Here is a 57,671-nt window from a genome sequence, read left to right as displayed (position 1 = left end):
GGCCAGGATCACCAGGACCCCCAGCACGATCTCCCGGCCCGATCCCCACCGGGGCAACGCATACACCAGTACGAGCACCACCAGGCTGGAGTCCAGTCCGATCGGCTCCCGCGGGGCCGCCACCAGCGTGGCCACCTGGAGCGCGATCACCGCGCCGAAGGCCAGCGCGACCATCGCCAGCGGGCGGGTCCGCCGCCACAGCGGCAGGACGGCCAGCCAGATGCCCAGCACCGCCGCGATCGGTCGCCACACGACGTTCTCCCGCAGCGTGGTCTCCAGCAGCACACTGCTCAGGGCCGCGGCGAGCAGCGCCCAGTCCCGCCACACCCGGCCGGGGACGCCGGGCGGCCGTGGTGCGGTCCACAGGTTTCGCAGGTCGTCTCGCAGCACGGTCTCAGCCTAGGGAGCCCACGGCGCCGCGCATCGGCCGAAAGAACGGGGCGTCTCTCCGTCCGGGGGCGGGCCGATCCGAGGCTCCCGGGCCGATGCCGGGAAGCGGCGCCGCGACGACTCTCGTGATCGGCGGTCGTGCGAAGGCGGCCGACGAGGTGGTTGGAGGACCCCATGCTCTCGAAGGCCCTTTCCCGACTGGGTGGCGGCGCCGCTCGACATCCGTGGCAGGTGATCGCGGCGTGGTTGCTCGCCGCCGCGCTGGCAGTCCTCGCCGCCACCGCCTTCGGCGGCCGGACGGCCGACACGATGACCGCTCCCGGACTTGACTCTCAACGGGCCGCGGAATTGATCGAGCGGGCCGGCACCGGCCAGGAGGGGATGACCGCCCAGATGGTCGTCACCCCCGTCGACAGCGGAGCAACGTTCTTCGACGCCGGCCCGCCGCGTGCCGCGTTGACGTGGCTGCAGGCCGAGGTACGGCGACTCCCGAACGTGCTGGACACCAGCGACCCGGCAGGGGCGCTCGGCCGGGGCGCGGACGCCGCGGTCAGCGCCGGCCTGGTGTCGGCCGACGGACGGATCGCCGTCGTCCGCGTGCAGTACCCCGACCAGAGCCGGCTGTCAGCCGACGACCTCGACGCCCTCGTCGACCTCGGGGACCGGCTGCGCAGCGAGATCCCGCTACGCATCGAGATGGGCGGGGACCTGTTCTTCGCCTTCTCCGGCACCGGCGGCGGCACCGGCGAACTCATCGGCCTCCTCGCCGCGGCCGCCATCCTGTTCCTGGCGTTCGGCTCGCTCACCGCCGCCGCGCTACCGATCGGTATGGCGGTCTTCGGCCTCACCGTCGGCGTAGCCACGATGACGGTGCTCGCGCGGGTGACCGAGATCCCGACATTCGCCCCGGTGCTCGGCAGCATGGTCGGGCTGGGGGTAGGCATCGACTACGCGCTGTTCGTGCTCGTCCGGCACCGCGAGTACCTCAAGCTCGGGCTGGAGCCCCACGAGGCGGCCGGGCAAGCGGTGGCCACGGCCGGGCGGCCCGTCGTCTTCGCCGGCGGCACCGTCGTCGTGTCGATCCTGGGCATGGCGGTCTCGAACGTGCCGTTCATGACGATGGGCGGGATCGCGGTCTCCATCGTTGTGCTGATCATGGTCATTGCGTCGGTGACGCTGCTGCCGGCCTTCCTCGGCGTCGCCGGCTCACGCCTGGCCCGGGCCGGGACCCTGGGTCGGCTGCTCGGCCGGGGCCGGCTCGGGCAGCGGCGGGCCGCGGCGGCGGGCGCCGCGCGTGCGTCCGGCTGGCAGCGCTGGATCGGGCACGTCAACCGGCATCCGGTGCCGTACACGGTCGGCGCGGCGGGGCTGCTACTAGCCGCGACGCTGCCCGTCCTCGGCCTGCGCGTCGGGCTGCCCGACGACGGCTCGCTTCCGGAAAGCCGCACCGAGCGCCGAGCGTACGACCTCATCGCCGACGGGTTCGGCCCGGGCACCAACGGCCCCCTCATCATCGCTGTCGACCTCGCGGGCGATCCAGGATCGGCGGGCCGGGTCGCAGGAGCGGTCGCGGCGGACCCCGGCATCGCCTCGGTCGCGCCGGCGCGAGTCGATCAGGCCACCGGGATCGCGACCCTTGTGGTGTTCCCCACCACCGGACCGCAGGAGCGGGCCACGGCCGATACCGTCGCCCGGCTGCGCGCCGAGGTTCTCCCCACCGCGGTCGGGCAGGGCCCGTCGAACGCCCACATCGGCGGTGCGGCGGCCAGTCTGTCCGATGTGGGTCGCCGCACCAGCGAGCGCCTACCGATCTTCATCGGCGCCGTGCTGGCGCTGTCGTTCGTGCTGCTGATGCTGGCCTTCCGGTCGGTGCTCGTACCGCTGAAAGCGGTGCTGCTCAACCTGCTGAGCATCGGCGCGGCTTACGGCGTGCTGGTCGCGGTGTTCCAATGGGGCTGGGGTGGCGCGTTGATCGGGCTGGAGGCGACGGTACCGATCGTGTCGTTCATCCCCATGTTCCTCTTCGCGATCCTCTTCGGCCTGTCCATGGACTACGAGGTTTTCCTCCTGTCCCGCGTGCGAGAGGAGTACCTGCGAACCGGCGACAACCACAAGGCGATCGTGCAGGGCATCTCCGGCACCGCCCGGACGATCACCTCGGCCGCCCTGATCATGGTGGCGGTGTTCCTGTCCTTCGCCATCGCCGACGACCCGTCGACCAAGATGTTCGGGCTCGGCCTCGCCACCGCGATCTTCATCGACGCCACGGTGGTGCGGATGGTCCTGGTACCGGCGACCATGACGCTGCTGGGCCGGGCCAACTGGTGGCTGCCGGAATGGCTGGACCGGTTGCTCCCCGGACGCCCGGCCGGCAACGACGCTGCGAGGGACGGCACGCACGCCGATCCACAGGCTCTCGCCCGGATCCACTGACGAACCCCTCGCTCGCGAGGCGCCTCCGCCCGGCCGGGCGGGGGCGCCTGAACCGGAGCCGGCCCGGCCCGGCCCAAGCGTGTGCTCCAAGCTTCTGACACCGGCAACGGCCGGTGTACGCGATCAGGTAGAGGGGACCAAGTCTCCGAGCTCACTGGTAGGCAGTGCGATCCAGCCCTCGGCCCGCGCAGCTTCCAGCTGGGCCACGGTCGGCGGCAGCGCAAGGCCCAGGGCGGCGGCTCGGGTGGCGAGGGCGGCGATCAGGGCGTCGAAAGCATCGTGGCTGCGCCGGGCCAGCGGCTCGAAAGCGCCAAGGTCGAGCCAGGGCGCGGCGGCTTGCAGTTCGTCCACGAGAGACGCCTGGCCAGGCCGCTTGTAGCCCCGATGGGTCAGGCCCCAGCGACGCAGGGCGGCGGCCGGGTAGACCTCGACCACGCGCCCCGCTCCGGTGCGGTCGATCGGGATCCCGACGGCGGCCAGGTGGGCCAGCAGGTTGGCGCCGCGGAAGGCCACGTAGGCGATGCGGTCAGCGGCGACGCTGAGCGGGTTGAGGCCGGCCTCGGCCCGTACGACCAGGTCGGTGACCCGGTAGGCCAGGCCCCGCCGCCAGGCCGCGTCGGCCGGCACGGGCTGCCAGTTCCCCGTTCGCTGGGCGGCCACGAAGTCGGTGAACAGGGACGGCCAGCCGAGCGGGCAGTCCAGGCCGGCCTTGTCGGCGGCGCGGATCGCGTCGATCAGCTCCGGGTCGGAGGCGCCCAGCCGCAGGTCGCGTACGACGGCCGAGGCGCCGGTCCACTCGACCAGGGCCAGGGCTGTGCGCTCATCGGCCGAGGCCAGGTCGACTCCCAGGGTCAGCACGGGTACGACGATAGGCCCACACCAGCAGCCCGGCCGCCGCCAGCGCCACCGGAATCAGTGCGAGCAGATAGAACCGCGACGGACCCGGCGACGTGGTGGTGGCGGTGATCCAGTCGCTGATGTTGTCGGTGCGGGCGCTGTAGTCGGGGCCGGTGTGCGGGCAGCCGGGGCCGCCGCTCACGACGGCTACCAGTTCGGGGCCGGCGTCGGTGGTGCGGAAGTAGGGGCCGCCCGAGTCGTGCGGGCAGGGGCTCGTGTCGTCCTGCGGGGCGATGCCGGACGTCTCGAGCAGGGAGTCGCCCACGGCGTCGATGGTGAACCGGCCGGTCTGCAGGCGCTCGGCCGGCGTCTGGTCGGCGGTGAGGCCGAAACCGGTCAGGCGCAGCTTCTCGCCCGGTGACGGCGGGTAGGTCGCGACCCGCAGCGGGGTGATGCCGGTGACCGGTGCGGCCAGTTCGGCCAGGGCCACGTCGGTGGTCTCGGACTGGCGGACGGCGATCACCTCGACGACCTGGCCGCCGCGACCGCCGGACACCAGCGTGCGGCCGACCGTGGCTCTGGTGCTTTCGGCCACCGTACGGCTGACCTTGCGCCCCTTGGCGTCGCGGAAGCAATGACCGGCGGTGATGACCCAGGTGGGTGCGATCAGCGCCCCGGAGCAGGAGCTGTCGCGGGTGCCGCGGTCGGCGGTCGGCAGGCCGGTCATCGTCAGCAGGACCGAGAAGCGGTAGGCGCCGTCGCGCGCGTTCTCCCCGTACGCGATGGCTGAGGCCGGGCTTGCCGTCCCCACAACGAGCAGCGTGGAAGCCGCCAGCGCGGCGAGAAGCTTGAACACGTGAACATCGTTCGGGACCGGGCGTCGGGCCGGTGTCAGCGGCGTCCTTATGAATTTTTTATCGATCGTGTGTCAGCGTGGGGGCGTGAGGCGACGAATCCTGCTGCTCTGCGCGGCGCTGCTCGTCGCCGGGTTCGTCGTGCGCCCGGCCGCCGAGACCCTGCTGTCGGTGTGGTGGGACGTCACGCCGGGCTGGTGCGGGGTGCCCGGTCCGGAGAGCTCGAACGTCATCTGCCGTCAGCTGTTCCGTCGGCCCAGCATCCCGATGATCCTGGCTACGACCTTCGTGCTGACGGCGTTGCTCGCCGCCTGCTATCCGGCGATCCGGTGGTGTCTGCGTCCGCTGCACGATCTGACGCCGGTGATCGCCAACGTCGGGCCGCAGAACCTCGGGCACCGGCTGCGCCCCGGCGACGGGCGGGACGAGCTGGCCGTGCTGGGACGCACGATCGACGACATGATGGACCGGATCGCCGTCGGCTACGAGGCGCAGCGCCGGTTCGCGGCCGACGCCTCGCACGAGCTGCGCACCCCGCTCGCCGTGCAGCGGACGCTGATCGAGGTCGGCCTGGCCCGCAAGCTCAAGGACGACCAGTTGGAGCTGCTGGCGGCGCAGCTGCTGGAGACCAACGAACGCAACGAGCGCCTGATCGAGGGGCTTCTGGCGCTCAGCGAGAGCGATCGGGGGCTCATTTCCCGTACGCCGTTACGCCTCGACCGCATCACGGCCGAAGTTCTCGACGCGCATCGCGCCCGGGCCGAGGCGGCCGGGGTCACGATCACCAGCGAGCTGGCGCCGCGGGTCGTGATCGGCGAGCAGGTGTTGCTGGAGCGGCTGGTGTCCAACCTGATCCAGAACGCGATCAAGTACAACCGGCCGGGCGGGACGATCGACGTCCGGGTCGGCGACGAGCCCGCGCTGTCCGTCGTGAACACCGGCGACGACGTGCCGCCGGACGAGGTGCCCGCGCTGTTCGAGCCGTTCCGCCGGCGGAGCGGCTCGCGGATCGACCACAGTGGCGGCGCCGGGCTCGGCCTGGCGATCGCCCGGTCGATCACCCGGGCCCACGACGGGATCATCGCAGCCAGCTCCACCGGCCACGACGGGCTGCGCGTGCAGGTGTCGTTCAGGACCGCGGACCGGATGGTCGGCTGAGCGCCGGACGCACCGGCAGGCGTACGAGGACAGCCGCCGCCACAGCGGCCGTAACCGCCGCGCCCACCCAGGCGACCCACGGCGTGCGGTCGGTCGCGCCGGGAACCCCGGTCGTCGCCTCCGCGACCAGCAGCAGCACTGCCGTCCCGAGCGCGGTACCCAGCTGGGCGCTCGTGTTGGCCAGGCCGGCCGAGGTGGCCCGCGATTCCTCCGGCACGTCGGTCGCCAGCGAGGTGGTCGCCACCGACGCCAGGCCCAGGCCGAAACCGGCCGCGGCCACCCCGGCCCCGATGAGCAGCGCCGAGGCGGGCGCGATCAGGGGCGCCGCCAGCCCGGCGCCGATGGTCAGAAGACCGGCCCCGGCCACCCGCTCCGCCGGCCGGCGCACGATCAGCCGGGCTGCCGCGGCCGAGCCGGGGATCACCGCGAGGCTGAGGGGCAGCAGCGTGGCTGCCGCCTCCAGCGGCGTACGTCCCAAGGCGCCCTGCAGATGCAGGGTGACCAGGGTGATCACCCCGGTCGTGGCGGTGTTGAGGAAGGCGCCGCCGGCCCCGCGCCGCACCTGTGGCAGCCGCAGCACGCCCGAGAAGAGCAGCGGCGCGGACGACCGCCGGTCGACGAGCACGAACAGCGCCACGAGCACGGCCGACCCGGGAAGCAGCCAGGGCGCCTCGCCGAACAGGATCGCGAGCATCACCGCCCCCGTCAGCAGCACGGACCCGGCCATGTTGAGCGCTTCATGGCCGGGGGTCGCTGCCCGGGCCGGCACGAACCGCACGACGGCCGCTGCCAGCACGGCCGATACCCCGAGCAGTCCCCAGAAGATCAGCCGCCAGCTTCCCGCGGCCGAGACCAGACCGCCCACGACGAAACCGGACGCACCCGCCGCCGCCCCGGCCGCGCTCCAGGCCGCCACCGCCCGGGCCCGCTGCCGCTCGTCCGTGGCCACCGCGGTCAGCAGCCGCAACGCCGACGGCACCGCGATCGCCGCGGCCGCTCCCTGCACACAGCGCCCCGCCGACAGCCACGCCACGGACGTCGCCGTGGCGGTGAGCAGCGACCCGGCCGCGAACGCGACCAGGCTGGCCAGGATGCACCGCCGGTGGCCGTAGCGGTCTCCCAGCCGCGCCCCGAACATCAGCAGCCCGCCGAAGAACATCGCGTAGCCGACCGCCACCAGCGTGCCGTCGGCGGCCGAGGCGCCGACGTCGTCCAGCATCGCCGGCAACGTCGTCACGACCACGGTGACACCCAGGACGTCGACGAACTGGATGAGACACAGCGCCACCACGGTCCAGCCCATGGTCCGGTGTTTCCCGCTCCCCGGCTCCGCGAACGTTTTGCCGTGTCTACGACATCACCCGTTGACGAACTAGTGATGTATCTGAAACCTTGAATGCCTGTTCACGAAAAAACTCAGCAGCACAGCGAAAAATCGTGGCAGGCATCCCCGTCCCCCCGGTGGTCGCCGGGTCCCCGCCCGGCGGCCACGTGCGCACACGAAGAGGGAACGATGAGAGGACGAAGACTCCTTACCGGCATCCTGGCGACCGCTCTGGTCACCGCCGGGATCTCGGCCACCCCTGCTCAGGCAGCCGGTGGCCCCAACCTCGCGCAAGGCAAGGCCGCCACCGCCAGCGGCGTCAACGGCCCGTACGGCGCCGGAAACGTCACCGACGGCAACGCATCCTCCTATTGGGAGAGCCCCAACAACTCGTTCCCCCAGTGGGTGCAGGTCGACCTCGGCAGCAGCGTGGCGATCGACCAGGTCAAGCTCAAGCTGCCGCCGCCGGCCGACTGGGCCACCCGTACGCAGACGCTGAGCGTGCTGGGCAGCACCAACAACTCGAGCTGGAGCACGCTGTCGGCGAGCGCCGGGCGCACCTTCAACCCGGGCAGCGGCAACACCGTCACCGTCGACTTCACCGCGGCCACCGTCCGCTACGTCCGCGTGAACATCACCGGCAACACCGGCTGGCCCGCGGGCCAGCTGTCCGAGCTCGAGGTCTACGGCGTGGCCGGTACGGACCCCGATCCCGACCCGGATCCGGACCCGCCGACCGGCGCCAACCTCGCGGCGGGCAAGCCGATGGAGGCGTCGAACAACGTCTTCAACTTCGTGGCCGCCAACGCCAACGACAACAACCTGGCCAGCTACTGGGAGTCCAACGGCTTCCCGGCGACGCTGACGGCCAAGCTCGGGTCGGACGCCAACATCACCGGCGTCGTCGTCAAGCTCAACCCCGATCCGGCCTGGGGCCCGCGCACGCAGGCGATCCAGGTGCTCGGCCGGGCCCAGGGCGCTGCGGGCTTCACCTCACTGAAGGCGCGCGCCGACTACGCCTTCGGCTCCGGCAACACCGTGACCATCCCGGTCACCGGCCGGGCCGCCGACCTGCAGCTGCAGGTCTTCAGCAACACCGGCGCACCGGGTGCGCAGGTGGCTGAGCTGCAGGTCCTCGGCTCCTGGGCTCCGGCGTCGGATCTCGTCGTGTCGGGTCTGACGTGGACGCCCACCGCCCCGGACGAGTCCTCCACGATCAACGTCTCGGCCACCGTACGGAACTCCGGCACCGTCGCCTCGGCCGCGACCACCGTCGACGTGCGCCTGAACGGCAACGTCATCGGCAGCGCGAACGTCGGCGCCCTCGCGGCCGGCGCCGCGACCACCGTCAGCGTCAGCGCGGGACGACGCGGCCAGGGCAGCTACCAGGTGTCCGCCGTCGTCGACCCGGCCAACACCGTGCCCGAGACCGACAACAGCAACAACACCTACACGTCACCGGCCTCGCTCGTCGTCGCCCAGGCGCCGGGCCCCGACCTGCAGGTCCTCAGCGTCACCCCGAACCCGTCCAACCCCGCCGCGGGCACGTCGGTCACCTTCGCGGTACAGGTCAACAACCGGGGCACCAGCGCGGCCGCGGCCGGCGTCACGCGCGTCGTCGCCGGCAGCACCACGTTGAACGCCAACACCGGCAGCGTCGCGGCCGGCGCGACCGTCACCGTGAACGTCGGGACGTGGACGGCGAGCAGCGGCGGCGCGACCGTCACGGCCACCGCGGACGCCACGAATGTGGTCGCTGAGACGAACGAGAACAACAACTCCCGTACGCAATCCATCGTGGTCGGCCGGGGCGCGGCGACCCCCTATGTCTCGTACGAGGCCGAAGCCGCCCGCTACTCGGGCACCCTGGTCGAGGCGGACGCGCTGCGGACCTTCGGGCACACGAACTTCGGCACCGAGTCGTCCGGCCGCAAGTCGGTCCGCCTGAACAGCACCGGCCAGTTCGTCGAGTTCACCTCGGTCAACCAGGCCAACTCGATCGTCGTGCGCAACTCGATCCCGGACGCCCCGAACGGCGGCGGTCAGACCGCGACGATCAGCCTCTACGCGAACGACCAGTTCGTGCAGAAGCTGACCCTGTCGTCGCGCAACAGCTGGCTCTACGGCACGACGGACGACACCGAGTCGCTGTCGAACACGCCGTCGGCCGACGCGCGCCGGCTCTTCGACGAGTCGAACGCGCTGCTGTCCACGTCGTACCCGGCCGGCACCCGCTTCAAGCTGCAGCGGGACGCCGGTGACACGGCGTCGTTCTACTACGTCGACATGATCGACCTGGAGCAGGTGGCGCCGGCGCTCAGCCAGCCCGCGGGCTGTGTGTCGATCACCAACTACGGCGCGGTCCCGAACGACGGCGTCGACGACACGGCCGCGATCCAGCGGGCCGTCACCGACGACGAGAACGGCGTGATCAGCTGCGTCTGGATCCCGGCCGGCCAGTGGCGCCAGGAGCAGAAGATCCTGTCGCCCGACCCGACCCGCAACCAGTGGAACCAGAAGGGCATCCGGAACGTGGTGGTCCGCGGCGCCGGCATGTGGCACACGCGGCTCTACACGAACACCGAGCCGCAGAACGTGGTCGGCAACATCAACCATCCGCACGAGGGCAACGTCGGCTTCGACATCGACGACAACACGCAGATCTCCGACCTGGCCATCTTCGGCATGACGACGAACCGGGCCAACCGCGGCCACGGCATCAACGGCCGGCTCGGCAAGAACACGAAGATCAGCAACGTGTGGATCGAGCACGTCAACGTCGGCGCCTGGGTCGGCCGCGACTACTCGGACACGCCGGCCTACTGGAACCCGGGCGACGGGCTCGAGTTCAGCGGCATGCGCATCCGGGACACGTACGCCGACGGCATCAACTTCAGCAACGGCACGCGCAACTCCCGGGTGTTCAACTCCACCTTCCGGACGACCGGTGACGACTCCCTGGCGGTGTGGGCCAACCCGCGCGTCAGGGACACGTCGGTCGACGTCGCGTCCAACAACCACTTCGTCAACAACACGGTGCAGCTGCCGTGGCGCGCCAACGGGATCGCGATCTACGGCGGCTCGAACAACTCGGCCGAGAACAACCTGATCTACGACACGATGAACTACCCGGGCATCATGCTGGCGACCGACCACGACCCGTTGCCGTTCGGCGGGACGACGCTGCTCGCCAACAACGGCCTCTACCGGGCCGGCGGGGTGTTCTGGAACGAGGACCAGGAGTTCGGCGCGATCACGCTGTTCCCGCAGGGCAAGGACATCCCGGGCGTGACCATCCGGGACACCGAGATCCTCGATTCCACGTACGACGGCATCCAGTTCAAGACGGGCGGCGGCAACATGCCGAACGTCGCCATCACCAACGTACGCATCGACAAGAGCAACAACGGGGCCGGCATTCTCGCGATGAGCGGCGCCCGCGGCAACGCCAACCTCACCAACGTGACCATCACCAACTCGGCCGACGGCAACATCGTCACCCAGCCGGGCTCGCAGTTCGTCATCAACGGCGGCTGACGCCTCATCCGCCATGGTGCGGTGCCGTCCCCAGGCCGGGAGGTTGGGGGCGGCACCGCCGCGCCCGCATACCCGCATTCCCCGCGGACATGCCCCCGTTTGCCCATGGTCTTCGGGGGAACCCGGACCAGCCATGAAGGACAACGTTCTCTCGGGGGCGCTGCTCGGGCTGGGCATCGCCACCACCGTCGACGAGGTCGTGTTCCACCAGCTTCTGCACTGGCATCACTTCTACGACAGGTCGACCCCCGCCGTGGGCCTGGTCTCCGACGGCATCCTGCACGCCGCCAGCTTCTTCGCGGCGGTGGCTTCGCTCTTCCTGCTGTCGTCGCTGCGGCGCCGGCGCGCCTTCCAGGCCCGGCCGTGGTGGGGCGCGCTACTGGCCGCGGCGGGAGCCTTCCAGCTGTACGACGGGACGGTGCAGCACAAGCTGATGCAGTTGCACCAGATCCGGTACGGGGTGGACCTGACCGCGTACGACTGGGCCTGGAACATCGTCGCCGTCCTGCTGATCGTCGCCGGGGCGGTCCTGCTGGCCCGTTCGCGCCGTGTGGTGGCCGCTTGATCTGGGGTCTGGTCGCGCTGGCCGGCGCGTACGCCCTGGCGGTGTCCCGGCTGGGCCGGCGCGGCATCGACTGGCCGGCCGGGCGCTCACTCGCCTGGTACTCGGGCGTGGCCACCGCGGCGGCGGCCGGACTGGGCAACCACCACGACTTCCGTACCCACATGTCCGCGCATCTGCTGCTCGGCATGGCCGCGCCGATCCTGCTGGTGCTCGCCCGGCCGATGACCTTGCTACTGCGCGCGCTGCCGGTGCGCCCGGCCCGCCGGGTGGCGGGCGTTCTGCGTTCGCCGGCAACGTCGGTCCTGACCCACCCCGTGACCGCTGCCGTTCTCGACGCCGGTGGACTGTGGCTGCTCTACACGACCGATCTGCACGCACAGGCCATGGCGCGGCCGTGGTTGCACACCCTGGTGCCGGTGCACATGCTGCTGGCCGGTTGCCTGCTCACCGCCGCGATCATCGGGCGCGACCCGGCGCCGCACCGGCCCGGCCCGCGCACCCGAGGCCTGGTGTTCCTGGCGTTCATCGCCGCGCACGGCATCCTGGCGAAATATCTTTACGGCCACCCGCCCGTGGGGGTGCCGGCACCGGACGCGGAGGCCGGCGCGCAAATCATGTACTACGGCGGCGACCTGCTGCACCTCGTGGTGATCGTCTTCTTCTTCCAGCGGGTTTTCGCCGATCGAACGTGCCGCGTTCCGCCCGGGAAGCTGACCGTCTCGCCACCATGACATATCGTGCCTGAGTGATTGCATTCCGTCACTCTGGAGGCTCGATGGTCCGCCGCTGGCATCTCGTCGTGCTCGGCACGCTCGCCGTCTTCGCACTGGCCTGCGAGGCCGGGGCCGGGGGTGCGGGGGGCGGTTCCGACCCCGGGCCCGACACGCCGTCGAAGGGCTATCCGTCCTCGATGGCCGCGCTCGGCGACTCGATCACCGCCGGCTTCGGCAGCTGCGGAACGTTCCTCGCCTGCAGCCGCAACTCGTGGTCGACCGGCACCGCCGAGGCGGTCGACAGCCACTACCGCCGCATTCTGGCCAAGAACCCGAAGATCAAGGGCAAGGCCCGCAATTTCGCCAAACCCGGCGCCGAGGCCGGCGAGCTGCCCGGCCAGGTCGCCCAGGCCATCGACATGAAGGCCCAGTACGTCACGATCCTGATCGGGGCCAACGACGCCTGCGCCCCCGCCCCGGCCGGGATGACGTCGGTGACCACCTTCCGCCGCGACGTCGGCCGCGCGCTGACCCGCCTCAAGAAGGGCCTGCCCAAGGCCGACGTGCTGGTCGCGGGCGTCCCCGACCTCTACCGCCTGTGGCAGCTGGGCCGCAAGGACGACCAGGCCGTACGAGCCTGGAAGCGCTTGAACACCTGCCCGTCGATGTTGGCCGACCCCACCTCGACCGACGAGTCCGACGACGCCCGCCGCCGGCAGGTCCAGTCCCGAATCAACGACTACAACGACGAGCTGCGCCAGGCCTGCGACAAGTACGGCGCCCGCTGCCGCTGGGACAACGACTCGCACGAGACCAGCTTCAACCTCGACCTCGTCAACCAGGTCGACTACTTCCACCCCAACGTCGAGGGCCAGGCCCAACTGGCCGACGCCACCTACGCCTTCAAATAGTTCCCCGGGACGCCTGCCCTGCGACCAGGATCAACGGTCTTTCTCGTCCTGCCGGCCGTCGGGTTCGGGATGGTATCCGTAGGCGGCAGCCCGCACCGTTTCCTCGTCTTCCAGCCCGGAGCCGATCGCCCCGCCGACAGTGGCCAGGGAGCTGATGATCCAGGCGAGAGTCAGGTAGTCGGTGACATGGGCCGGTCGTTGCAGGGTTTGTTCCAGCACGGAGGTGTCTATCAGCAACGCCGCGGCGAGCGCCGTTCCGACGAAGAGCACGACATAGGACACTGCGGTGGCCAGGCCGAGAGTGAGGGTGGTCCCCCAGTTGAACATCCGGGCCAGCTCGGGCGGCGTGTTCCGGTCCGGCTTCTCCCACAAGTCATGCGCGATGATCAACCAGGCCACCAGCGCGGTCAACCCGAGCAGCATGATCACCGTAAGGCGCAGCGGGCCGAGAGCGTCGCCCATGTTCCAGATCGTGCTGGTGGTGAGCGCGAACGCAGCTGTGCCGAACGCCCCGACCAACAGTTTGGACAGGCCCAGCAGGGCACGCCCGGGACGATTGGCCCGGACCATTCCGGTCAGCAGCCGCACCCGGCCGGCCAGCCGCGAGGCGATGTAGCGCAACTCCCCGGCGTCGCCTTCGCCGTCAACCCTGTGTACGGCGGTTACCCGGCGTGCCAGCTCGGCCGGTTCCCGACCGTCCGGCGGCACGCGCTCATCGGAGGCGTCGGTGAGTAGCCGGCCCACGAGATCCGGAACGACCGCTCGAACGGCCGGCAACTGGCGCAGCCCGAGCGCGGGCAGGGACACCAGCGCGGCTCGGCGCTGGGCGGAGGTCTGGGCGACCAGCGGCACCCGATCGGTGTGCAGCGGCAGGTCGGTCAGGCAGACCGCTACGTCCCACCGCTCGTCGGCACGCCGCCGGGCGAGGTCGTCGAGCAGCGCGTCAGCGCCGCCGTCACGTCGCGGCGCCGCGTCACCCCAGCCATCCCGGACAGTCCAACGCACATTGGCGTCCACCCGCTCGGCCAGCCGGTCGGCCAGCTCGGCGCGGAGCTGCCTGGTCACCCGGGCCGGGTGGTCAGGCGGGGTCGCCACCAGGCCGACAACGATCTCCGGACGGTGCGGTTCAGCCTGCATCAATCGCTCCTTAGTAGCCGGCCTGACACGGCACCGACGGTCCTCCGGCCCCGGATACAACCCCGGTCTACCTGGGGAGGCCTACCCGGTCAACTCCACAAAGGTCTGATTATTCGGGTCTTACCTGGCAGAAAGATCACTTCATCCGTTACCGGATGAAAGCCGTTTGGGCCGTGTCCCGACGGGTAGGCCCCTCGAATGAGACGCGCCCCGGGTCACGGTGCACCGGGCCATCGCTCATCGTGGCGGGAGCCGCCGCCGGCGGCTCGTCGCTGTCACCGGTGCCGTCGCGGGGATCACGGCGCTACACCTGCTGACCGCCGTGCGGGCCACCAGGACGAAGAAGATCGGTTCCGTGCCGACGGTGCGGGGCAGACGCAAAGGAGGACCCATGGAATTGACGGCCACGACAACCATCCGCAGATCCGCGTCGGAGGTGTACGCGTTCTGGCGCGATCTGGAGAATCTTCCGACGTTCATGGCGCATCTCGAGCAGGTCCGCTCCACCGGTGACCGGACGAGTCACTGGTCGGCTGCCGCTCCGTTCGGCAAGAACGTTGAGTGGGACGCGGAGATCATCGATGAGACGCCGGGCGAGAAGCTCGGGTGGCGCTCGACCGCAAACGCCGACGTGCCCAACGCCGGTACGGTCCGGTTCGTGCCCGCCCCGGACGGGGAGAGCACCGAGGTGCACGTCGTGCTGGTGTACGACATCCCGGGCGGTGCGGTCGGCAAGGCGGTCGCGAAGTACTTCGGTGAGGAACCGCATCAGCAGCTCGACGATGACTTGCGCCGGCTCAAGCAGGTCCTGGAGACCGGCGAGGTGGTCCGCTCGGACGGCGCTCCGTGGGGCAAGCGGGCCCTCAAGGAATTCCCGCAGCGCCCGGCGCAGCCGCTGTCGGACGCCGAACTCGAGAAGGGAGCGGACGCATGAGGGCGAACACCTGGGCCGGACGTAACAAGGTCGAGGTCCGTGACGTGCCGGACCCGAAGATCCTGAACAAGCGTGACGCGATCGTGCGGATCACCTCGACCGCGATCTGCGGCTCGGACCTGCACCTGGTCGACGGCTACATCCCCACGATGCAGGATGGCGACATCCTGGGCCACGAGTTCATGGGCGAGGTGATCGAGGTGGGCTCCGGGGTGTCCGCGGACACGCTGCGGGTCGGTGACCGGGTCGTCGTGCCGTTCCCGATCGCCTGCGGCGCCTGCGCGGCCTGCGCCGCCGAGTTGTATTCCTGCTGCGAGAACACCAACCCCAACGCCGGGATCGCGGAGAAGATGTTCGGCCACCCCACCGCGGGAATCTTCGGCTACTCGCACCTGACCGGCGGCTTCGCGGGCGGTCAGGCCCAGTACGCGCGGGTGCCGTTCGCCGACGTCGGCCCACTGAAGATCGAATCCGAGCTGAGCGACGAGCAGGTGCTGTTCCTGTCCGACATCCTGCCCACCGGCTACATGGGCGCCGAGATGTGCGACATCCAGCCCTCCGACGTGGTGGCGGTGTGGGGTGCCGGTCCCGTCGGTCAGTTCGCCATGGACAGCGCCCGGGTGCTCGGCGCCGCGAAGGTCATCGCCATCGACAAGGAGCCCTACCGGCTGCGGATGGCCGAACAGGCCGGCCACACCCCGGTGAACTTCGACGAGGTCGACGTCCGGTCGACGCTGCTGGAGCTGACCGGGGGGCGCGGACCGGACAAGTGCATCGACGCCGTCGGCATGGAAGCCACCCACGGCAGCGCGCACATCGCCGCCTACGACCGGGTCAAACAGGCCGTCCGCTCGGAAACCGAACGCCCGCACGCGCTGCGCCAGGCGATCATGTCGTGCCGCAGCGGCGGCGTGGTCTCGGTCATCGGCGTGTACGGCGGCCTGATGGACAAGTTCCCCGCCGGCGCCTGGATGAACCGGTCACTGACCCTGCGCACCGGCCAATGCCACGTCCAGCGCTACATGAAGCCCCTGCTGCAGCGCATCGAACGCGGCGAGATCGACCCGACCCGCATCATCACCCACACCCTGCCGCTCGACGAAGCCGAACACGGCTTCGACATCTTCAAGAACAAGCAGGACAACTGCGAGAAGATCGTCCTCAAACCCTGACCACCCACCGAGCAAGACCCGAACAGACTCGCCGGCCTATTGGGGCCTGCCACCCTGTGTCGCGCGTCGGCGTGCGGGTGGGGCGGCCCAGACGAAGCGTGGGGCTGCGGCGGCCGGCAGGGCCAAGGCTCGGTAGGTCGGGTCGACCGGGCGGCCCCTGTCCGGTGGGCGCCAGATCGGGGGCGGCCCCCACCAGATGATGCGTTCGCCGGCGGGCTGGGCGAGCACCGGCAGTGGGGGTGCGCCCAGGGCCGGGCGGACCGGCTGTGGGGGCAGGGCGGACGGGCCGGCGGGGACGGGTTCGCCCTCGGCCGGGGCCTCGACGTGGGTGGCGTGCGTGGCGGGGGCGGTGGCCAGCACGATCGCTGCGCCGACGGTGAGGGCGCAGGCTATGCCGGCTGGGAGCAGCCAGCCGTCGCGCACTGTGTCGCCCAGGAAGACCACGGCGACGATCGAGGGCGCCATCACCTCGGCCGTCCAGTGGATCGCGGTCACCGGGCCGACGTCGCCGTGTTGCAGGGCGTGGGCGTAGAGGGTCATGCCGGTGCCGGCGAAGACCAGCAGGGCCAGGGAGAGCGGCTCGGTGAGGAGGGACAGGGTCACCTCGCCCGCGCCGGCGCCCTCGGGGACCGGCAGGGAGCGGCCGACCAGGGCCGCGCCGCCCAGCGAGAGGCCGGCGCAGGCCGCGATGATACCGCCGGGGGCGTCCACCTTGGCCGCGCCATAGCCGACCAGGACCATCGCGGCCGCGGCGCCGCACAGGGCGAAGCGCAGCTCGTTGGTGGTGTCGACCGCATGCTGCGGGCCGGCCGAGAACGCCAGGGACGTCAGCGCGATGATCGTGACGGCGACGGCGACCATGTCTCGCCGGCGCAGACGGGAGCCGAGCACGATGCGTGCGCCCAGCACGGTGAAGGCCAGCGAGCCGGCCAGCACGGACTCGACCACGTAGACGGCCAGGGTCTGCAGCGCGATCATCGCGCCGACCCAGGCCAGGATGTCGAAGAAGATGCCGGCCAGGTAGAGCGGATGGGCCATGGTCTGCGCCGTGCCGACGCTGCGGCGGGCACCCACGCCCTGGAGGATCGAGGCGGTCGCATAACAGAGCGATCCGACACTGACGATCGCCAGCGCGACCCAGCCGGCCCCGGTCATGACCGGATCCCGACGCGGTGACGCTGAGTCGATCGAGCAATCACGATCTGAGCATAGGCGTCGGGCGGGGGTTCTAGATAGGGGCAGTGGCGAGAACCTGCCCGGCGTACGTCTCGACCTGGACCGCCGTCACCTCGGCCGGCGCGACCAGGGCGCTGCCGTCCACAGTGGTGCCGGACGCGCCGACCAGCCAACTTCCGGCGAACTCGCGGGAGCCGTCGCGCGCCACCACGAACAGGCGGCACTGGGAGCCGGCCGGCACACCGGCCACCGTGGCGCGCAGCCGCACCCAGCCCACGGCCGGGGTGATCGTGACGTTCATCGACGTGCCGGTGACCTGGTCGGTTGCGGTGATCGTGCGGGGCGCCGCGACCACGGGCGGCGGCTCCACGGAGTCGGGCGAGTCCGCCCCGGCGCGGCCGATGAACAGCCCGCCGGCCACCGCCACCAGGGCGGCCGCGGCCGCACCGAGCGCCCACAGAGCCCGGCGCCGCCGGTCCTGGCCGCGGCCTTCCTGCCGCACCTGGGAAAGGGTTCGCGCCAGCAGCAGGTCGCTGCCGGGCGGCGGGCCCTCCAGGAAGGCCTCGGGTGGGATCTCGCCCAGCCGTTCCTCGATCGCCCGCAGGTCGCCGACCTCGCCCCGGCACTGCGGGCAGTCCTCGACGTGGGCGTGCACGGCGGCCCACTCGTCGTCGTCGAGCACGCCCAGGGCGTACGCCCCGAGCTGCCCGGTCTCGTGCCCGCTCATGCTGCTCCCGTCGTGACACCGGCCGCCAGCGCCTCCCGCAGCCGGCGCAGGGCCTGGTAGCTGCGGGACTTCACCGTCTCGGCCGGAAGACCGAGCGACGCTGCCGCCTCTTTGACATCACGCCCCTGGACGTACAACTGGTTCAGCACCTCGCGTTCCTCGGGCGCAAGCGTGCCGACCGCGCCGAGCATCTGGAGCGGGTCGGCCGGAGCCCCGGCGACCTCGCGCAGAACACCGAAAAGACGAGCGCGTACGGCCCCCCGCTCCGCACTGAGGGCGGCCGGGTCGGACCAGGCGCGCAGCAACGTCTGACGCACGATGTCCTCGGCGGCGGCCCGATCGCCGCTCAGCCTGGTCGCGTACGCCAGCAGGGCCGCGCCGTGTTCGGCGTGGAGCCGCCGCACCAGCACCTCACCGGCGCTCCGATCGCGTCGGCTCACTCCCCCACCCGCAGGATGGAGATGGTGTTGTCGCCGCCGTTGGACACGTAGGCCAGCCGGCCGTCGGGCGACACCCCGATCGTGCGCGGGCTCTTACCGACCTTGACCGTCGCGGTGACCGCACCCGTACGCCCGTTGAGCACCGAGATCGTGCCGTCGCCCTCGTTGACCGTGTAGCCGTAGCGGCTGTCGGTCGAGAAGGCCACGCTCTGCGGGTCGCGGCCCACCTTGAACGGGCCGCTGCGCTTGAGGGTGACCGTGTCGATGAGGTTGGCCGCGTCGGCCTCGTAGCCCGCGACCAGCGCCATCCGCCCGTCCGGCGAGACGGCGATGCTGTGCGGCGCCCGGGAGACCGGGATGCTGCGGAGCACGCCGTTCGTCCGCATGTCGATCACCGTCACCGCGTTGGACTCGTGGTTGGCGGTGAAGGCGCGCATCTGGTCGCTCGAGAAGCCCACGGCGTGCGGGTTGGGCTTGACCGGCAGCTCGCCGACCATGCGCAGGGTGCCCGAGCTGAAGATCTCGAGCCGGCCGTCGCTGTGGATCGGCACCCAGAGCTTGTTGTCGGGGGCCACGGCCAGCGTGTACGGCATGTGGCCGGTGTCGAGGTAGCGGAGCACCTTGCGGCTGCGCGTGTCGACGACCGCGACGCCGCTGCCGGTGTGCTTGTCGTCCTCGTACATCGAGACGAAGACGGTGTTGCCGTCGCGCGACACAGCGACGAAGCGCGGGGTGTTGCGCAGGACGACCGGGGTGACCTTGCGGGTGGCCGCGTCGACCACGGAGAGGATGCGGCTGTTCTGGTTGGCCACGTAGATCGTGCGGCCGTCGGGCGCGACCGCGACCCCCTCGGGCTCGGCGCCGACCCGGATCGTGCCGATCACCCGCGGCTTGGCCACGCTCTTCACCCGCTGGGCGAGCGGGACCCGGGTGACCTCGGGCGCGGAGGTGGCCGGCTCGGCCGACTCGAACACCTCGGCCGGCTGGGGCTGCGGCTGGGTGGGCAGGGCGACCGCCGGCGGGGGCTCGGACCGGCCGTCGCTGAGCAGGGCCATCGCGACGCCGGCGCCACCCAGCACGACCAGCGTGGTGAGGATGGCGACCAGCACGGTGGTGCCGATCTGACGGCGACCGGGGCTGGGCGGGGCGGGCAGCACGGTGACGCGCGAGGGGCCGTAGCCGTTGGCGACCATTCCCCCGTCGTAGGTGCGCAGACCCTCGGGCTCGGCGCCGCGGGAGGTGCCGTAAGCGGCGCCGGAGGTGCCGTAGGCCGCGCCGGCCGCCGGGGCGAAGGGAGCGCCGGCGGCGCCGACCTGGCCGGTGACGCGGACGTCGGCCCATCCGGCCGGGCCGCGCACGGTGACCGAGCCGTCGAGCCAGTCGGAGCGGGGCAGCCACATGATGCGCAGGGTGCGGTCGCTCAACATGGCCCGCAGGCCGGGACCGGAGACGGTGACCGTGGCCCCGGCGACAGCCAGCGGCGGCCCGTCGACGCGCACCTCGGCCACCAGGCGCTGGGTCTCGGCGGCGACGGTGCCGAAGTCGATGCGTTCGGGGTCGAGGCGCACGGCCGTGCGTTCCAGGGCAGCGACGGCCGCGGCCGAGACGCTGCGGCTGTCGTCCTCCGTCATCTGCTGGAGGGCGTGGCGGGCGGCCGCCGCCAGCTCGAGGTCGGCGCCCCAGGCCAGCCGGGTTAGCTCGTCGACCCCGGTCAGCCGGGACTCCCGGATCGGACTGCCGATCTCGGTCAGCACGCTCTGCGGTAGCCCAGTATCACTCATAGTGTCACCGCGATCATCTTGCAGTGACGAAGGCCCACTTAGGAAGGTCCCCCGACCGAAATTGGCACGCTCAGGTGTTCAGCAGCCAGATCGAGAGGTTCAAGGCACTGGCGAAGGTCACCCAGGCCCAGTACGGGATCAGCAGCGCAGCCGAGGGCCGGTGCACCCGCCAGAAGACGGCGACGGTCGCACCGATGAGCAGCCAGAGCAGCACGATGTCGGCGAAGGCCAGCCCGTACTGCCCGGCGCCGAAGAACAGCGGCGTCCAGATCGCGTTCAGCACCAGCTGGGCCGACCACAGCCAGAGCGGCCGGGTGAAGCCCACGCGCAGCCAGACCAGCCATCCGGAGACCGCGATCATCACGTAGAGCACGGTCCAGACCGGGCCGAACAACCATGAGGGCGGCGCCCACGCGGGTTGCTCGAGGCCGCCGTACTCGGCGCTGGTGCCGCTGACCCCGAGCCCGCCGATCGCGGCGGCCACGAACACCGCCAGACCGAACCCGGCGAGCGCGAGCCGGCGACGGCGGTGCGGGGAACTCACAGGTAGGGCGGCTTGGGTCATAGCGTGGCAATGCCCACCATCTGCGATTCCACACCTCGGGATTCCCGGCCCCGGCTCTGGGGCGGCTTTGAGAAAACGCTCCTACAGTCGATGAATGGAGATGGAGGTGCTCCGGTCCCCGGACCCGGAGCAGGCACCACCCGACGCTCCGGCGCCTTCGCGGAAGAAGTCCGATCTGCGCCGGAAGCTGCTGATCGGCGCCGTGGCGGTCTGGGCCGTCGCGATCACGGCTGTGGTGCTGCTGCGCGACGGCAGTGATCCGGAGTCTCCGGCCCGGACGCTCCCGTCGGCCACGCCCTCGGCCTCTGACGGGCCCCTCGCCGTTCCCCAGGTCTATCAGGCACTCCGCCCCTCGGTAGTGCTGATCAAGGCGACCGGCAGCGGCGCGGGGGCCGACACCGGCACCGGAGTGATCGCCAACGCCGACGGCACCGTCCTCACCGCCTTCCACGTCGTCGAGGGGGCGAAGAGCATCACCATCGCGTACGCCGACGGCACCGAGTCGCCGGCCGAGGTGGTCACCTCCAGCCCCGCTCAGGACATCGCCACCCTGCGACCCGCCAAGCTCCCCGAGACCCTGGTGCCCGCGGTGCTCGGCGGCGGCGCGGCGATCGGCGACGACGTGGTGGCCATCGGCAACCCGCTCGGGCTGACCGCCACCACCACCAGCGGCGTCGTCTCCGGCCTCGACCGCACCCTCAGCCGCGACCGGGGCGGCGACATCGCCGGGCTCATCCAGTTCGACGCCGCCGTCAACCCGGGCAGCTCGGGCGGCCCGTTGCTCAACGACCGCGGCCAGGTGATCGGCATCGTGGTGGCGCTGGCCAACCCCACCGACGACGGCACCTTCATCGGCATCGGTTTCGCCGTCCCGATCGGCGCCGCACTCGGCGCCGGGGAGGGCGACGGCAGCAACCCACCGCTGTGACCCCTCGGCCCACCTGAAGGACGGACGCATGAACATGCCGGCACGCGGCCCCTACGACTGGAACGACGCGCCGGCCTCGGCCGGACCGATCGAGAAGGTGCTGTACGAGGTCAAGAAGACCATCGTCGGCCAGGACCACCTGCTCGAACGGCTGCTGGTGGCGCTGCTCGCACGCGGCCACATCCTCGTCGAGGGGGTGCCCGGCCTGGCCAAGACCCTCGCCGTGAAGTCGCTGGCCGAGGCGATCGGCGGCGAGTTCCACCGGGTGCAGTTCACCCCCGACCTGGTGCCGGCCGACATCGTCGGCACCCGCGTCTACCACCAGCCCACCGGCGAGTTCCAGGTGCAGCTGGGCCCGGTCTTCACCAACCTGCTGCTGGCCGACGAGATCAACCGGGCGCCGGCCAAGGTGCAGAGCGCGCTGCTCGAGGTGATGCAGGAAAGACAGGTCACCATCGGCCGCGAGACCCACCAGGTGCCCAACCCGTTCCTGGTCATGGCCACCCAGAACCCGATCGAGACCGAGGGCACCTATCCCCTGCCCGAGGCCCAGATCGACCGCTTCATGATGAAGGTGCTGGTCGGGTATCCGAGCGTCACCGAGGAGTTCGTCGTCGTCGAGCGGGCGCTCACCCCGGCCGCGGTCATCCAGAAGATCATCGACCCCGGGAAGCTGGTCGCCCTCCAGCAACAGGCCGACCAGGTGTACGTCGACCCGTCGCTGATCGAGTTCGCCGTGCAGCTCGCCCACGCCACCCGGGACCCGGCCCGCATCGGCCTGACCGACCTCGCCCGGTACGTCACGTTCGGCGCCAGCCCGCGGTCGTCGATCAGCCTGGTGCTGGCCGCGCGGGCGCTCGCCTTCATCCGGGGCCGCGAGTACGTCGTACCGGAAGATCTGAGCGACCTGGCCCTGGACGTGCTGCGGCACCGGCTGGTGCTCTCGTACGAAGCCCTCTCGGACGAGGTCACGGCCGACGTGATCCTGCAGAAGGTGCTGGCCAACGTGGCGATCCCGGAGCCGGCGGGCCGGGGCCGCTGACATGAGCTCAGCCCCGGATCGTTTGCTGCGGCGCCTGGAATGGCGGCTCGGGCGGCGGCTCGACGGGCGGCTGCAGGGCAACTACCGCACGGTGTGGCACGGCGCCGGCATCGACTTCACCGACCTGCGGCTCTACACGGCCGAGGACGACGTGCGCCACATCGACTGGAACGTCACGGCACGCCTCGACGAGCCGTACGTGCGGCAGTACACCGAGGACCGCGAGCTCACCGCCTGGCTGGTGATCGACCGGTCGGCCTCGATGCGGTTCGGCCAGGGCGCCGGCAAGGAATCGACCGCGACCGAACTCGCCGTCAGCATCGCGCGGCTGGTCGCGCGGGGCGGCAACCGGGTCGGGGCGATCCTGTACGACAACGCCGGGCACCAGGTCATCCCGCCCCGCGGCGGCCGCGACCAGGTACTACGGATCACCCGTGAGCTGCTACGGCCGTCGCCCCAGGGAAAGCCCGGCAAGACCACCGACCTGGAAGCCATGCTGCAACTGGCCGCGGCCACCACCTCCCGCCGGCGCAGCCTGATCTTCGTGATGAGCGACTTCATCGGCGACCCGGGTTGGGACAGGCCCCTGGCCCGGCTCACCCACCGGCACGAGGTCGTGGTGATCCGGGTGGTCGACCCGGCCGAGGTCGAGCTGCCCGACCTCGGCGTCATCCTGGTCGAGGACGCCGAGACCGGCGAACAGCTGCTGGTCGACACCAGTGATCCGCTGCTGCGGAGCCGGCTCGCCGATCAGGCCGGCGCCCGCGAGACGGAACTGGCCGCGGGCATGCGCCGGGCCGGGGTGAGCGCCCAGCGCGTCACCACCGACCAGGACCTGCTGGCCGCCCTCATCGACCTGGTGCAACGTTCGGGGCGGGGGCGGCGGTGAGCTTCCTGTATCCGGTCGTGCTCGCGGTCGCCCTGCTCGTGACGGCGGCGGCCGTCTACGCGTACGTGAATCTGCAGAAGAGGCGCACGGCCGCGTTACGCAAGGCCGGGTTCACGCCGACGGGCGCGCTGCGCCGTCATCTCCCGTACGCGCTCGTTCTCCTCGCCCTGCCGGTTCTGCTCGTCGGGCTGGCCCGGCCGCAGGCCGAGGTCACCGTGCCCCGCGTCTCGGGAACGGTGCTCCTCGCCTTCGACGTGTCGAACAGCATGCGGGCCGGCGACGTGCAGCCCACCCGGCTCGGAGCCGCCCAGGCCGCCGCCCGCGCGTTCGTCGACGAGCAGCCGAGCACGGTCGACGTCGGCGTGCTCGTCTTCGGCGATCAGGCGCTGCTCACCCAGGCCCCCTCCGACGACCATCAGGCCGCGCTGGCCGCGATCAGCCGGCTCGCGGCGAGCGGCGGCACCTCGCTGGGGCAGGCGATCATGGTCGCGCTGGGCACGATCACGGGCAAGCCGATCACCCTGCCCGAGGAGGGCGCGGCGCCGCCCGACCTCGGCTACTGGCCGTCGGCCACGATCGTCCTCTTCTCCGACGGACAGGAAACCGGCGGGCCCGACGTGGTCGCCGCGGCCGAACTCGCGGCGGCGGCCGGCGTGCGCATCCAGACCGTCGGTGTCGGCACCGAACGCGGCGCCACCGTCGAGGTCGACGGCTTCCAACTGGGCACGGCGCTCGACCCGGCCCTGCTCACCACGGTCGCCCAGACCACCGGCGGCGCCTACCTGCCGGCCGGCGACGCCGACACCCTGACCGACACCACCAAGGCGATCGACCTGCGCCTGACCGCCAAGAAGGAACCGCTCGAACTGACCGCGCCGTTCGCCGGCGCCGCCCTGCTGCTGCTCATGCTGGGCGCCGTACTCGGCTCCCGCTGGCACGGAAGGATCATCTGATGTCGTTCAGCTGGCCGTGGGCCCTGACCGCCCTGCTGGCGGTGCCGCTGCTGCTGGCGATCCGTTGGTGGTTCAACCGGCGGCGCAAGCGGGCGGCGGTCACGGTGTCGAGCGTCGCGCTGATCCGAGCCGCCCTCCCCGGCCGTACGTCGTGGCGCCGGCGCCTCCCGGTCTTCCTGTTCCTGGCCGGGCTGCTGGCCCTGGGCGGTGCGCTGGCCCGCCCGCAAGCCTCGGTCTCGGTACCCTCGAACAGCACGTCGGTGCTGCTGGCGATCGACGTCTCGGGCTCGATGTGCTCGACCGACATCGAGCCGAACCGCTTCACCGTGGCCACCGACGCGGCCCGGCAGTTCGTCGAGAAACAGGAGGACGGAACCAGGATCGGACTGGTCGCCTTCTCGGGCATCGCGGGCCTGCTCGTAGCCCCCACCACCGACAAGGGCGCGCTGCTGGACGCGATCGGAACCCTGCGCACGGCCCGGGGCACCGCCATCGGCCAGGCGATCCTCACGTCGATCGACGCCATCGCCGAGAGCAACCCGCGGGTGGCCAGGACCGGCGTCGACCTCGGCTCGCCCGGGCAGCTGGGCGACTACGAGCCGGACACGATCGTGGTGCTGACCGACGGCTCCAACACCACCGGCGTCGACCCGGTGACCGCGGCCGAACAGGCAGCGGCCCGTCGGCTGCGGGTCTACACGATCGGCTTCGGCACGACCGAGCCGGCGCCGATGGTCTGCACGGCCGACCAGATCGGCGGCGACTCCCCGTTCGGCGGCGGCCGGGGCTGGGGCGGTGGCCGCGGCGGCCGCAACATGCAGATCGACGAGGAGGCCCTGATCCAGGTGGCTGACACGACCGGCGGCCGGTACTTCCGCGCCGAGGACGCCGACCAGCTGGTGGACGTGCTCACCGACCTGCCCCGCGAGTTCACCCTCCGCAAGCAGGAAGTCGAGATCACGTTCTGGTTCGTGCTGGCCGCGTCGGTTCTGGTGCTGGGCGGTGTGGGGCTTTCGCTCTGGTGGAACCGGGTTCCTCGACGCTGAGCCCGGTATCACTCGGGCGCCAGCACCCGAGGCACCTCGTGACGCAGGGCCACGATGGTGGGCAGGACGGTTGCCGCCAGCAGCAGCACCAAGGCCAGGGTGGCGATCGTCAGGGACGGCAGCGCCCCGGCCACGGTCCACACGCCGGCTGCCCAGGCGCCGATCACCGTGGTCGCGGCGACCGCGGACAAACCCAGAAGCAGGGCAGTAGCTACGTAGATGACGGCTTCGGCAGCAGCCGCGGTGAGGACCAGCGCGGGGGTGCCGCCGGCCGCGGTTATCAGGGCGAACTCCCGCTCCCGGCGCCGGCTGGACATGAAGACGGTGGCGACCGCGCCGAGCACGGCCAGCAAGAGCGGGCCGCCCACGAGTAGGACCACCGAGCCGGTGGAGAGGGCGCCGGACGGTGCGCCGACCGCGCCATTCGCCGCGTACAAGCCGCCGGCCAGGGCCACGGCGACCATCAGAGGGCTGATCGTGGCGGTGCTGCGGGCCGCGTTGGCGGCGGTGCTGTTGCGGGCCAGGAACCAGGCGGCGGACGCGGTGGCCGGCACCAGGGACGTCCAGACGCGGACCAGGCGGGCCAGGAAGAGCGGCCCGAAAGCCGCCAGCACACCGGCGAGCAAAGGGCTCAGCAGCATCAGCGGGACGGCCATGGTGTCGAGGCCGGTGGCGGGCAGGGTGGCCACGATCGCGGCGACGAGGGCGAGCGTGACCAGGCCGCCCATCCAGCGGGCCACGGTCATGCGGCGGTCGGGCGGCTCGACCTCGCGCAGCGATTGAATGGGCGGGGTGTGGGCGGCCCGTCCGGCCGCACGGAAGCCGCCCAGGGTGATCACCACGGTAACGAACAGGATCACCGGCACGGCGCCGGCCGGTGTGAGCCTCGGGCTGAGTGCCGACAGCTCGGGGGAGCCCGTGAAGGCGTACCGGAAAAGGGGTTTCAGCAGAGGCAGGGCCAGCAGACAGCCGAGAACGCTGCCCACAATGGACACCACCAGCAGCTGTGCGGTGACGACCAGCCGGACCAGGGTGGGCCGCAGGCCGACGAGCTGCCAGAGGGCGTACCCGCGCTGCTGCAACGTCACCGTGAGGTTGGTGACCGCGCCGACGACGACGAGCGCCGTGATAACGGTGAAGGCCGCGACCGTGCCACTGATGCCGTAGAGGGCCAGCGCCTCGTTGCCGCCGGCCGCGAACGCCGTCTCGATGTCGCCGGCCACGATTGCGCCGACGGTCGCCGTGGCCGCCGCGATGAGCAGCGCGCCGAGCCAGACGCGGGCGTTGGCGACCAGGTCACTGAAGATCAGCCGGAGCATGTCAGGACGCCCCGGCGACCGCGGCGAAGACGTCGTCCGCCCGCGGACTGATCAGCTCGCGGTGAATGACACCGTCGCGCAGCACGAGCACCCGATCGGCCCGCGCCGCCGCTTCGAGGTCGTGCGTGACCATCACCACCGAGCGGTCCTGGCCCGACCGCGCGACCCCGGCCAGCAGGTCGAGCACCTGCGCGCCGGACTCGGTGTCGAGCGCGCCGGTCGGCTCGTCGGCGAAGACGACATCGGGTCGCACGGCCAGGACGCGCGCGATGGCGACCCGTTGCTGCTGCCCGCCGGACAGCGCGGACGGGCGGTAAGAGGCTCGCTCGGCCAGGCCGACCTCGGCCAGCGCCCGGTCGACGTCGGCTCCCGAGATCCGCCTGCGGGCCAGGCGGGCCGGCAGGGCGACGTTCTCGCGCGCGGTGAGCGACGGGATCAGGTTGTACGACTGGAAGACGAACCCGAGGTGGTCGCGGCGCAACTTGGCGATCGCGCCGCGGCCCAGCCCGCCGGTGTCCCGGCCGAGGATGCGCACCCGGCCGCTGGTCGCCACCTCGAGCGCGGACATGCAGTAGAGCAATGTGGACTTGCCGGAGCCGCTGGGCCCTACCACCGCCAGGAACTGCCCCGGCGGCACCTGGAGGCTGATGCCGCGCAGCACCGGCACGGGCCGGCCCCGGGCGGCCGGGAACGACTTCGTGAGGTTCTCGACCTCGACCACAGGGTTCAACGGTCCTGTCCCTTTTCGCTGAAGATCGTTTTGACCTCTCCGAATGTAGGCGCTTCACCGCCGAGGGCCATACGTCAGTCGACTGGGCCGACTCTTGGCGCGGGCGCTTTGCACCCATTACTCACCTGGTGAGAAGGTCCGACGGGGGCGGGGCCGGGACGGCGGTTCGGAAGGGAACGGTCAGCAGCAGGCCGATGCTGATCCAGACGTACGTGTTGCTGCCGATCGCGGCCGCGAAGCCGTCGGCGCCGGCCCACCAGAGCCAGACCACGCTGCTGCTCAGGATCACGTAGGTGGCGGCCAGGACGGCCAGGCGGGGGCGGGAGCGGGACTGCAGGGCAGCGTCCACCAGCAGGAACAACGCCGGCAGCAGCCAGACCAGGTGGTGCACCCACGTCACGGGGCTGATCAGGCAGGCGACTGCGCCGGTGGCGGCGAAGCCGGCCGCGTGGTCGGGGGCGTTGCGGAGCAGGCGTACGCGCAGGAACCACACGGCCAGGATCAGCGCGACCGCGGCCAGCCACCAGGCCGAGGGCAGCTCGAGGCGGGCGGCGACGCCGCGCAGCGATTGGTTGGAGACGTATTCGAGGCGGCCCACGCGGTCGGTGTCCCAGAGGGTGGTCAGCCAGAACTGGGCCGACGTGGCCGGGGCGACCAGCACGGCCAGCAGCGTCGCGGCGGCCGCGGTGGCCGTGGCCGTCGCCGCGGCGCGGTACTGCCTCGTCACGATCAGGTAGCCGATGAAGACGACGGGGGTCAGCTTGATCGCGGCGGCCAGGCCGATGCCGATGCCGGCCCAGCGGCGGCCCGTGGTCAGGGCGCGCAGGTCGGCCAGCACGAGCACCAGCAGGGCCAGGTTGACCTGGCCGAAGCTGAACGTGTCCCGGGCCGGTTCGAAGACGAGGATCGCCAGGAAGGCCAGCGAGCACACGAACCACATAGGGCCGTCGTGCCGCCGTACGACCGGGGCCAGGAACCAGCGCAGCAGCAGGGCCACCGCCGCCGCGTTGACGACGATGCTCGCGGCGATCGCGACCGGCCAGCTGGTCAGCGCGAGCGGGCCCAGGACCAGCGCCGCGAACGGCGGATAGGTGAAGCCGTACTCGGTGTCCTGGTAGAGGAAGTTGTACAGCTCGTTGCCGTCGAGCAGCCACGAGCGCACCGCGCCGCGGTAGACGCCGAGGTCGAAGAACTCACGGAAGGTCGGCACGGTGACCAGGAAGACGCCGACGGCGATCGCGGCCACCACCACGATCGCCACCCGGAGGCGCGTCATCGGGCGGCCCGGGCGGGGACGAGCCGGTCGGCGGCCGGAGCGGCGGCCAGGCGCACGGCCAGGAAAGCGGCACATCCAGCCAGGCCACCCAGCGTCGCCAGCAGCAGTTCCCCGCCGTCCACAGCGAAGCCGTCGGGCAGCACCACCAGCGTCATCACCCCGCAGACGGCAGCCAGAGCGCGCCGCACCCAGCGATGACCGGCCGCTGCCGCCAGCGGCACCAGACCCCAGATCAGATACCAGGGGCGCAGCGCCGGGCCGAACGCCACGAGTGCGATCAGCACCAATCCCAGCCCGTAGAGCGGACCCAGGCGGTCGAGACAGGCCCAGACGAGACCGGCGACGACCAGCGTGGCCAGCACGCCCAGCCAGCGCCACAGGTTCAGCGCGAAGACCTCGCCGACGCCGTCCTCGCGCAACAGACCGGCCGTCCAGCGGCCGAGCACACTGGTCAACGAGAGGTTCTGCGGTGAGATCGGCGTATCCAGGGCGGCTATCCAGCCGTAGCCGGTGCCCGCGATCTGAGTGAGGACCGCGGTCGCCGCGGCCGCGGTGGCGCCCACCGCCGCCGACGCACGCAGCCGGGGTAGCCGGCCGTCGATCCGCGATGCCCAGATCACCGCGACCGCCACCAGGCCCAGCACGGCAGGCGCCTTGATCAGCCCGGCCGCCACGATCAGCAGCGTCGCCACCAGGGGCCGGTTCCGGACGGCGGCGGCCAGCCCGGCCGCGAGCAGGCCGACCATCAGCGCGTCGTTGTGCGCGCCGCCGACGAAGTGGATCAGCACGAGCGGGTTCAGGACGGCGAGCCACAGCGCCTTGTGCGGCGGAACTCCGGCCGAGGTGGCCAGCGTCGGCAGCACGTACGCCAGAAGCGCGAGGCCGCCGACGGCCAGCAACCGCATCGCGACCACGCCGGTCAGCAGGTGCCCGGCGATCGGCGCGGTGACCAGCTGAGCGGTCAGCAGGAAGACCGGGCCGTACGGGCTGGGGGTGTGCTGCCAGATCGTAGGCACCTGCTCGGCGAAGAAGCCACCCAGCGCCGACGGCCCGGCTTGATAGACGTCCATCCCCTCGCCGAGCATCAGCCCCTGGGCGAGGTAGCTGTAGACGTCGCGGCTGAACATCGGCGGCGCGACGAGCAGGGGCGCGGCCCAGAGCGCGGCGGTACGCCACATCGCGCGGGTGTCACCGGCCGCGCTCAGCCGGCCGAGCCACCACCAGGCGAGCAACAACAGCATCAGGCCGCCGTAGACCGCGAACAGCCCGATCCGCACGTGCTTGAGCCCGGCGAAGAACGGGATGCCGACCGGGAGGGCCCCCGCGCCGAGCCCGCCGAGGGCGATCAGGCAGGACCCCGCGAATCCCGTGAGGCGCGCGGCGTGATCTTTCAACACCGCCGCACCCTCTCAATGAAGGGTGTCGCTGCGGGGACGAGATGCCGTCGCTCAAGTGACCGGCGCCCGTCCCCTCACTCCGCGCCGGACGAGACGAGACGATCCGTCTCGCCTCCCGCGCGAGACGAGACGTCTCGTCTCGCAAGGCGCGTCGGCGCGGACACTCAGTCCGCGATCTTCGCCGCCGAGCCGCGCGCGGCCTCCACGGTGTAGCGGCGACCGGAGTCGGCCAGCTTGTCCGCGGCTGCCTCGACCAGGTCGATGCCGAGCACGTCGGCCAGCCGGACGAGATAGATCGTCACATCGCCGATCTCGGCCCGCACCCGCGGCCCCAGCTCGGGGTCGCTCATCACCGCGGCCGACTGCTCGGGCGTGAGCCACTGCAGCTCGGCCAGCAGCTCCCCCACCTCCCCGGCCAGGGCCATGGCGAGGTTCTTGGGCGTATGGAACCTCTCCCAGTCGCGCGCCCGCGCGAACTCGCGCACCAACTCGGTCAATTCAGGCAGTGAAGACACGAGCCATGCCTATCAGACGCCGGCCGTGGCCGTGCCCGGGAGCAGCACAGCCACGGCCGCGACAAGGAACGGGAGGTCAGCGGACCACCGTGCGCAGGGGTGGTAGCCCGTTGAACCCGACGGACGAGTACGTCGCCGTGTAAGCACCTGTCCCCAGAATGCGGATCACCTCGCCGGCCGCCAGGTCCAGCGGGAGATCGTAGGGTGCGTGCTGGTAGAGGATGTCGACGCTGTCGCACGTCGGTCCGGCCAGGATCACCGGGCCGCCCGGGCCGGCCCGGACCGTCGACAGCTCGTACTGGATGGCTTCCTCCTCCGTCTCGGCGAGCCCGCCGAAGCGGCCCACGTCGAGGTAGACCCAGCGCGGCTCGTCGTCGTCATAGGACTTGCGCGCGACCAGCACGACCTGGGTGTGCAGCACCCCGGCGGGCGCCGCCACGTACCGGCCCGGCTCGATCATGAGCGACGGCGTGAACAGCCCGAAGTGCCGCCGCACGGCCGCCGCGATCGCCGCCGCGTAGGCCGAGATCGGTGCGACCGGTGTGCGGTACGAGACCGGGAAGCCGCCCCCGGCGTTCAGGATGCGGAGCGAGATGCCCGATTCGCGAAGCTCGGCGAAGATTGCCGCGGCGGTGGCGACACTCGGTTCCCACCTTTCCGGATAGAGCTGCTGAGACCCGACGTGGAAGGCGATGCCGGCCGGATCGAGCCCGCGCAACGCCGCCACTTTCATCAGGTCGACCGCCATCTCGGGCACGCACCCGAACTTGCGGCTCAGCGGCCAGCGCGCCCCTTTGCTGGAGGCGAGCACCCGGCACAGCACCGAGGAACCGGGCGCATGCCGGACGATCTTGTCGAGTTCGCCCTCGCTGTCGAAGGCGAACATGCGTACCCCACGGGCGTACGCGTACGCGATGTCCTCGCTCTTCTTGATCGGATGGCCGTAACTGAGGTCACCCGGAGAGGCGCCGGCGGCCAGGCAGAGGTCGATCTCGGCCCGGCTGGCGACGTCGAACCGGCACCCGGCGGCGACCAGCGCCTGCAGGAGGGGCAGTTCGGGATTGGCCTTCACTGCGTAGTGGATGTGGGCCCCGGCGAAGGCGTCGGCGATCCGTTTGTACTGCTCACGGGCCACGTCGACGTCGATCACCAGGCACGGTGTCTGCTGCGGGCCGGCCGCTGACGCCGGCTGCGCTGTCTCATCTGCGGTCACTGTCATGGCTGCGGTGTCCTCATCGATGACGGGGGCAACGACGACACTCAGCGTACTTCCATCAATGCTCTGCGTGTTTGCCAGAAATCGATATCCGGAAAGATTCGGAACCCTCACTACAGTTACCGCGTGTCCGACCTGCTCTCCACACCGGAGCAGCACGCCTACCGCCTGCTCGTGCGGATGGCCGGGGCTGCCCCGACGGATCTGGCGGCGCAGGCCGGCCTCGATCCCGCCGAGGCCTCCGCGCTGCTCGAGGCCCTGCACCGCAAGGGCCTGGCTACGCCCGGCCCGCTGTTTCACGCCCTGCCGGCCGACGTCGCGCTGGGCGAGACGCTGCTGCGCGAGCAGCAGGCCCTCGAGTCGTCGCGGCAGATGGTGGCCGCGCTCAGCGAGGAGTACCGCACCAACACCCGCCGGCGGAACTCCGACCACCTGGTCGAGATCGTGGTCGGCGCACCGGCCCTGCGGGACCGGCTGCGGGAAATGCAGGATTCGGCCCGCGACGAGATCCTCTGGTTCTGCCGGGCCAACCCGATAGCGATGCAGGGCCCGGACAACGAGGAGGAGTCCGGGGCGCTGGAACGCGGCGTCCGCTACCGGGCGATCTACGAACGCGACCTGCTCGAGAAGCCCGGCGAGCTGGACAGCATCGTCGACGCGATGCGGCTGGGCGAGCTCTCGCGGACACTTCCCACCCTGCCCGTACGCCTGGCGATCGCCGATCGGAACCTCGCGATCTGCCCGCTTGTGCCCGACGCCTCCCGCGGCGTCGGGGAGCCCACCGCGGCGTTGATCCGCCCCAGTGAGCTCCTCGACGCCCTCGTCGCTCTCTTCGAGAGCTACTGGGAACGCGCCACTCCGCTGCTGCCCGACGGCACCGAGGAGGAGCCCGACAAGCTGCTGCTGTCACTCTTCGTCGCGGGGCTACCGGACAAGTCCATCGCCACCCAGCTCGGCGTCAGCCGCCGGACGGTCCAGCGCCGGCTCGACCGCCTGATGGAGGCGGCCGGCGTGGACACCCGGGCCGGCCTGGCGTTCCAGGCCGCCCGACGGGGCTGGCTGTAGGCCGGCCACCGGTCCTCCGCGAGCGGTTTCATGCCCGGCCGTAGGCCCGGATCACGGTCTGCGTGACCGAGTTCCCGGACCGATCGGAGGCGGTCACCCGCAGCGACACCGTTCCCTTCCCGGCCGGCACGACGACCGCCGAGCCGATGGTCAAGGCCGTCCTCCAGGTTCTGCCCTCGTCGGCCGAGGTCTCCACCTTCACCTTCCGCGCGTTCGGCGCCTTGACGCCGAGCAGATGCGGAAGCTTCGTGGCCACGCCGGTCGGGGTGACCGGCGCGTCGTAACCGATCTGGAGCAGCGGCAGCGTGCCCGCGCCGCCCGACTTGAAGGTCCACTCGGTCGCCGTGGACGTGCCGTACTGCCAGTCGGCGGCGTCCATGCTGAGCCGCTTGGTGGTCATCGCCAGCTTGTACGTGGCGGTCCCGGCCGGCACCGGCACGTCCTGCCACCCGTCGTTCAGCGTGGCGATCTCGGCGCCGTTGCGGGAGAGCGTCGTCGGGGTCGCCTCGACCAGGTGGTGCGTGTCGCTACTGTCCACGAAGGACGCCACCCGCAACTTCAGCGTGTTGCCCTCGCGGATGTTGGTGTAGCCGCTGGGCGTGGCCGGCCGGACGACGGGCTTGTTCCACGTCTCCGACGAGGTGCCGGCCTTCGGGTACGAGACCGGGTCCTCCTCGATGCCGCCCCGCAGGCTGCCGCCGAAGCTGATCCAGGAGAACTCATGGTGCACCTGGTGCTGCCACACGGTGTCACCGACCGACACCCACTCCTCGCGCACCGACGGCGTGCGGACCTGACGGTACGTGTCGTTCCAGGAGTACTCCTGGGCCGGGCGCCAGGCGAAGCGCTGCTCCTTGATCCAGTCGAGGCCGCCGTTGTCCGGGTAGCTCGCGGTGACCCGGTGCGAGTTGGCCGCGGTGACCTTGTGCACGATCCCGGTCGCGGGCACCTGGTTCCTGGTCACCTGGAAGACGTCGTACAGGTAGGGACTGTTCGGGGTGAGCGTCAACGAGATGCTCGCGCCGGGTTTGGCGGCCCGGGCCAGGATCCGCTGTCCGTCGTCGTTCGGCACGAGCGCGGTCGGGATCGGCAGTCGCGGACTGCTGGGCTCCCACGGCTGCCAGGCGCTGCGGTCGGCGGGCACAACGACCAGGGCCAGAGCGGCGCCGGCGTCGGCCGCGGCCTGCGACGCGTCCTCCTGATTGTCGGCCTCGATCACGACCGCCTTGCCGCGGACCTTGCCGCCGAGGCCCTTCACGAGGTCGAAGCGGCGCGTGCCGTCGTACATCGGGGAGGTCACGACCGGATTGATGTCGAGCTCCCCGGTGACGCCCGGGATGGTCGCCTGCGCGAGCGGAGCGACCAGCTGCCAGCGCGACGAGAACTCGTAGCTGCCCGCACGGAGCTTCGCGGTCGGCGTCACGTTGATCTTCTGGATCGTGCTGAAGTTCATGAAGCCGTTGATGATGCTGCGACCGGCGCCGGTGACCCGGTGCGCGTAGTAGCTCTCCACCGTCTGCTGCTCGGCCGGCTTGGGCGTCTCGATGCGGATCGGCTTGGCCGTACGGGCATCGAGCACCACGGTCAGGTCGCGGTCGACCCTGAGCTCCGGGATGGTGATGAGGTTGTCCTGCTCGTCCGAGCGGTCGCCGTCCTGGATGGTCGCGTCGACCAGGTAGTCGCCCGCACCCACCTGGAACGTCTTCTCCTGACCCGTCATCAGGTAGTTCAGGATGTCGTAGCGGTGCTCGTCACCGAACGCCTGCAGCACCGGCACGGCCGCGGGCTCCCCGGCCCGGTTCACGGCCTTGAACGTGACCAGGTGGCGTTCCTTGTCCAGAGTGCCGCCGATCGCCGTGGTGACCTTGACGTCGCCCGGTCCGGTGGCGGTGAGCCAGCCGCTGAACTGGCCGGGGGTGGCCGCGGCGATGTCGAAGGTGAGCGTGACATCGGCGGCGCCGCCGGCCGGAACGGTCACCGTGGCCGCCGAGAGGCTGATCGCGGCGACGTTCTTGCTCAGGGTCAGCGTCACCGGGGCGGCGCCCGTGTTGGTGTAGGTGACGGTTCGTTCCACCTTGGCCGGGGTCTCGTCGAGGGCGCGCAGCCCGAAGTCGGCCACCCCGGTCGCGTGCACCTGCTGGGTGGTGGCCCGGGTCAGGTCGACCCGGCCCGCGCCCTGCGCGTAGACCGAGGTCTCGGCCTGGGTCCTGGCCGTGCTGACCAGTTCGTCCTTGATCTGGGCGCCGGTCCAGTCCGGGTGCTGCTGGGCGATGATGGCGGCCGCGCCGGCCACGTGCGGCGTGGCCATCGAGGTGCCGTTGGCCGCGGTGTAGAGCGCGTCGACGGGGTCACCCATCGCGGTGCCCTCGGCGCGGGCGGCGACGATGCCGACGCCGGGCGCGGTGATCTCCGGCTTCAGGCCCTCGTCGCCGAAGCGCGGGCCCCGGCTCGAGAACTCGGCCATCCGGTCGTCGCGGTCGACCGCGCCCACGGTCAGGGCCGAGGGCGCCGCGCCGGGCGTGCCGACGGTGTAGTCCTGACCCTCGTTGCCCGCCGCCACCACGAAGAGGGCGCCGGTGGCCGCGCTGATCTCGTCGACGGCCGCGCTCATCGGGTCGGTGCCGTCGGTGGCGCCGCCGCCCAGGCTCATGTTGACGACCTTGGCGCCGGTCCCGGCCGCCCACTCCATGCCGGCGATGATGCCGGACTCGTAGCCGGATCCGCTGTCGTCGAGCACCTTGCCGATCAGCAGCCGTGCGCCGGGCGCCACACCCTTCCGGGTGCCGTTCGCTCCGGCGCCCGAGCCCGCGACGGTGGCCGCCACGTGCGTGCCGTGTCCGAAGTGGTCGGTCGTGCCGGTGTTGCTACCGCTGAAGTCGCGGGCCTCGAGAACGCGCCCGGACAGGTCGGGGTGGGTCTGGTCGGCGCCGGTGTCGAGCACAGCCACCTTGACGCCGGCGCCGTCCAGGCCGGCCTTCCAGGCATCCGGCGCGCCGATCTGCGCGGTGCTGCGATCGAGCACCGGCTCGACCTTGCCGTCGAGCCAGATCTTGCCGGTGGGTGCGGTGCGTGAGCCGGTTCCGGCGCCCGCTTGCGTACGCCAGAAGTCCGCGAGCGACTTCTTGTCGGCGCGCACGGCCACGGCGCCGAGGCTGGGCAGATCGGTGCCCGGGGCGGCGCTCAGGGCGCGGGCGCCCGGCGACGACTGCACGATCAGCGGCAGAGTCGGGCTGGCCGCGTCGCCGTAGCCCTCGTCGACGAGGTGCTGCACGTCGAACAGCTCCGCGTCGACGCGTCCGTCGGCGATCAGTGGCACAGCGTCGCGCGGGACGACCCGGATGCCGTCCTTGGTCTCGGTGGTCGTGAACGACATGCGTTCGCGACCGGGGCCCGGCCGCACCGTCGCCGCCACCCGGCCCTCGCCGGCCGGAGCCAGCTGGACGAGGTCGCCGGTGACGAGCGTGATCGCCTGCGCGGCCGGAGGGGTTGCGGCGCGAGCGGGCGCTGGTGCGGCCGGGGTGGCAGCGGCGGGTCCTGGGGGGAACCCGGCGACGCTGCCGGCTCCGATCAGGACGCCGGCAAGTGCGCGGGTGAGGCGCTTGTGTGGTGACAAGGCCGACTCCTTAGCGTGGGGTTGCCACGCATTTTGAAGTGCGCCGATGTCCGGCCGGGAGGTCTTCGCGGTGCCGCAGAGACGACATGGCGCGATGTGGACAGCCCCTGAACGACCTTGGTCAAGAAAGTGACAGGGCGGCCGCGCGGGCGTCGTCGAGGCTGGTGAAGCCCTCGAGCCGGTAGGTCACCTGACCCCGCTCCCAGATCAGGGTGGGCGTGGCCAGCCGGGCGGTCGCGCTGCGCTCGGCCCCGGTGCGGTCGACGTAGGTGAGCGTGTGCGGGCCGGGCAGCCAGATCGCCATGTCGCCGCCCAGCTCGACCCACTCGGCCTCACGCGCCTGCTTGAAGAAGGCGCCGGCGGACCCGTCGAACTGGTCGAACCGCACCGTGCCGTCGCGATAGCGGGCGCTGACCACCCGGGGCAGCCCGTTGTCGTCGGGGTCGGCGATCTCGACGCCCTCGGGCGGACCGAGTGCGGCCGGCATCCGCACGACGAACGGAGCCCGCTGTTTCGCCACCTCGAGGCTGACCGCACCGGCCGAGGGCAGCGGGCTGGGGCTTGCTTGGGGAATCGGCGGGGCGGCTTCCCGGCGTACTTCGATACCCGCCACCCGCAGCACCGAGGCGACCACGTCGACGACCGCGGCCCGGGCCGGCTCGACCGCGAAGGTGACGGCGACCGCCGCCACGGCGGCCGCGAGCCAGACCCGCCACCGGCTGCCCCGGCGGGCGGTCAGGCGCTCGCGGACGGCCACCCGCTGGTCGGCCGCCTCGGGCACGGCCAGCCAGCCGTCGAGGCCGCGCAGTTCGGCGATCAGGTCGTCGTCGCGTTCAGGCACCGGGCACCTCCTCGGCCCGCAGATGCTCGCGTAACCGGGCCAGCGCCCGCGAGGTCCGCGACTTCACCGTGCCCTTGGGCACACCCAGCGCCGCCGCCGTCTCCTGCTCGCTGAGGTCGAGCAGGAAGCGGCAGACGAGCACGTCCTGATCGCGCCGGTCGAGCAGCCGCAGCCGGTCGACCAGCCTTTCCCGGCGTTCGCGGGCCAGCACGGTGTCGGCCGGGTCGGGCGCGTCCGGCAGCGGCTCGGACGCCGAGGCGGCGCGCAGGGCCAGGCCGTCACGGCGCCGGCGGGACCGGTGCAGGTTGCGCGTCTCGTTGGCCACGATCGCGAGCAGCCACGGGCGGAAGCCGGACTCGCCGCGGTAGCGCGACAACTGCCGGTACGCCTTCACCAGCGCCTCCTGCACCACGTCGTCGGCGTCGTCACCCGCGCCGAGCAGCACGGCGGCCCGGTGCGCGGGCACGGTGTAGCGGGCGACCAGGATCTCGTACGCCCCCAGGTCGCCACCCCGCGTCCGGCTCACCGCCGTCGCATCGTCGATCTCGATGGCCTCTCTCAGCCTCGGCTCCTTATTCGCACCGACACTGCACTGACACCGGCCGCGGCGGAACGGTTCCCGGAACCCGATGCGAAGTTGTGGTGTCTGCAAGACATGACCACACGCCGCTCGTTCCTGACGCTCTCCGGTGGCGTGCTCGCCGCCTCCGCCCTGGCCGGCTGCCGCGAGCGCGAGGCAGCCGCCGCACTGCCGTCCTCGGTGCCCGATGTGCTGCTGGCAGGCAGCCGTTCCGGGGTCGTGCGGCTCAGCGGGACCGAGGTGCGCCCGATCGGCGCGCAGTCGGTGCTGAGCCGGTCCGGCCACAGCGCGTACGCCGTCGCCGGCGACAGCCTCGTGCGGGTGGACGCGGCGACCGGGGCACCCGCCCAGAAGCAGTCGATCGGGGGTGGGTGGGTGCCCCGGGTGGTTGCCGAGTCGTCGGATCTGTGTGTCCTGCTGACGACTCCGCCGGGCGAGCCGCCGGCCGCCCGCACCACCTCGGGCCTGCTGGTGATCGGGTCCGGCCGGCGACAGAAGTTCAACCTGCCGGGCTGCGTCGAGCCGGACGCCTTCACGTCCGACGGCACCGGCCTGTTCGTGCTCGACTGGTTGCCCGCCGATCGGCCCGGGCATTACCGCGTACGGCTGCTGGACTTCAACGACGGCAAGCTGCACCCGTTGCTCACGCGGAACAAGACGCCCGTGCCCGCGGGCGCCGAGGAACAGATGCAGGGCCGTGGACGGCAGGCGGTGTACTCGCCGGACAGGCAGACGCTGTACACGCTCTACACCCACCAGCCCGAGCACCAGCACACCCGCAATCTGCTCAACGGCACCCGCAGCCACGTGCACGCGTTCGTCCACGTGCTGCACCTGACCGAGCGCTGGGCGTACTGCCTCGACCTGCCCGATCCGTTCGGGCAGGGGCCGGCCGAGGGGCACGCGCTGGCGGTCGACGGGTCGCGGCTCGCGGTGCTGGACACGGCATCCGGGTCGATCGCGCATGCGAACACCGAAACGCTGCAGATCGAGCGGGTGGCTCGGATCGCGGCCGGCCGGGGCGCAGCGAGCCTCGTCTTCAGCCCGGACGCCCGGCTGCTGGCCGCCGACGGCGCAGCCGTGCACGCGCTCGATCGCACCACCGATCAGGTCCTGGCGACGTGGGTGCTGCCGTCGGCCGTACGCGGGTTGCGGCTCAGCCCCGACGGATCGCGGCTCTATGCCGGAGGCGAGAACGCAGTGGCCTGGCTGGACGCCGGCTCGGGCACGCTTCAGGGCCGGGCCAGGGTGGACGACCTGACCGACCTGCTTTCCGTCAGATGACCGAAAGTTTCGGATTAGTTGTAACCATGATCAGCGGCTCCACCAGCCGATAATCCGCCGGAAGTTAAAGGTTGACGGATCGTGGACGCGCTCCCAAGATGGATCCAACGACGATCGTCGATCGCGTGACGGCGGACGGCTTCCACCGGCTGTCCGCCGTCACACTCCCCCGAAACCGACGAAGGTGAGTCCCCCGTGATCCGTCCTCGATCCCTGTTACTGACCGTCGCGGCGGCGCTGCTGGCCGGCGCCGGCGCGGTCGCCCTCATCCCCCCGGCGCAAGCCGCCGCCAGCTGCGCCAACGGCTACGTGGGCCTCACCTACGACGACGGGCCCAACCCGGGCACCACCACGTCGCTGCTGAACACGTTGCGCAGCAACGGATTGCGGGCCACGATGTTCAACACCGGCCAGAACGCGGCGGCCAATCCCGGCCTCGTGGCGGCCCAGGTGTCGGCCGGCATGTGGGTCGCCAACCACAGCTACACCCACCCGCACATGCTCACGCTGAGCCAGTCCGCCATGTCGTCGGAGCTGTCGCGCACCCAGACGGCCATCCGCAACGCCGGCGGCGGCACCCCGACGATCTTCCGGCCCCCGTACGGCGAGACCAACGGGACGCTCCAGTCGGCCGCCTCGGCGCTCGGGCTGCGCACGGTCACCTGGGATGTCGACTCGCAGGACTGGAACGGGGCGAGCACCGCGCAGATCGTGCAGGCCGCCTCGCGGCTGACGAACGGCCAGCTGATCCTGATGCACGACAACTACCAGACGACCATCGCGGCCATCCCGCAGATCGCGGCCGGCCTGGCCCAGCGCGGCCTGTGCGCCGGCACGATCTCGCCCTCCACCGGCCGGGCCGTGGCCCCCGACGGCGGCTCCGGCCCGACCACTCCGCCGACGACCACACCCCCGCCCACCAGCGGCGCCTGCACCACCACCTACACCGCCGGCCAGCAGTGGTCCGACCGCTTCAACGGCTCGGTGACCGTGAACGGCGCCACCAACTGGGTCGTCACCGTGACCCTGCGCTCGCCGCAGCGGGTCCTCGCCACCTGGAACGCCTCGGTCAGCTACGACAGCACCGGCCTGGTGATGACGGCGCGGCCCAACGGGAACGGCAACACGTTCGGCCTCACCATTCAGCACGGCGGTAACTGGAACTGGCCGTCGCTGAGCTGCCGGGTGGGCTGACCGTCGGGCGTGGGGGTGCGGGTTCCGCATCCCCACGCTTGATCATCCGGAGTGGCGTCTGTCCTTTCGTGCCCGAGTGGGTAGATTGGGACGCATGGCAACGAACTCAGTCCGCGGCGCTCTGCTGCGGTCGTTGCCACTTCTGCTCCTGCTGCTGACGCTGGGCCTGACCGCGCCGCAGACGACATCACAGGTGCTTTCCTCCGCGGGCGTGGCGCACACCGCCCCCGCCGCGGATTCCACTGCCGACACTCCGGCCACCGAGCCGGTCGAGGCAGAAACCCGTACGGCGGCGCCCGTCGCCGACCGTACGCGGGCTCTCCGGGCGCAGCGCACCGCCGGTGTCTCCGGCTCCCGCGCCCCGCCTCTCCACTCCGCCTGATCACGCGCTGACGGCCCTCGCGGCCGTGCCCGTGGTCGCCGCCTCCGTGCCTCCGGCTGCCCTCGTGCTCCGGCCCGCGCGGAGCTGAACGGCCTTCGGCGGAGCGGATTCTCGTCCCCTCGTCGGCCTCGTTGCACCCCACTCGCGCCCTCGTCGGCGCACAGCCCGACATCTCCGAGCGGACAGGACTTCCTGGCGATGAACAACGTTGTTGCCGAAATGCTGCTGACCACCCCGGCCCCGGCGGCCATCTGGGTGACCCTGTGGATCCTCACCCTGCCGGCCATGCTGCTGCTGGCCAGCCCGCGGGCGATGGCCAACCCGTTGCAGGCGCTGCGCGAGACGTTCTCGTGGCTGCGCGACCGCACCGAGGAGCGCCGCGAACTGGCCCTCGAGGCCATCGCGGCCACCCAGTTCGCCGAGGAGGTGCGGGTCGCCGCCGACCGGGCCGCGCTGGCCGCCGAGCGCTGGCAGGAGCGCTGGGAACTGGCGTCCGACGAGGTCACCGAGGCCTGGCAGGCCTGGCTGGACGCCGACGCCCGGCTGCGCACCCGCCGGGCCGGGGCCGCCTTCGGCATCCCGTGGAGCGCGCAGACCCCCACCGAGTACGCGGCCCGCGAGCGCTTCCTGCACAAGGCCGTCCGCACCGCCGCCGACAACGGCTGGCTGCCGGCCGCGGCGGTGGCCGACGCCCTGGCCGGTCGGGCCGGCTGGGATGCGCGCCTGCACCCGCTGGAGCAGGAACTGGTCGTCTTCCGCGCCGCCGCCGGCCACCTGCGCGACCACTACGAGCGCGCCGTGGCCACCGAGCGTGCCGCCGCCCACGACGCCGAACTGGCCCGCCGCACCCGCGACAGCCTGCGTCAGGAGTCCTGGCTGGCCACCACCCGGGCCGCCGAACTGCACCGCCACCTGCCGGCCGGCCTCACCGAGGCCCAGCCCGCCGCAGAGCCCACGTTCGCCGCCGCGTGGCGCTGACCCTGCCCCGGCCCCGGTTCGGGCCTGTGCCGCCCGCCTGGCCGGGCTAACGTGCAGGACATGTCGACGCACTGGACCCTCGGCGGGGACGCCGCCGATCCGCACCGGCTGGCCGCCTTCTGGGCGACGGCGCTGGGCTACATCGCCGAGCCCGGCTACGACGACCCCGACGGCGCCTCGCTCATCGACCCTGGGGGCCGCGGCCCGGCGATCAGCTTCCTGCGGGTGCCCGAGCCGAAGACCAGCAAGAACCGCCTCCACATCGACATCCGGGTGGCCGGCGAGCCCCCGTGGGACATGCCCGCCCGCGAGCGCCTCATCCGAACCAGGGTCGCCGAGCTGCGCGCGGCCGGCGCGACCGAGGTCCGCGACCACCACTACGGCGACCAACTCGGCCACGTGGAGATGCTCGACCCCGAGGGCAACGAGTTCTGCGTCGCCTGAGCCCGGGCCACGGCCTCGTCAGCAGGCAGCCGGACCTGTTCAGGTCGATCGTGCGGCTCGTGGTCAGGCACGTGGTGAACCAATAGGTCTGTTCGCCGTAGCTCTGGCCCTGGAACGCCTTCGTGGTGCCGTCCGCGGCTACCTCGCACGGATTGTTGAGGGTGCACCTCTCGCCGTCGTCGTTGCCGGTGTTGTTGATGCCGACGATCTGGTTGGTGGCGGCGTCCACGATCGGGGAGCCGGACGTGCCGTGGATGGTGTCGCAGGCCGTGTCGTAGCGGATCGAGTCGCGCCACGTCCATTCGCCCTCACGCAGCTGGGGCACGAAGCCGTCGATCTTGCAGTTCCCGATCCGCTTCCAGTAGCTGGACGGGATGGCGATGCTCGCGCCGTCGGACGGGCGGCTGCTCGCGATGGTCAGCGCGGTGACCCCGTAGCGGCTCGACAGGGTCGCGTAGGTGCTGGTGAGCCGGTAGAGCGCGACATCGGTTCCGGTCATCGTGGCGTAGAGCACCCGGTCGGCCCGGACCGTGCCGAGCGACCATTTAAGGCTGTCAATCTATAGCGCGCGGGTCACATCGCCCGGCCGGTCCGTTGTGCACGGACGCGGAGCGGGCCAGGATGAGCCGCATGGGCACCGCCAGGAAGTTCGGCCAGATTCTGCATTCCGAGCTCGACGTGCACGCGGCGTGGGTGCCCGTGACCAACACGTTCGCGCTGGGCGACTACGGCGTGATCAGTGACGGCGTCTTCGTCAAGACGGGCAACATCGCCGAGTACGGGATCACCTTCGCCACCGCCTCGGGCGCGCCGGCCCGGTTGCGGTTCCGGTCCGACGGCGTACGCGTGACGAGGTTCGTCGCCGGCGCCGAGGTGCCGAACATCCCGCAGGTCGACCTCGAGGCCTCGATCCGCATCGAGTTCTCGGCGTCGGATTCGTTCTACGTCGACGCGCCCGTGCTCACCGTCGATTCGATCGAGGATGTCGCCCGGGTCGGCGCCGCGCTGCGCGAGGTCGAGGGTTGGCGCCGCCGGCACAAGGTGGTCTTCTCGACGTACACGGGCCAGGGTTGCACGGTCATCTCGTCGCGCAAGGCCAACTCGACCTTCGAGCTCAGCGCCACAGCCGACGTGCTGCGCCTCCTCGAGCTGGGCAAGGCCACCGGCGGCATCACGCTCTCCGGCGAGTCGGCGGCCGGCCTCGAGGTGATCGGCGCGACCGGCGTCGTCGGGCTGCGCCTGTTCAAGCTGCGGCAGTTCACCGGCGGCACCGACATCCTGCACACCGGCGAGCCGGACGACGAGATCGAGTACGAGGCCTCGGGCGACCCGGAGGACGACCTCTGACATGCGGTCCGAGCTGATCGAGTTCTTCCGCTTCGACTCCCCCGACTCGGGAATGCTGCGGATGGGCGACCGGTACCTGCGGGCGCGCGGCAACGAGCCGGTCGCCGAGGTGCACATCCCGATCCGCCACAGCGACTTCCTGCGCCGGCTCGACCACCTCCGGTACGAGATGGAGAACGACGCCGACCGCCGCGAGGCGGCCCTGCGGGACCTGGCCGAGGTGGTCACCCAGGTGCTGGGCGTCTGCGAGAGCCCGGACGAGCCGGTCCAGATCGACCTGGTGACCAACGCGGCCGAGCTGAGCGCCCTGCCGTTCGAACTCGCCCGGGACGCCGACGACCGCCCGGTGTTCGCGGTGTCGGATCCCCCGCTCGTGCTGACCCGCCGGGTGCGCACCGGCCTGCACGGCGCCCGCCACGTCTGGTGGTCGACGCCGCGCGTGCTGTTCGCCGCGGCCTCCCTGCCCGGAGCGGGCAAGCCGGTGCCGGTGGGCGAGCACCGGACGGCGCTGCGCGAGGCGCTCAAGCCGTGGAGCGAGCCCCTGCCGATCGAGGGCATGCAGGACGCCGTCCGCGACAACCGCCGCGTGCTCACCACCCTGGACCGCGCGAGTCTGGGCCGGATCGCCGCGGCCGCGCGGGCTGCCGTGGGCGAGGGCCGCCCGTACACCCACCTGCATGTGCTGGCCCACGGCAGCAACGTCGGCGACCAGTTCGAGCCCGAGTTCGGCGTCGCGCTGTTCGCCGACGACGACAAGACACGGGCCGACGTCACGCCGGACGAGCTGCGGGCGATGATCCAGTCGATCGAGCCCGGCCCGGTCGTCGTCACCCTCGCGGTGTGCGACGGCGGCAACCAGTCGAACAGCGTGACCGGCGGCGGCAGCCTGGCCCACGAGCTGCACGAGTCCGGTGTGCCGGTCGTGCTGGCCTCGCAGTTCCCGCTCACCTTCGCCGGCTCGATCACGTTCGTCCGGCAGTTCTACGGCGAGCTGCTGGCCGGCGGTGATGTGCGAACCGCCCTGCACCGCACCCGCCGCCGGTTGCACACCGAGGGCGCCGACACCAAGCACGACTGGGCCAGCCTGGTCGCGTACGTGCAGCTGCCCGAGGACTACCAGGACAGGCTGTACGAGGTGGCGATGCAGGCCGAGATGGCGTCGCTGCGCACCGCCCAGCTGTGGTCGGACCGGCTGGTCAACGAGGGCATCACCGACCCGGCCGCGTTCGAGACGGTGGCCGAGCAGCTGCGGTCGCGGATCGCCTCGCTGACCCGCTACGTCGGGGAGGGCGAGGCAGCGCCGGCCGAGGCGGCCCGGCTCGAGAACCTCGGCATCCTCGGCAGCGCCCAGAAGCGGTACGCCGAGCTCTCGTTCCACCGCGACGACCTCGACGGAGCCCGGGTGGCGCTGCGTGAGGCCCGCCGCTGGTACCTGCGGGGCTTCACCAGCAGTCTTTCCACCCACTGGCACGGGGTGCAGGCGCTCTCGATCGAGGCGGCGCTCACCGGCCGCATCGGGCGGCCCGGTCAGTGGTACGCCGCTGTCGAGGCGGCCGAGGCGGACGACGACATCTGGGCGCCCGGATCACTGGCCGAGCTCTATCTGCTCGCGCCGCTGGCCGGTCTGCCCCCGGCCCTGCCGCAGGCGGAGCACCAGCTGGCCGAGCTGGCCCGCCGGGCCGAGGGTCCCGTGCCGATCGACTCCACGCGCCGCCAGCTCGAGCGGTACGTCCGCTGGTGGACCCGGCGCCACGGTTACTTCCCGGACTTCCCCGGCGGCGATCTGACCGAGGACGCCTCACGGCTGCTGGAAGGGCTCAGGGCTTTGCCGGCACCATCCCTTTCAGCACCACCGTCCATCGTGGATCCATGAACCGTCTTGCCGGCTCTGGACAGGGCGAGGACGCCCTGCACACCGCGCTCCACTGAGGACTGTTCAGTCGGCGACATGGGCCGTGCGGTCGAGCCAGTGCTGAGCGAGGGCGGCGTCGCCGTCGACGGCTCCGTGGCCGGCGAGCGGCAGTCGCCGGGTCAGGATCAGCAGCAGCGACTGGGCCGGGCCGGTCACCGTCACGTCGGCCTTCCGGGTGCCGGGCTGCCACGTCGCCCCGTCGGGCCGCCGCTCGATGAACCAGCCTTCCGCGGCGTCGGTGGCCTGCCACTGCAGGGTCTGGCCGGCGCCCCGGATCGCGTCGGCGGACTCGGACCGGTACATCTGCCACGTGGGCGAGGTGAGCATCTTGAAGTGGTTGCTGATGAGCGCCGCGGCGACGTCCGGCTCGATGTCGGGCGGCCGGTGCGCCGCGGCGGCGGCGTCGAAGCCGTGAACGACGGTCTCGTTGAGCACGCTGGAAAGCCAGAACCGCCCGCCGGTGCGTTCGTCGCCCGCGGCGTTGAACACGGGGGCGTCGAGCGCGCCGTCGGAACACGCGTCCACGACCCGTTGCGCGGACTCCGACAGCCACGTCGGCCAGTCATGGGGATCGACGGGGAGGACGGCCATCTCCGCGGGCAGCCCGGCCGGATCGGTGATGCGCCGCTCGATGATCTCGGCGACCCAGTTCTGTGTCTGACCGACGTGCTCGACCAGTTCGGTGACGGTCCACTGCGGGGCCGTGGGCACGGCGGCACCCGGCCCGGCCGAGGCGGCCGCCTCGGCCATACGGCCCGTGTGTTCGACGATCGCCCGGCGGGCTCGATCCGGGCTGAGCTCGATCATGGGATTCTCCGCTCCGTGAGTTCGGTGTGCTCTGATGACCCGGCGCGACGGTCGAACTCATCGGTCCGGTCGGTCCGCGTGGCCGGATGCTCACCTGCGGGCCGGTTGCTGTTCAGCCGGCTCGTCTCGGCCCTGACCGTCGGCGCGGTGGCCCTCTTCGACCGGGACAACCTGTTCGCGCTGCCACGCGAGAACCCGAGGCTCTGGCTGCTGATCATCGTGTTCTACCCGCTGGTCTCGGTCTATCCGCAGGAGCTGCTCTACCGCGCGTTCCTGCTCCACCGCTACGAACGGGTGCTCGGCACCGGCAAGCGGGCCGCAGCGGCCGGCGCCGTGGCGTTCGGCTTCGCGCACCTGCTGTTCGGCAACGTCATCGCGGTCGTGGCCACCGTCGCGGGCGGCTGGCTGTTCGCCCGGCGCTACCAGAGGACCGGATCGTTGCTCGTGGTCTCCGTCGAGCACGCGCTCTACGGGATCACCATTTTCACGGTGGGGCTGGGGCAGTACTTCTATCACGGCGCCTGACGTTCGTCGCCGGCTGATCGCGCGACCCGGCACGGCGGGCGGCGGGCTTCGTCGGGGGCTCGGCTCGGCGCCTCGCTGTGATTCTCGGCCTCGGACGGCGCTGCGAGTCGCCGTACGGAAAAAAGCGAAGGCCCGGTCAGCGTGACCGGGCCTTCGTTACCGCTTGGGGTGATCGACGGGACTTGAACCCGCGACCCCCTGGACCACAACCAGGTGCTCTACCAACTGAGCTACGACCACCATTGCGCACGAGGAACCAACCCCGTGGTGCCGGACAAGCATAGCCGAACTCCGGCGGTGCCCGTCCAGCGGGTTACCGGCACGGTCGGGTGACCAGTTTGCCCTGCTGGGCAGCCCTGCGGCGCTTCAGTCCGGCGGCGCTACAGCTCGGCGGCGATCGCCTTGGCCGACTCGACGTCGGGGCCGGGCAGGGGGACGAAGACCGTACGGCGGTAGTACTCGAGTTCGCGGATGCTCTCGCGGATGTCGGCCAGGGCCCGGTGGGCCAGACCCTTGGCCGGCTGGCCGAAGTACACGCGCGGGTACCAGCGGCGGCACAGCTCCTTGATCGAGGAGACGTCGATCATGCGGTAGTGCAGGAACGAGTCGAGCGCGGGCATGTCGCGGGCCAGGAAGCCGCGGTCGGTGGCGATCGAGTTGCCGCACAGAGGGGCCGAGCGCGGGTTGGGGACGAACTCACGGATGTACGCGAGAACGGCCTCTTCGGCCTCGGCCATGGTGATCGCCGACCGGCGCACCTCTTCGGTGAGCCCGGACTTGGCGTGCATGTCGCGCACCACGGGCGGCATCGCGTCGAGCGCCGCGTCGTCGGCGTGGATGACCAGGTCGACGCCCTCGCCCAGCACGTTCAGATCGGCATCGGTGACGAGCGCGGCCACCTCGATGAGCTTGTCCTTGCCCAGGTCGAGGCCCGTCATCTCACAGTCGATCCACACCAAATGATCAGCCACCCGGACAGCCTACGCCGCGACCGCGTGGACCGGTGTCTCGTCTTTTCGAGACACCCGCCCGGACACAACCCACGCAGTCACGTGGTTTGTCCGCTTTCGGGCGATGAACTCCCACTCGTGCCGCTGAACGGCTAAACTGGGCTTAACGGACGAAGCCCCCTATCGGTTACTCCGTTCCCCCGGGAAAGGGCCCTCCGCGTCGGCAGCGCGGAGGGCCCTTTCAGCTGTGCTTGTTCCGACACAGAACGGGCCCTCCGCGCAGGCAGCGCGGAGGGCCCGGTCCGGGTGTTCGAGGATCAGCTTTCGGGCTGCGCCCCGGGCGCCGGGCGGCGACGGCCCGACGGGCGTTCCTGGTCCTCGTCCTGGTGCTGTTCCTGGGGTTGGTCGATCGGGCCCGCCGCGGTGATCCGGCGCCGGCGACGCTCGGTGTTGCCGGCGAGCAGTTCGGCCGCTTCCTTCTGGTACGCGGCCAGCCAGCCGGCCGGGGTGCCACTACCGGCCGGGATGGCCCCCGTGCTCGTGCGCACCGGCACGTCGGGTGCCGGGCGGGTGGGACGAGTCACGGCGGTCGCCGGCTTGACGGTGGAGCGGGCGGCGGGCTTGGCCGGGGTGGCGGTCTTGGCCGTCGCCCGGGTCTTCGCGGGGGTCGCCTTGGCCGCCGGGGCCTTGGCCGTGGTCGACCTCGTCTTCGCCGCAGCGGCGGACTTGGCCGGCTTCTCGGCCTCGGCCTCGGCGTCGGGCTTGGGTTTCACGGTTCGCGTACGGGTCGTCCTGGCCTTCGGTTTGGCCGTCTTGGCGGGTACGGCCGTTTCGTCGTCGAGCGTGTCCGCGGCCGGCTCCGAACCGACCTCGGCCGCGGCGGCCGCTCGAGCCGCCACCGTCTGAGCGGCCTTGCGCCACGCCGCGGGCGCCGGCCGTCCCGCGCCACCGCCGGGCAGCCGTCCCGAGAACGAAGACGTCACGCCCCCTTCGATCCGGCTCTGCGCCTGCGCCATCAGGTCCCGTTCGGGCTCGGGCCGCCCCGCGCCCCGGCGCCCGGACTCCTTGCCCGCCGGCTCGCCGTCGGCGGTGGCCGCCGTCGGCTTGGACCGCTGGTGCGGGGAAGAGGCCGCCGGCCGTCCCTCGACCGGGTCACGCTCGGCTCCCGGCGCCTCGTGCTCTTCGGTCCCGCCCTGCGAGTCACCGACGTCCGACCCGCCCGAGGACGGGCTGCCCGGTCCCGGCGTACGGCCGTCGGCCGCACCGTCCCCGGCCGAACCCACCCCGTCCGCTCCCGACGCCGTGGCGGGAACATGCGACTCATCTGCGGGCACGCGGTCGCGGGCGTGCGTGACCGCCGAAGCCTCCGCGCGGCGGCCCGGAGCCGTCGCCTGCGACACGCCATTGGTGGCAGCCGCACCCCGGGGCCCCGGCTGCTGAGAAGCGGACGCCCCGGCCGGCACCGGGCTGCCCGGCCGAACCGGCCCGCCGCCGTTCACGGCAGCGCCGTTGGCCGGCTGCGCCGAGGTTCCGGGCCGCGCCGGCGACGGAACGATCGGACGCGTCGGAGCGGGCGGCCGAGGAACGGTGGGCCGGGGCGGCGCCGGGGCGGTCGTGGCGTGCGCAGTTCCGGAGCCGGACTCCTCGCCGCCTTCCGCCGCCCGCTCAGGACCGACCGAATCGGCCGCCGGCGAACCGGCGTCGGCCGCCGCAGTGGCCGGACCGGCGCCCTCAGCCGATGTGGGCGCCGTGACAACCGGGTTGCCGGCGTCGACTGCCGGAATCGCTTCGTCGACATCGGCGGACGGCGCGTCGACCGTCCGGTTCCGAGGGCGCGGCTCGGAAGTCTGCAGCGGGCGGTTGCTCTGGGCAACCTGCTCGGTGCCGAAGTCGGCTGCCGGGCGGACCCCACTGGCGGTTGGGATGGCCGGCTCGGTGCCGCTCTTGGCGGCCGCCCGGCGCGACTCGCCCGTCCGCGCGCCGGCCCGGCCCGCTGTCGCGGGGCGCAGGGCGTCAGCTGCGACTCCCGCGTCGGCCTGGAATTCGGTGCCGGCGCTGCGATCGGCGTCGGCCCGGAAGCCGGCGTCGGCTGGGGCGCCGGAACCGGCTGATCGGTCGGCGTCAGCGCGGGAGGCGTTGCCGGCCGGCCGGTTCGCGTCCGAGGCGTGGGTCGCCGGGCCGGCGTTCGCCGACGTTGCGGGCTCAGCCATTGCCGAGGTGGCCGGTCCGGACGTCGCGGGGGCTGGGTGGCTCGTTTCGCCGCTGTTGCTCCGCCCCGCATCGAAGCCCGCGAGCTGAGCGCTGCCGTTGGCTACGGACGCCGACCGTCCGGCTGCCGGAGACGGGCGGGTCAGACCGGCCGCCCAGCTCGGACGGTTGGTGGTTGGGGCAGCCGACGGCGTTACGTCCGCGGCAGGGGTCGAAAGACTCGCGTCCGTTGCCGGGGCTGAACGGCCCGCGTCGGCTGCGGGAGCGGAAAGGCTCGCGCCGGCCGAGGAGGTCTGCTGGTCGGCGGCGGCCGACGTCGGGGTGGGCTCGGGCGCTACCCGGCGACCCGCGTCGGCCGCAGGGTGAGCAGCGTCAGTTTCTGGGCGGCCGGAGGCATTTGTGCCGCCTGCACCGCCGGAAGCGCCTGCCGCGCCACCCGCACGATCAGCGACGCTGCCAGAAATGCCGGTCGCGTCACCCGCACCGTCAGCAACGTCGGCAACACCCCTGTGACCGGCATCAGGAGTCGCACGGCCGGAAACACCCGCGCTGCCGGCGCCAGCAGGCGTGCCGCTGGGAGCGACCGCCGGGCCGGCGGCCGGACGACCGGCGCCGGTCGCTGGGCGACCGGGGAATGCGGACGGACGGCCAGGGCCGCCGGGTCGGCGGGTGTGACCGGCCGGCACTTCGTCGCGGCCGGGAGCCGGGTGGCCGGCATTGGCCGGCGGGGTCGGCGCCGCGCCCGGGTTCGGGCTGGGTGCGTGGGGGGACGGTGCTGCGGATTCGCGGTCCGAAGACGGGCCTCGGCCGGTGGGCGACGGGCGGCCGGGGCGGCCTCCGGGCGAGGGGCGGCGGCCGGAGGACGGACTACCTGCGGGCGGGGACTGGCGCCCGGCTCGCGGTGGGTCGGTGCGGGGCATGCCCATCGCCGACCAGTCGGTGGCGCCGGGGCCGGTGACTACCGAGACCTTCTGGTTGGCCATCCGCGGGTCACGGCCTTCGTCCATGGCATCCTCGCGGATTGCGCGGGCGTCGGCGGCGCCGGCCGCGTAAGCGGCGGCCACGGCGTCGATCGGGTGGCCCACCTCGGCCGGGTCTTCGTCGGACGGGGCAGGCGCCGCGCCGCCGGGCTGAGAAGCTGCGACAGCCGAGCCCGAACCGGAACTCGCGGACGCCGGCGCAGCGGCAGCAGAGCCCGCGGCGGAACTCGCGGACGCCGGCGCAGCGGCAGCAGAGCCCGCGGCGGAACCCGCGGCAGCCGGCGCAACAGCAGCCGGCGCAGCGGCAGCGGATTGCGGAGCGGCCGAAGCGGAGCCCGGAGCGGCAGCAGTAGAAGCAGGAGCCGCAGTGGCGGAAGCCGGAGTCGTGGTGGCACCAGGAGTCGTGGGTGCGGCCGGGGCCGGGGTGGCCGTCTCGGTGGAGGCCTGGGCAGCGGAGTCATCCGAGGCCGCGGAAGCGGCACGAGCGCCCACCTCGGCGGCGGCGGTGGCAGCGGCGACCGAGGCGGCCGACGCGGCGGCTGCGGCCGAGGCAGCCGAGACCGCAGCCCCCGCGCGGGAAGCCGGATCGGCCACCGGAGCGGCGGCGTCCGCAGCCATGGGCGTACGCGGGGAAGCGGGAGAAGCCGCACCGGGCCGGTCCGCTCCGGCGGCGGCTCGGCGGCGAGCTGCCTCGGCCAGGCGGGCGGCAGCCTGGGCCTCGGTCTCGCGGGCCCGGACCGGCGCTGTTTCCGCCACCCACGCCTCGACGGCGGAGGGCTGGAACATCGGGATGTCGCCGGGGACCGGCGTGGAACGCTTCGCGGCGGTGCGGCGGGCGACGGACTGGTCGGTCGACGGCTCGCTCAGCGGCAGCGACGCCGTGCCCGCACCCAGGTACTGGAGCGGCTCGCCGGGGGCCGGCTGGCGGGCCGGGATCGCGGTGGCGGCGGCGTATTCGGCCGGGTCGGGCGGGACTCCGGGGGCGGCGGCCGGCGACGAGATCGCTGCGGCGGTCAGCGCGGGCGCCGGCGGCCAGGCCATGACGGCCGGGGCCGGGCCGGGGTGGGCGTCGGCCAGCGAGCGCGGCCGGTGGGCTCCGACGGGACGGCTGGTGGTGGGCAGCGCCGGCATCGGGGCTCCGATGGCGCGCATCAGGTCGGGCACCTGGCTCGGCTCGACCACGTAGACGATCTCGCGGCGGCGCGCGGGCCAGGCCAGCACGACCATGCCGACCATCACGAGCAGCGTGCCCAGCGTCAGCAGGCCCCAGGCACTGGAGTTGAGCCAGCCGGGGCGCAGTTCGGCGGTGGCCCGCAACTGCACGCCGGGGGTGGCGTCGGCGCTCATCACGACGAGGCTGTACGGGCCGCCCCGCACCTCGGACGGGGTCCACGAGATCTGGCCGGCGCTGTTCGCGCGGGTCCAGAACGGCGCCTGGCCGGGCTGGAGGCGGGGCGCCGTCGTGCCGGGGACGATCGTCGTGGCGACCGGCAGGGCGCCGGTGCCGATGTCGACCGTACGAACCCGGCTGTGTTGCACGCCGGACAGGTAGTCCCGCACGGCGTTGGTGGGCGCGAGGCCGAAGAACGCCGGGCCCTTCTGCGTCTGGCCGAGCAGTCGCAGCTGGGTGTCGCCGAGGCGGGTGAACGGCGCGTCGGAGCGCAGCAGGCCGTCCACGTCCTCGATCACGAGCGCGTAGCCGGGCGTGGACAGCTGCTGCAACCGGCCGCTGAACGCGCCGCCCTCGTCGCGGTGCTGCATGGCGGCCCACAGGCCCGCGCCGGCCAGCAGCGACGGCAGACCGATGGTCAGCGCCAGCATGCCGAGGATGGTCCGGAACACCCGCATCGCTTCTCCCCTCAAAGCTCAGGCGGTAACGGCCCGACCATACAAGTCCAAATAACCCCAAAGTGGTCAAATAGTGGCTAACTCGCTGATAGAAGTGAGACTCAGTTGATCGTGACGGTCGTGGAGAGCGTCGACTGATCGATGTCGCTCGTGCGCGCGGTGACCTTGAACGTCCACTCGCCCGCAGCGGGCAGGGCGATGTCGCCGACCGCGTGGAAGTCGGTGATCCGCAGCAACGGGACCTCGATCGGCTCGATGCCCTTGGCCGCCAGCGCGGCCGTGGCGGTCCACTCGACCACCGTCAGCGGCTTGTTGTCGAGCGTGTAGGCGTACAGGTGGATGCTGTTGTTGCCGACCGCGGCCGGGAAGACGTCGATCTGCAGGGCCATCTTGTTGTCGGTCAGCGTCTTGGTCACCGTGGTCGAGACGCCGGCGGTCTGGGACGCCTCGGCCGAACGCGCCGGCGGGATCTGCACCAGGGCCGAGGTGATGCCGAGCACGACGGCCGTGACCGCCAGCTCGGCCCACACCACCCGCCGCAGGCCCTTCGGCTCGGCCTCGGCCGCCTTCGAGCGCACCAACCGCCGCGAGAAATAGGCCATGACCAGCACGATGGCCGCCAAGCCGACCTTGGCGAGGATCAGGCGGCCGTACGTGGTGAAGAAGAGCCCGTCCAGCGACGAGACCTCGATCAGCGCCTGCACGACGCCGGCCACGATCAGCGCCGCCACCGCCGTGGCGGCCCAGCGCGACCAGATCGGCAGGATCGCCCCGAGTTCACGTTCGTCGGCCTGGCGCAGCAGGAAGCCGACGAGCATGACCAGCCCGCCCAGCCACACCGCCATGGCGGCCAGATGGATCGCGTCGACCACCACCGACACGCCGGCCACCGGGGAGGCGGTCGGGTGTCCGGTCAGCGGCCAGGTGGCCAGGGCGGCCACGCCCAGCACGCCGAGCAGGGCCAGGTCGGTCTTGGAGTCGTCGCCGGTGCCGCGCAGCAGTGGCCGCAGCAGCAGGGCGGCCGCGCAGATCACCCCCAGGCGCACCAGCATGATCGCGCCGAACGTGCTGCCCAGCACGTCGCGGAGGTCGCCCACCCGTACGTCGAAGAGCCCCGACCCGGTCGAGTAGGGCGCCTGGAGCCAGATCGCCACCAAGGTGCTGAACGCGACGAGCCCGAGCCCGATCCACACGAGGCGGCCGGGCCCGCGGCGGCTGAGCCGGTGCGGCCAGAGCAGCGCGAGCACGAGCACCGGCCCGACCAGGAGCACCAGGCCGGCGTACCCGAGATATTTGCCGACCGGGATGAGCGCGCGCACGACCGGATCGACCGTTTCGTCGTCGATCGTCGCCGCGGGCGTGGCCGACGCGGCGCCCACCGAGAAGGTGATGCTGCCGCCGACCGGGTGGCTGTCGGCCGAGATCACCCGGTAGCTGACCAGGTAGGTGCCCCGGCCGCCACCCGAGCGCAGCGGGATCGTGACGGTGCCGCCGTCGGCGACCGGCTCGCCCTGGTCGGCACGGGAGCCGTCCGGCGCGAGCACCTGGATCTTGCCGTTGAGCAGCTGGACCGACTCGGTGAAGTTCAGCGTGATCTTGTTGGGGGCGTCGGGCACGATCGTCCCGTTGGCCGGGTCGCTGTTGGCCAGCGCGGCATGGGCGCTCGCGGGCGTGGCGGGGCCGGCGAGAACGGCGAAGAATCCGATCAACAAGCCTGCCAGAGCCGCCAAACCGCGACAAAACCGACGCCGATCAACAGTCATGCCCGACATGCTGCCCGATCGGATCGCTCAGTGCCCACCACGGGTGGCCCGAGCGCCCGAGGGCGTACGATGTCGGGCCATGGACGGCCTGGACGAAATCACCGCGCTCGCCCTCGCCGCCCGCGAGGGTGACGAAGCCGCCCTGGCGGCGTTCGTGCGTGCCACCCAGGCTGAGGTCTGGCGGTTCACGGCGGCGCTCGTCGACCCCGGCGCAGCCGACGACCTGACGCAGGACACGTTCCTGCGCGCGTTCAAGGCGCTGCCCGCCTTCGAGGCCCGTTCCACGGCGCGCACCTGGCTGCTCGGCATCGCCCGCCGCACCTGCGCCGACCATCTGCGCACGGTCATCCGCCGCCGCCGGCTCGACGCCCGCCTCGCCGCCGAGGCCTGGACGGCGTCGCCCTCGCCCGACCCCGCGCACCGGCTCTCCACGGCCGACCTGCTCGGCCGCCTGGGCGACGAGCGGCGTACCGCGTTCGTGCTCACCCAGGTGCTGGGCCTGTCGTACGCCGAGGCGGCCGAGATCGAGGACGTGCCGGTCGGCACGATCCGCTCGCGTGTCGCCCGCGCCCGCGACGAGCTGGTGACGGCTGTCTCGCAGTCCCGCGCCGTCTAATCAGCTTTTTCCCAGCGGAACCCCAGCACAATAAAGGGAACCAGCGGGACATTTGCTTCGACTAAACGGGCGTGACCATGGACTTGAGGCAGCAGCCGAACCGGCTCGCAGCGGCCTGGCCGTGGATCTCCACCCTCGCGCGTCTCGGCCTGGCGGCGGTCTTCCTGATCGCCGGCGGGCTCAAGGTGACCGACCTGGCCGCCTCGGCGCGCGCGGTGAACGCGTACGACCTGATGTCCTACGACACCGCCAAGGTGATCGGGGCCGTACAGCCGTTCCTGGAGATCGCACTGGGCCTGCTGCTGCTGATCGGCATAGCGACCCGGCTGAGCGCGATCATCGCCGCGGTGCTGATGGTGATCTTCATCGCCGGCATCATCTCGGCCTGGGCGCGCGGGCTGCAGATCGACTGTGGCTGCTTCAGCAAAGGCGGGGAACTGACCGGCGGGCGCACCGCCCAGTACGGCCTGGACATCCTGCGTGACGTGGGCTTCCTGGCCCTGGCCGGCATCCTGATCTGGAAGCCGCGGTCCAGGTTCTCGCTCGACGGTGTTCTGTTGGGAGAGAGATGAGCAAGGGTAATCGGGGGCGCGACCGTTCGGCGGCCAAGCGGATCGTGGAACAGCAGAAGGCGGCCGAACGCCGCCGCCGGGTGACGATCTGGACGTCCGTCGGCGTCGTCGCCGTGCTGCTCATCGCGGGCCTGATCGGCTGGGGCGTCCTCGCCAATCAGGACGATTCCGGGGGCAGCACGCCCAGTGTGGCGGTCGACGAGGGCACCGCGTTCGCGGTCGGGTCGGGGCCGGTGACCGTCGACATCTACGAGGACTTCATGTGTCCGATCTGCCACGAGTTCGAGAAGCAGACCGGTCCGGCCATCGCCCAGATGGTCACCGACAAGAAGGTCACCGTCCGCTACCACCCGGTGTCCATCCTGGACCGGACGTCGAACGGCACGAAGTACTCGACCCGGTCGGCCGGGGCCGCGGCCGCCGCGGCGGTGGACGGCAAGTTCCTCGAATACCACAACGTGCTCTTCGAGAACCAGCCCGCCGAGGGCAGCGACGGGCTCGACGACGCCAAGCTGATCGAATTGGGCAAGTCGGTCGGGCTCGGTGACTCGTTCGCCACGGCCGTCAACGACAAGACGTACGACTCGTGGGTCACCAAGGCCACCGAGACGTTCTCGTCGCGCGGCTTCAACGGCACGCCGACCATCGTCGTCAACGGCAAGCAGGTGACCGGCCCCAACGAGACGTTGCCGACCACCGAGATCTTCACCCAGGCCGTCACGGCGGCCGCCGGGTGAGACGGTTCGCCCTGATCGTGGCGGTGGCCGGCGCGGTGCTCGCGCCGGCCACCCCCGCGTTCGCCCACGCCGGCGACATCCCGGGCGCCACGGCGTACCGGACGTCGGTGACCGCGGTTTCCGCGCCCGGCGTCTCCGTGCGCGCGGTCGAGGCGGGGGCGCGGCTCGAACTGTCGAACGAGACGGGCCACTCGGTCGAGGTGCTCGGCTACGCCGGCGAGCCCTACCTCGACGTCCGGCCCGACGGCACGTGGCAGAACGTCAACTCGCCGGCCGCCTACATCAACGAGACCGCGAACGGCGACACGCCGGTGCCCGCGACCGCCGACGTGACCGCGCCGCCCTCGTGGCGCAAGCTCTCCGACTCGACGACGGTGCGCTGGCACGATCAGCGGACCCAGTGGCTGAACCCTTCCGTGCCGCCCCAGGCGGTCGCCGACCCGTCGCGCAGCCACCGCCTGCGGGACTGGAGCGTGCCGTTGCGGGTGCAGACCACGGCGTACGAGGTCCGCGGCACACTCGACTGGGAACCGCCGCCGGTGGCCTGGCTGTGGTGGGCCGGCGCGGCCTTGGCCGGCCTCGCGGCGGCGGCCCTGGCCCATCGGTGGCCGCGGTCCGTGCGGGCGGTCGCCCTGGTCGCGGGCCTTGCTCCCCTGGCGTACGGAGTGATGAGCCTGCTGGACGGCGCGACGCCCTCGCCCGTGCTGTTCCTGGCCGGCCTGATGGCGCTGGCGGCGGTCTACCGCCACCCGCCGTTCTACCTGGCCCTCACCGGGGCCGTGGTCGCCCTGTTCGCCGGCTTCAACGAGACCCGCGTGTTCTTCGCCGCTGTGGTGCCGACGACGGGCCCCGGTTGGGCGGTGCGGCTCGCGGTCGTGCTGGCGCTCGGCCTCGGCGCCGGTCTGGCGCTGACCGGCCTGCTGCGGATGCGCGCGGCTGTCCCGGCTCGTACGCCCGAGCCCACCCCCGCTGCGAAACAGACCCTAGTGTCATGAGTCGTTAAATCGGTGGCAGTAGGGTAAGGGTTAGGGCATGCCTAACCCGGTTGCCGTGCCGATCG

General features: G+C 71.9%; 49 protein-coding genes, 1 tRNA gene and 1 pseudogene (1 of these 51 running past the window's edge). 26 read left to right on the top strand and 25 right to left on the bottom strand.

Going from position 1 to position 57,671, the window contains the following annotated elements; translation table 11 throughout:
- A protein-coding gene (locus KXC43_RS46735) for a sensor histidine kinase (RefSeq protein ID WP_221382746.1) crosses the window boundary here: on the bottom strand, window positions 1–390 show its start. The gene continues 783 nt to the left of window position 1, outside the view; only the first 390 of its 1,173 coding nucleotides appear in the window; the start codon lies at window positions 388–390; the stop codon falls past the left edge of the window.
- Window positions 391–564: 174 nt separating this feature from the next.
- On the opposite strand from KXC43_RS46735, the gene KXC43_RS46730 reads away from it, so the two are divergent.
- Complete coding sequence (locus KXC43_RS46730) at window positions 565–2,823, top strand: MMPL family transporter (protein WP_221382745.1); 2,259 nt, start codon at window positions 565–567, stop codon at window positions 2,821–2,823.
- A 123-nt stretch (window positions 2,824–2,946) separates the two neighbouring features.
- On the opposite strand, the gene KXC43_RS46725 is transcribed toward KXC43_RS46730, so the two are convergent.
- On the bottom strand, window positions 2,947–3,681 hold the full coding sequence (locus tag KXC43_RS46725; protein WP_221382744.1) for a DUF429 domain-containing protein: 735 nt from the start codon (window positions 3,679–3,681) through the stop codon (window positions 2,947–2,949).
- Window positions 3,644–4,516 carry a S1 family peptidase gene (locus KXC43_RS46720; RefSeq protein WP_308129577.1) on the bottom strand — a complete coding sequence of 291 codons (873 nt, stop codon included), beginning with the start codon at window positions 4,514–4,516 and terminating at the stop codon, window positions 3,644–3,646. The genes KXC43_RS46725 and KXC43_RS46720 overlap by 38 nt, the downstream gene beginning before the upstream one ends.
- A gap of 49 nt (window positions 4,517–4,565) precedes the next feature.
- On the opposite strand from KXC43_RS46720, the gene KXC43_RS46715 reads away from it, so the two are divergent.
- Window positions 4,566–5,672, top strand: coding sequence for a sensor histidine kinase (locus tag KXC43_RS46715; protein WP_221382743.1), 1,107 nt, complete (start codon window positions 4,566–4,568; stop codon window positions 5,670–5,672).
- Here the strand turns inward: KXC43_RS46715 and KXC43_RS46710 are convergent.
- Window positions 5,644–6,975: an MFS transporter gene (locus tag KXC43_RS46710; protein ID WP_221382742.1), complete on the bottom strand. Its 1,332-nt coding sequence runs from the start codon at window positions 6,973–6,975 to the stop codon at window positions 5,644–5,646. The two genes, KXC43_RS46715 and KXC43_RS46710, sit on opposite strands and share 29 nt — an antisense overlap.
- Window positions 6,976–7,185: 210 nt before the next feature.
- Here KXC43_RS46710 and KXC43_RS46705 point away from each other — a divergent pair, with 210 nt between their 5' ends.
- The 4 genes from KXC43_RS46705 to KXC43_RS46690 all read left to right on the top strand — a co-directional run bounded on the left by KXC43_RS46705 (window position 7,186) and on the right by KXC43_RS46690 (window position 12,722).
- On the top strand, window positions 7,186–10,533 hold the full coding sequence (locus KXC43_RS46705) for a CARDB domain-containing protein (RefSeq protein WP_221382741.1): 3,348 nt from the start codon (window positions 7,186–7,188) through the stop codon (window positions 10,531–10,533).
- Between the two features lie 133 nt (window positions 10,534–10,666).
- Window positions 10,667–11,098: a DUF2243 domain-containing protein gene (locus KXC43_RS46700; RefSeq protein ID WP_221382740.1), complete on the top strand. Its 432-nt coding sequence runs from the start codon at window positions 10,667–10,669 to the stop codon at window positions 11,096–11,098.
- Complete coding sequence (locus KXC43_RS46695) at window positions 11,095–11,829, top strand: cytochrome c oxidase assembly protein (protein ID WP_221382739.1); 735 nt, start codon at window positions 11,095–11,097, stop codon at window positions 11,827–11,829. The genes KXC43_RS46700 and KXC43_RS46695 overlap by 4 nt, the downstream gene beginning before the upstream one ends.
- A 44-nt stretch (window positions 11,830–11,873) precedes the next feature.
- Window positions 11,874–12,722 carry a GDSL-type esterase/lipase family protein gene (locus tag KXC43_RS46690; protein ID WP_221382738.1) on the top strand — a complete coding sequence of 283 codons (849 nt, stop codon included), beginning with the start codon at window positions 11,874–11,876 and terminating at the stop codon, window positions 12,720–12,722.
- Between the two features lie 30 nt (window positions 12,723–12,752).
- On the opposite strand, the gene KXC43_RS46685 is transcribed toward KXC43_RS46690, so the two are convergent.
- Entirely contained in the window at window positions 12,753–13,859 is a 1,107-nt protein-coding gene (locus KXC43_RS46685) for a hypothetical protein (RefSeq protein WP_221382737.1), read from the bottom strand.
- Window positions 13,860–14,250: 391 nt separating this feature from the next.
- Here KXC43_RS46685 and KXC43_RS46680 point away from each other — a divergent pair, with 391 nt between their 5' ends.
- Window positions 14,251–14,793: an SRPBCC family protein gene (locus KXC43_RS46680; RefSeq protein WP_221382736.1), complete on the top strand. Its 543-nt coding sequence runs from the start codon at window positions 14,251–14,253 to the stop codon at window positions 14,791–14,793.
- Complete coding sequence (locus KXC43_RS46675) at window positions 14,790–15,965, top strand: zinc-dependent alcohol dehydrogenase (protein WP_221382735.1); 1,176 nt, start codon at window positions 14,790–14,792, stop codon at window positions 15,963–15,965. The genes KXC43_RS46680 and KXC43_RS46675 overlap by 4 nt, the downstream gene beginning before the upstream one ends.
- 36 nt (window positions 15,966–16,001) lie before the next feature.
- On the opposite strand, the gene KXC43_RS46670 is transcribed toward KXC43_RS46675, so the two are convergent.
- The 5 genes from KXC43_RS46670 to KXC43_RS46650 form a co-directional block, all read right to left on the bottom strand.
- Window positions 16,002–17,120, bottom strand: coding sequence for a DMT family transporter (locus tag KXC43_RS46670; protein ID WP_221382734.1), 1,119 nt, complete (start codon window positions 17,118–17,120; stop codon window positions 16,002–16,004).
- A gap of 73 nt (window positions 17,121–17,193) precedes the next feature.
- Entirely contained in the window at window positions 17,194–17,868 is a 675-nt protein-coding gene (locus KXC43_RS46665; RefSeq protein ID WP_221382733.1) for an anti-sigma factor family protein, read from the bottom strand.
- On the bottom strand, window positions 17,865–18,308 hold the full coding sequence (locus KXC43_RS46660; RefSeq protein WP_438870957.1) for a sigma factor-like helix-turn-helix DNA-binding protein: 444 nt from the start codon (window positions 18,306–18,308) through the stop codon (window positions 17,865–17,867). The genes KXC43_RS46665 and KXC43_RS46660 overlap by 4 nt, the downstream gene beginning before the upstream one ends.
- A complete protein-coding gene (locus tag KXC43_RS46655) occupies window positions 18,305–20,089 on the bottom strand; it encodes a YncE family protein (protein ID WP_221382732.1) in 1,785 nt (594 codons plus the stop codon). The genes KXC43_RS46660 and KXC43_RS46655 overlap by 4 nt, the downstream gene beginning before the upstream one ends.
- A gap of 70 nt (window positions 20,090–20,159) precedes the next feature.
- A complete protein-coding gene (locus KXC43_RS46650; RefSeq protein ID WP_221382731.1) occupies window positions 20,160–20,654 on the bottom strand; it encodes a TspO/MBR family protein in 495 nt (164 codons plus the stop codon).
- 94 nt (window positions 20,655–20,748) lie between these two features.
- On the opposite strand from KXC43_RS46650, the gene KXC43_RS46645 reads away from it, so the two are divergent.
- Genes KXC43_RS46645 through KXC43_RS46625 form a run of 5 tightly spaced genes read left to right on the top strand, consistent with a single transcriptional unit; the run spans window position 20,749 to window position 25,512 of the window.
- Complete coding sequence (locus tag KXC43_RS46645; protein WP_255646014.1) at window positions 20,749–21,582, top strand: S1C family serine protease; 834 nt, start codon at window positions 20,749–20,751, stop codon at window positions 21,580–21,582.
- A 28-nt stretch (window positions 21,583–21,610) separates the two neighbouring features.
- Window positions 21,611–22,624, top strand: a complete 1,014-nt coding sequence (locus KXC43_RS46640) for an AAA family ATPase (RefSeq protein WP_221382730.1) — start codon at window positions 21,611–21,613, stop codon at window positions 22,622–22,624.
- Window position 22,625: 1 nt separating this feature from the next.
- On the top strand, window positions 22,626–23,513 hold the full coding sequence (locus KXC43_RS46635) for a DUF58 domain-containing protein (protein WP_221382729.1): 888 nt from the start codon (window positions 22,626–22,628) through the stop codon (window positions 23,511–23,513).
- Window positions 23,510–24,466: a VWA domain-containing protein gene (locus KXC43_RS46630; protein ID WP_221382728.1), complete on the top strand. Its 957-nt coding sequence runs from the start codon at window positions 23,510–23,512 to the stop codon at window positions 24,464–24,466. The genes KXC43_RS46635 and KXC43_RS46630 overlap by 4 nt, the downstream gene beginning before the upstream one ends.
- The gene (locus KXC43_RS46625; protein ID WP_221382727.1) at window positions 24,466–25,512 is read left to right on the top strand and encodes a VWA domain-containing protein; all 1,047 of its coding nucleotides are present in this window, start codon (window positions 24,466–24,468) and stop codon (window positions 25,510–25,512) included. The genes KXC43_RS46630 and KXC43_RS46625 overlap by 1 nt, the downstream gene beginning before the upstream one ends.
- Window positions 25,513–25,520: 8 nt before the next feature.
- Here the strand turns inward: KXC43_RS46625 and KXC43_RS46620 are convergent, their stop codons facing one another.
- From KXC43_RS46620 to KXC43_RS46595, 6 genes are all read right to left on the bottom strand, one after another.
- On the bottom strand, window positions 25,521–26,831 hold the full coding sequence (locus tag KXC43_RS46620; RefSeq protein ID WP_221382726.1) for an FtsX-like permease family protein: 1,311 nt from the start codon (window positions 26,829–26,831) through the stop codon (window positions 25,521–25,523).
- Between the two features lies 1 nt (window position 26,832).
- Complete coding sequence (locus KXC43_RS46615; RefSeq protein WP_308129578.1) at window positions 26,833–27,552, bottom strand: ABC transporter ATP-binding protein; 720 nt, start codon at window positions 27,550–27,552, stop codon at window positions 26,833–26,835.
- Between the two features lie 130 nt (window positions 27,553–27,682).
- Window positions 27,683–28,837, bottom strand: coding sequence for a glycosyltransferase 87 family protein (locus KXC43_RS46610; protein WP_221382724.1), 1,155 nt, complete (start codon window positions 28,835–28,837; stop codon window positions 27,683–27,685).
- A complete protein-coding gene (gene mptB / locus KXC43_RS46605) occupies window positions 28,834–30,234 on the bottom strand; it encodes a polyprenol phosphomannose-dependent alpha 1,6 mannosyltransferase MptB (protein ID WP_221382723.1) in 1,401 nt (466 codons plus the stop codon). Before mptB ends, KXC43_RS46610 begins: the two co-directional genes overlap by 4 nt.
- Before the next feature lie 164 nt (window positions 30,235–30,398).
- Window positions 30,399–30,740, bottom strand: a complete 342-nt coding sequence (locus KXC43_RS46600) for a nucleotide pyrophosphohydrolase (RefSeq protein ID WP_221382758.1) — start codon at window positions 30,738–30,740, stop codon at window positions 30,399–30,401.
- A gap of 85 nt (window positions 30,741–30,825) precedes the next feature.
- Entirely contained in the window at window positions 30,826–31,968 is a 1,143-nt protein-coding gene (locus tag KXC43_RS46595; RefSeq protein ID WP_221382722.1) for a type III PLP-dependent enzyme, read from the bottom strand.
- Window positions 31,969–32,091: 123 nt separating this feature from the next.
- Between KXC43_RS46595 and KXC43_RS46590 the strand changes: the two genes are divergently transcribed.
- Complete coding sequence (locus KXC43_RS46590; protein WP_308129575.1) at window positions 32,092–33,030, top strand: helix-turn-helix domain-containing protein; 939 nt, start codon at window positions 32,092–32,094, stop codon at window positions 33,028–33,030.
- A 28-nt stretch (window positions 33,031–33,058) separates the two neighbouring features.
- Here the strand turns inward: KXC43_RS46590 and KXC43_RS46585 are convergent, their stop codons facing one another.
- The 3 genes from KXC43_RS46585 to KXC43_RS52115 form a co-directional block, all read right to left on the bottom strand.
- A complete protein-coding gene (locus tag KXC43_RS46585; RefSeq protein ID WP_255646013.1) occupies window positions 33,059–36,643 on the bottom strand; it encodes a S8 family peptidase in 3,585 nt (1,194 codons plus the stop codon).
- 121 nt (window positions 36,644–36,764) lie between these two features.
- The gene (locus KXC43_RS46580) at window positions 36,765–37,484 is read right to left on the bottom strand and encodes a hypothetical protein (RefSeq protein ID WP_221382721.1); all 720 of its coding nucleotides are present in this window, start codon (window positions 37,482–37,484) and stop codon (window positions 36,765–36,767) included.
- On the bottom strand, window positions 37,477–38,010 hold the full coding sequence (locus KXC43_RS52115; RefSeq protein ID WP_308129574.1) for an RNA polymerase sigma factor: 534 nt from the start codon (window positions 38,008–38,010) through the stop codon (window positions 37,477–37,479). Before KXC43_RS52115 ends, KXC43_RS46580 begins: the two co-directional genes overlap by 8 nt.
- 129 nt (window positions 38,011–38,139) lie before the next feature.
- Here KXC43_RS52115 and KXC43_RS52110 point away from each other — a divergent pair, with 129 nt between their 5' ends.
- From KXC43_RS52110 to KXC43_RS46550, 5 genes are all read left to right on the top strand, one after another.
- Window positions 38,140–39,348, top strand: coding sequence for a YncE family protein (locus KXC43_RS52110; protein ID WP_255646011.1), 1,209 nt, complete (start codon window positions 38,140–38,142; stop codon window positions 39,346–39,348).
- Window positions 39,349–39,543: 195 nt separating this feature from the next.
- Window positions 39,544–40,542: a polysaccharide deacetylase family protein gene (locus tag KXC43_RS46565; RefSeq protein ID WP_221382718.1), complete on the top strand. Its 999-nt coding sequence runs from the start codon at window positions 39,544–39,546 to the stop codon at window positions 40,540–40,542.
- A 94-nt stretch (window positions 40,543–40,636) separates the two neighbouring features.
- Complete coding sequence (locus tag KXC43_RS46560; protein WP_221382717.1) at window positions 40,637–40,924, top strand: hypothetical protein; 288 nt, start codon at window positions 40,637–40,639, stop codon at window positions 40,922–40,924.
- A 198-nt stretch (window positions 40,925–41,122) separates the two neighbouring features.
- Window positions 41,123–41,902, top strand: a complete 780-nt coding sequence (locus KXC43_RS46555; RefSeq protein ID WP_221382716.1) for a hypothetical protein — start codon at window positions 41,123–41,125, stop codon at window positions 41,900–41,902.
- Between the two features lie 60 nt (window positions 41,903–41,962).
- A complete protein-coding gene (locus tag KXC43_RS46550; RefSeq protein WP_221382715.1) occupies window positions 41,963–42,346 on the top strand; it encodes a VOC family protein in 384 nt (127 codons plus the stop codon).
- A 208-nt stretch (window positions 42,347–42,554) separates the two neighbouring features.
- Here KXC43_RS46550 and KXC43_RS52105 read toward each other — a convergent pair.
- Window positions 42,555–42,905, bottom strand: a pseudogene (locus KXC43_RS52105) (S1 family peptidase); the annotation flags it as partial.
- Window positions 42,906–42,976: 71 nt separating this feature from the next.
- Between KXC43_RS52105 and KXC43_RS46540 the strand changes: the two are divergent.
- Window positions 42,977–43,693 carry a hypothetical protein gene (locus KXC43_RS46540; RefSeq protein ID WP_221382714.1) on the top strand — a complete coding sequence of 239 codons (717 nt, stop codon included), beginning with the start codon at window positions 42,977–42,979 and terminating at the stop codon, window positions 43,691–43,693.
- A gap of 1 nt (window position 43,694) precedes the next feature.
- On the top strand, window positions 43,695–45,566 hold the full coding sequence (locus tag KXC43_RS46535) for a CHAT domain-containing protein (protein ID WP_221382713.1): 1,872 nt from the start codon (window positions 43,695–43,697) through the stop codon (window positions 45,564–45,566).
- 63 nt (window positions 45,567–45,629) lie between these two features.
- On the opposite strand, the gene KXC43_RS46530 is transcribed toward KXC43_RS46535, so the two are convergent.
- Window positions 45,630–46,412, bottom strand: coding sequence for a maleylpyruvate isomerase family mycothiol-dependent enzyme (locus tag KXC43_RS46530; RefSeq protein ID WP_221382712.1), 783 nt, complete (start codon window positions 46,410–46,412; stop codon window positions 45,630–45,632).
- Window positions 46,413–46,490: 78 nt separating this feature from the next.
- Between KXC43_RS46530 and KXC43_RS46525 the strand changes: the two genes are divergently transcribed.
- Entirely contained in the window at window positions 46,491–46,937 is a 447-nt protein-coding gene (locus KXC43_RS46525; RefSeq protein WP_308129573.1) for a CPBP family glutamic-type intramembrane protease, read from the top strand.
- Between the two features lie 164 nt (window positions 46,938–47,101).
- Here the strand turns inward: KXC43_RS46525 and KXC43_RS46520 are convergent.
- The 4 genes from KXC43_RS46520 to KXC43_RS46505 form a co-directional block, all read right to left on the bottom strand.
- A tRNA-His gene (locus KXC43_RS46520) sits at window positions 47,102–47,177 on the bottom strand.
- 140 nt (window positions 47,178–47,317) lie between these two features.
- Window positions 47,318–47,908 carry an oligoribonuclease gene (gene orn, locus KXC43_RS46515; protein WP_221382711.1) on the bottom strand — a complete coding sequence of 197 codons (591 nt, stop codon included), beginning with the start codon at window positions 47,906–47,908 and terminating at the stop codon, window positions 47,318–47,320.
- Window positions 47,909–48,204: 296 nt separating this feature from the next.
- On the bottom strand, window positions 48,205–52,923 hold the full coding sequence (locus tag KXC43_RS46510; protein ID WP_221382710.1) for a hypothetical protein: 4,719 nt from the start codon (window positions 52,921–52,923) through the stop codon (window positions 48,205–48,207).
- Between the two features lie 101 nt (window positions 52,924–53,024).
- Entirely contained in the window at window positions 53,025–54,695 is a 1,671-nt protein-coding gene (locus KXC43_RS46505) for a copper resistance CopC/CopD family protein (protein ID WP_221382709.1), read from the bottom strand.
- Between the two features lie 70 nt (window positions 54,696–54,765).
- On the opposite strand from KXC43_RS46505, the gene KXC43_RS46500 reads away from it, so the two are divergent.
- The 4 genes from KXC43_RS46500 to KXC43_RS46485 all read left to right on the top strand — a co-directional run bounded on the left by KXC43_RS46500 (window position 54,766) and on the right by KXC43_RS46485 (window position 57,606).
- Window positions 54,766–55,302 (top strand): sigma-70 family RNA polymerase sigma factor, encoded by a 537-nt coding sequence (locus KXC43_RS46500; RefSeq protein WP_221382708.1) that lies wholly within the window; start codon window positions 54,766–54,768, stop codon window positions 55,300–55,302.
- 77 nt (window positions 55,303–55,379) lie between these two features.
- Complete coding sequence (locus KXC43_RS46495; protein WP_221382755.1) at window positions 55,380–55,874, top strand: MauE/DoxX family redox-associated membrane protein; 495 nt, start codon at window positions 55,380–55,382, stop codon at window positions 55,872–55,874.
- Window positions 55,871–56,611, top strand: coding sequence for a DsbA family protein (locus KXC43_RS46490; protein ID WP_221382707.1), 741 nt, complete (start codon window positions 55,871–55,873; stop codon window positions 56,609–56,611). The genes KXC43_RS46495 and KXC43_RS46490 overlap by 4 nt, the downstream gene beginning before the upstream one ends.
- The gene (locus KXC43_RS46485; RefSeq protein WP_308129572.1) at window positions 56,608–57,606 is read left to right on the top strand and encodes a hypothetical protein; all 999 of its coding nucleotides are present in this window, start codon (window positions 56,608–56,610) and stop codon (window positions 57,604–57,606) included. The genes KXC43_RS46490 and KXC43_RS46485 overlap by 4 nt, the downstream gene beginning before the upstream one ends.
- The last annotated feature ends 65 nt before the right edge of the window (window positions 57,607–57,671 follow it).

The sequence above is a fragment of the Paractinoplanes polyasparticus genome (genome assembly GCF_019710575.1).
Taxonomy (GTDB): domain Bacteria; phylum Actinomycetota; class Actinomycetes; order Mycobacteriales; family Micromonosporaceae; genus Actinoplanes; species Actinoplanes polyasparticus.
Note: the sequence above shows the minus strand (reverse complement) of the source record. Positions and strands in the feature narration are given on the sequence as shown.

Coding starts and splice junctions, on each gene's coding strand:
- KXC43_RS46595 (WP_221382722.1), bottom strand. CDS start 31,968: ATGACAGTGACCGCAGATGAGACAGCGCAGCCGGCGTCAGCGGCCGGC.
- KXC43_RS46690 (WP_221382738.1), top strand. CDS start 11,874: ATGGTCCGCCGCTGGCATCTCGTCGTGCTCGGCACGCTCGCCGTCTTC.
- KXC43_RS46490 (WP_221382707.1), top strand. CDS start 55,871: ATGAGCAAGGGTAATCGGGGGCGCGACCGTTCGGCGGCCAAGCGGATC.
- KXC43_RS46645 (WP_255646014.1), top strand. CDS start 20,749: ATGGAGATGGAGGTGCTCCGGTCCCCGGACCCGGAGCAGGCACCACCC.
- KXC43_RS46530 (WP_221382712.1), bottom strand. CDS start 46,412: ATGATCGAGCTCAGCCCGGATCGAGCCCGCCGGGCGATCGTCGAACAC.
- KXC43_RS46675 (WP_221382735.1), top strand. CDS start 14,790: ATGAGGGCGAACACCTGGGCCGGACGTAACAAGGTCGAGGTCCGTGAC.
- KXC43_RS46650 (WP_221382731.1), bottom strand. CDS start 20,654: ATGACCCAAGCCGCCCTACCTGTGAGTTCCCCGCACCGCCGTCGCCGG.
- KXC43_RS46560 (WP_221382717.1), top strand. CDS start 40,637: ATGGCAACGAACTCAGTCCGCGGCGCTCTGCTGCGGTCGTTGCCACTT.
- KXC43_RS46665 (WP_221382733.1), bottom strand. CDS start 17,868: ATGAGCGGGCACGAGACCGGGCAGCTCGGGGCGTACGCCCTGGGCGTG.
- KXC43_RS46715 (WP_221382743.1), top strand. CDS start 4,566: ATGAATTTTTTATCGATCGTGTGTCAGCGTGGGGGCGTGAGGCGACGA.
- KXC43_RS46640 (WP_221382730.1), top strand. CDS start 21,611: ATGAACATGCCGGCACGCGGCCCCTACGACTGGAACGACGCGCCGGCC.
- KXC43_RS46540 (WP_221382714.1), top strand. CDS start 42,977: ATGGGCACCGCCAGGAAGTTCGGCCAGATTCTGCATTCCGAGCTCGAC.
- KXC43_RS46555 (WP_221382716.1), top strand. CDS start 41,123: ATGAACAACGTTGTTGCCGAAATGCTGCTGACCACCCCGGCCCCGGCG.
- KXC43_RS46685 (WP_221382737.1), bottom strand. CDS start 13,859: ATGCAGGCTGAACCGCACCGTCCGGAGATCGTTGTCGGCCTGGTGGCG.
- KXC43_RS46500 (WP_221382708.1), top strand. CDS start 54,766: ATGGACGGCCTGGACGAAATCACCGCGCTCGCCCTCGCCGCCCGCGAG.
- KXC43_RS46730 (WP_221382745.1), top strand. CDS start 565: ATGCTCTCGAAGGCCCTTTCCCGACTGGGTGGCGGCGCCGCTCGACAT.
- KXC43_RS46710 (WP_221382742.1), bottom strand. CDS start 6,975: ATGGGCTGGACCGTGGTGGCGCTGTGTCTCATCCAGTTCGTCGACGTC.
- KXC43_RS46655 (WP_221382732.1), bottom strand. CDS start 20,089: ATGAGTGATACTGGGCTACCGCAGAGCGTGCTGACCGAGATCGGCAGT.
- KXC43_RS46610 (WP_221382724.1), bottom strand. CDS start 28,837: ATGACGCGCCTCCGGGTGGCGATCGTGGTGGTGGCCGCGATCGCCGTC.
- KXC43_RS46495 (WP_221382755.1), top strand. CDS start 55,380: ATGGACTTGAGGCAGCAGCCGAACCGGCTCGCAGCGGCCTGGCCGTGG.
- KXC43_RS46535 (WP_221382713.1), top strand. CDS start 43,695: ATGCGGTCCGAGCTGATCGAGTTCTTCCGCTTCGACTCCCCCGACTCG.
- KXC43_RS46635 (WP_221382729.1), top strand. CDS start 22,626: ATGAGCTCAGCCCCGGATCGTTTGCTGCGGCGCCTGGAATGGCGGCTC.
- KXC43_RS46625 (WP_221382727.1), top strand. CDS start 24,466: ATGTCGTTCAGCTGGCCGTGGGCCCTGACCGCCCTGCTGGCGGTGCCG.
- KXC43_RS46705 (WP_221382741.1), top strand. CDS start 7,186: ATGAGAGGACGAAGACTCCTTACCGGCATCCTGGCGACCGCTCTGGTC.
- KXC43_RS46620 (WP_221382726.1), bottom strand. CDS start 26,831: ATGCTCCGGCTGATCTTCAGTGACCTGGTCGCCAACGCCCGCGTCTGG.
- KXC43_RS46505 (WP_221382709.1), bottom strand. CDS start 54,695: ATGTCGGGCATGACTGTTGATCGGCGTCGGTTTTGTCGCGGTTTGGCG.
- KXC43_RS52110 (WP_255646011.1), top strand. CDS start 38,140: ATGACCACACGCCGCTCGTTCCTGACGCTCTCCGGTGGCGTGCTCGCC.
- KXC43_RS46670 (WP_221382734.1), bottom strand. CDS start 17,120: ATGACCGGGGCCGGCTGGGTCGCGCTGGCGATCGTCAGTGTCGGATCG.
- KXC43_RS46550 (WP_221382715.1), top strand. CDS start 41,963: ATGTCGACGCACTGGACCCTCGGCGGGGACGCCGCCGATCCGCACCGG.
- KXC43_RS46680 (WP_221382736.1), top strand. CDS start 14,251: ATGGAATTGACGGCCACGACAACCATCCGCAGATCCGCGTCGGAGGTG.
- KXC43_RS46700 (WP_221382740.1), top strand. CDS start 10,667: ATGAAGGACAACGTTCTCTCGGGGGCGCTGCTCGGGCTGGGCATCGCC.
- KXC43_RS46510 (WP_221382710.1), bottom strand. CDS start 52,923: ATGCGGGTGTTCCGGACCATCCTCGGCATGCTGGCGCTGACCATCGGT.